Below are 57,671 nucleotides of genomic sequence, written 5' to 3'. Positions count from 1 at the left end.
ATCCAGCAACTGATCAATATTGGGGTAATTGAAATTGCGTATGACAACCACTATGCGTTGCGCCGGGGTATTTTGGCCGATTCCGTTTTGTTTCAGAACCGCCGAATTGATCTGGTGAAACCCGAAGAAGCGGAGCAGGCGAAGGCGGAGAAGAAGCCTAAAACGAAAACCGAAGCGGTGCGGGATGAATTACTCGACCGGCTCAAGGCGCTTCGCAAACAATTGGCCGACGAACAAAATGTTCCGCCATATGTTATTTTCACGGATTCAACCCTGGAGGATATGGCTCGTCTGCGTCCCGCCAACGCCGGCGACTTCCGCAACGTAAGCGGGGTAGGGGACCGGAAATTAGCTTTGTTTGGAAAATCATTCATGGGGGTTATTACAAATTTTCTGGCTTCTCAGGCGCGTGGAGGCACTAATTTGAAGGGTGCTACGTATTTGCTTACCTTGGAATTGTACCAACAGGGGTATACTTTGGAAGAGATTGCACACGATCGTAATTTATCAAACGGGACAATTGCTTCTCATTTTGCCATGTTATACCAGCAGGGTTACGACATCGATTTGGAGTCGCTGGTGAGTATGACTGAGCGCCTAGATATCGAACGCGCTATTGCTCGTATCGGTATTGAAAACAATCAATTAAAGCCTGTTTATGATTATTTACAAGGAAGGTATGATTACGCCAAAATTCGAATTGTGGCGGCCCTGAGCGGCAATTCAGATTAAAAGTATATCGGATAACTTGGCTAGACCGTTCAATAGTTTATTTTCATGTGTTTTTTGTAAATAGCAGGCAATCAACTATATTCGTAGAGTTAACCAATTGCCAAATGCCCTACGTCATTGATTAGACGTGCGCAAATGCTACGAACACATTGATAAAAGAAGTTAGTTTATCTCTCTTGTTGTCGGCCGCCAAAATGGGCGAAGCAACCCCACTCGTTAACCTGGATTCTATTCAGGAAATGCCTCTGCCCAGCGATCCTGTACTGCTGGCTGTACCCGGAAAATCAATTGCTCCCGTTTTGCAACCGGTTCAGTTTTGTGGGGAAGATGTCCCCCTGCACGAGGCTTCAGTTACCCGCCGCTGGATTAATGTACTACTAAAACAGTCGGCTGAACGGGAGTATATGTTTATGCTCCGTAAGCGAGCATCCCGGTTTTTTCCAATTATTGAGCCAATTATGGCTAAGTTTGGAATCCCGCGCGATTTTAAGTATTTGCCCCTGGTCGAAAGTGCTTTTACCTCGACGGCCGTCTCCCACAAAGGGGCCGCAGGCTATTGGCAGCTGATGCCTGAAACGGCACGCCAGATGGGTTTACGGGTAAATTCAAAAGTGGATGAGCGAAATGACATCCAGAAATCGACTGTAGCAGCCTGCCGTTATTTGAAGGAGCTACACAAACAATTTGGCTCCTGGACGCTGGTTGCCGCCGCGTATAACAGCGGTTCAACGCACCTGAGCCACCGCATGGAACGCCAGGGTGGTCAGCGCAATTATTACTCGCTTCGGCTGCACCCCGAAACACGGATGTATCTGTACCGTGTGCTGGCGTATAAAGAGTTGATGACTCGCCCCCGAATTTACAAAGACCTGCTTCAGCCGGAAGTGCTGGCTTACCTCACTTTCCCAATTCCGCGCGAGGCAAAACGGAGCGGTCCTAAATTGTTGCCGCTTAATCCGCCACCAGCAGATACCAGCAATGATATAAAGCCAGATCCAACCTGGGGGCCACGTACGCGCAATTTGCTGGATGAAGTGCTGGCGCAGATTGAAGAGCTGCACATAAGCGGCACCACGAATTCAATGCCGCAGTCTGACTCAATGGTAACATCGCCCTTTCAAGCATCGACGCCTTTTGCCGGTGCTGGACTGATGGGTCTGCGCGTCCTGCGTTTCCGCCGTTCTAAACTGTATCAGGTTTATCTGGCAGTTAAACGAAAAATTACCCCACTTTTTGGCTGGGACTGGGTATAAGTCCGTTAAAGCCTATAGTAAAAGAGCCAATCCTAGTAAGGGTTGGCTCTTTTTAGTTAAGCATCTGATTCTCCACCGGAATCTTCAACCGTTAAGCTGCTATCATCCTCATCTTCTTCCGTATCAAAGTCCTCGTCGTCGGCGGCTACCTGTTGCTCAAACTGCGTTTCCGGATCCGGGAGCATGGCATTTGGGCTCATGCGTTGTACCTGCGAGTCGCCAATTTGTGAACCAGCCTCTTCAGTTCGTGCCATGGTTGAAACGACACCCTGGTTTTCATCTTCGCCGGGCTTATATTCTTGGTCTAATGATTCCATACCTGTTTGCTACTTTATAAACCACTACTTCTGGCTACGTTACCACCCAAACTATAATTATCGTCCTGATGGTGATCGTGTTCGCCCGTAGGAGAGCCATCTTCGTCCACCGGCTCATCATCAGCGTGTTCCGGCCTATCTACTATTTCGTCCCCATCTTCGATGGCGGCACCACTCTGATCTTTAACAATCATTGGGTCCATTCGACCAACTCGGGAGCCAACAAGCTCAGTATCGTCTTTCGCAGAATCATTTGCCGGAATATCGCCGCGATGCTGATCTTCGCCGGGGCGTAAAGGAAGTTGTTGCGATTTCATAACTTTAGTGGCTTTTCAAGAATTAACTGGATAAATCAGTAAAGGTTTGTTTTACTGCTTTTTAAACAAGGCCAGCCATCCGGTTACAAGGCAATTAATTACTTTTAACGACGCAGCTACTTAAGGCAGAAAGTTGGTTGATTCAAGGCGGTAACTTACTCATTAAAAAAGATTTCCAGCCCGTCTTTCCCCGCAACGACAATGTCCAGTCGTCCCGTTTTCCGCAAATCAGCCAGCGCAAAGTAGATACCTGTCCCTTTGCCAGCACCCGGAGGGCCATAGGAAATGGTGTGTTTCGTGAATTTCTGGCCATCCCAGGTGAAGTAATACAGGCCAACGTCATCATAGGCCCCGTTATCGTTATCATTGTGCGCCCGGAAGCGTTTACCCGTAATTAAATCTGGCTTTTTGTCGCCGTTGAGGTCGGCCCACTCCATCACGTGATACTGAGAAGCTTTGTCGTCAATAATGTGTTTTTTCCAGCCGCGCTTGCCTTGTTCGGCGGTTTGTTCATACCAATGCAGGCCGTACCCGTGTCCCTGTCCCACGATCAGGTCATTTTTGCGGTCGCCGTTGACATCAACGACCAGAATAGGTACGCTGGCCGTTCCTAATTCAAATTCGTTGTGCAGTTTCCACGTGTTGTTGCCTTCGTTTTCAAGCCACCCGTTACTGACAATAAAATCGCCCTTGCCGTCGCCATTGACGTCGCCAAAACCAAGTCCGTGATCCTGGGTAGGCGCTACCTGAACTTGCTGAAAGCTAGCGTCTTTTCCTAGCTTAAAATATTTTAACGGATGCTTAGGGTTATTGGGGACGATTTCGACAACGCCATCGCCGTCAACGTCCCAGGCACGGGTCGTTTCGACATTGCCCACTTTGGCTATCTCGTGGATCGGCCAGAGTTTTTCTTTGCCAGGACCGGGATTTTCGAGCCAGCGCAGTGTGGCGCTCCACCAGCCTCCGGTGACCACATCGACATGACCGTCCCCATTTACATCCAGTGGGATGGTCGAAAAGTCGTCGTAATACTGGTCGTGTCGTTTCTGATTGCCGATCAGGTGGCGCTTGCGGAATAACGTTTTGGGGTCGGTTGTGTTTTCGTACCAGAAATCGCCGGAAACAATATCCAGCAAACCGTCTTTGTTGACATCGATCAGCCCCACCGATTCGTAGCTTTCGGCAGCTACAAAATAGCGGCGGAATCGGGGTTCTTTCGGAGGGGTAGAGGCAAACAGCAGGCAGGCTAAGCCAAGGGTTAGGAATACGCGTTTCATCGTGGGCTTTATTTAATTTACTAAAGAAATGCAAGCTGTTTTACTAACTATATCCGGGCAAAATTGATTGTTTTGCCGCAGTGAACCAGGCACCCATTTGCCCCTTTTTACGTTATTAAAAGGACAAAGTATTCTTTTTTCCTGTATGCAAAATTTCGTTAGTGACGATTCGATTGTGCGCAAAGTGTGGGGCGATGCCGACGTGATTTTACTGATTTTTGCGGGTGGTGCCGCCGAGTTTGCCCTGAACCGGGAGGTCGATTGGCTCTTTTTTACCGGAAAGTTACCCGCTGATCCTATCGGGCGTTTGTTTTCCACAGTTCGCTATGCCCAGGATATTGTTTTTCAAAGCGCGGATAAAGCTGCTAAGGCCGTGGGGCGGATGCATGCCATTCACGGTGGGGTGGAACAAAGTCGGGGCCGCCAGATACCGGCGCATGCTTACCGCGATGTACTTTACATGCTCATCGATTATTCGGTTCGGGCCTACGAATTGCTGCACCGCGAGCTGACTATGGCCGAAAAAGAAGAGATTTTTACGACGTTCCGGCAGGTAGGAACAGGAATGCATATTCCAGATTTGCCAACTACCTACGCGAGTTGGCTGCCCGACCGACAACGGCATCTGGAACAAAACCTGGTTTTCAGTGAATACACCAAAAAGCTGTTTCAGCGCTACCGCGAAGAGCTGGGTGACTGGCGCTATAATCTTCTATTACAGGCGCAATCGCTGTTGGTGCCAGAGCAAGTATCGAGTCGCCTTTCATTACCGGAAAAGCCGCTGCTGGCTTCTACTTTGTGGTTATACGGCGTATTAAACACCTTGAAATTACGGTCGCTGATGCAGCGGATTTTGCTGCCGCCCAAATATTTGATGCAGGTCCGTGGCCTGGATAAAGCGGCTTAAAGCCATTTGTTTGTATGTTTGGGGAAAACCAGAAGTGCATACCAAAAGCTAAAAATGATAACCGTAACCCGAACAACCGCCGCTGATCCTCGCTTCGTAAATCTGATCAAGGAACTGGACAAAGACCTGTGGGATCGATACCAGCCTTATCAGGCAAAATACGATGGATTCAACAAAGTAGATCAGTCGGCGCGGGTAGTAGTCGCGTTGGCAGACACTGTTCCGGTGGGCTGCGGTTGTTTTCGACCCACCGAAGAACCCGCCGTCATTGAAATCAAACGCATGTTTGTGGCTACGGAACGGCGGGGCCAGGGGATTGCGCAACAGGTTTTGCGGGAGCTGGAGAGCTGGGCCACCGAAGAGGGATTTTCCACGGCCAAGCTGGAAACAGGCAACAAACAGCCCGAAGCCATCCGCCTTTACCAGAAAGCAGGATATAAGTCAATTGATCTGTATGGCCCTTACGTGGGCATGGAAACCAGTATCTGTCTTGGGAAGCCGCTGATCTAGTTCCAGACTATCAGGTTTTAGCGCTTTGGTATTTAGGAAGGTTAACAAGCAAAACGCCGCACAGAATCATCGACAGAGCCAATAACTGCTGGCTGGTAATGGGCTCATTGGCAAACTGCCACCCCAATAACACGGCAATGACTGGATTGACATACGCATACGTTCCAACCTGAGCCGGTGGGCGCACTTGCAGCAGGTAGATGTAAGCCAGATAAGCAACCAGCGAACCCATTATGGTCATGTAAGCCAAGGCCAGCCACGCGTTCACACTCACGGCGCCAATTGCAAAGCCGTTGAACTCGCCCAGAATTCCGCTAAGCAGCAAGCTAAACGGACCGGCGGCCAACAGTTGAAGGCTGGCATTCATCGTGGTTGAGCCTGTTGAAGGCTGGTATTTGGTGTACAATGAGCCAACTACCCAGGCAATGGAACCCAGGACCAGAACCACAATACTAACCATCTGCATGCCTGCCCGGCTGGTTGTCTGGGGCGTTGAATTGAAGCCAAAGAGCAGCAGAATACCCGCAAAGCCTAAGAGCAAACCCCCGATAATGAGTTTGTTGGAAAAATAAGTTGCCCATTGATGCCTGTCGAGCAGCACGAACCAGAAGGGCAGCGAAGCGACCAAAATTGCCGCCATGCCCGACGGAATATATTGTTCAGCCCAGATAACCGAGCCAGTCCCACCCACCAGCATCAGAATGCCTCCTAAAGCATTTTTTCGGACGAAATTAGCTGAGGGGAGGGTTTCTCCTTTGACCAAACACCAGACGAGCAGAATAAGGCCAGCGGAAGAAAACCGCAAACCCGCCATCAGCAGGGGCGGAAAGCTCCCCAGCCCGATCAACGCTGCCAGATAGGTAGAACCCCAGATTATGTAAATGGCGGCAAAAGCGGCCAGAATCACTAATTTATGACTATTCATGGATACACAAATCTTGTCGCTTCGGCAATGGCTGCCGGGCGATGGTAAATACTGCGTCAAAAGTAGGGATTAAGGCGCTTCAGGAATGTGCAAAAATCACGCGTTTAGCAAATTGCTCCCGATATTGCTGCGGCGTGGTCGCAAACGAAGATTTAAAGAGCCGACCAAAGGCGCTGGGATCTTCAAAGCCGGTTTGCAGCGCAATGCGATTAATGGGTAAATCAGAATGAACCAGCGAATTCTTGGCCCGTTCCAGCCGCCGCTGGGTTAAATATTGGTGCGGCGAACGTTGAAACATCTGCTTAAAATGCTTCAGCAGGTGATTTTTGGACAACATCGACGCTTTGGCCACATCATCGAGTGTAATTGCTTCTGTCACTTGGTCATCCAGAAAAGCTTTGGCAAGCTGAAGCCGGCGGTATAGCTCAATCCGCGTAGAGCGCTTGATGGCCGACAGCGTTTCACTTTTACGAAGCACTTCCTGTTTGTACGCCCAAAACAAATCGGCCAGAATGCCGTGCAGGTGTTCTTCCAACTCTGATTCTGTCAGAATGCGGGTTTCCAGGGACGTTTTAAGGGTCCAGACGCGGGATAAAATAGACGGGGTAAGCACGTAGATCGGCTCAAAAAACCAGACCGCCTGACGATGGACAAAGTTCGGATTGTCTAGCAGACGATCTTCGGGCGTGGTATATACGCCCAGCGTCTGATTCAGAAAAAGCGTATTGAAATACAGGGCCAGTGACGCCACCCACTCCTCCGACTGGATAAAACTTGAATAAGGCTGGTTGGCGTTGACGGCCAGAAAACAGGCTTTTTTAATCGAAAACTGATTTTTATTAAGGCAGTATGTTTCGGTACCGGTAAAAACGAATTTGAGCGAAAAGCTGTCGCAGTGCGTGGGCCAGCGACAAAGCTTACTCAGCGAGTTAATAACCCGGTTTTGGTCTGGTTGCGCCTTAAGCAACTGGAAGTTGCGTAGCGACTCTTCTTCGGTTTCGACGACAGATTGAAAATACATAGCCTGCCTGTGATGACGGTTTACAACGGTAATAACAAAATCGTTCTGCGTTGCTGCTGTGCAAAAAGCACTTTTTTTAGCGGCTTTTTCAGCGATTTTTACTTTTCGGACTGACGATTTTGGCTGTATGGTCGTTGTCTTCGATAAGTAACAACAAATGAAGAAAGGCATGGAACAGCAGGTTTACGCAAGAAAGGCGGGTATTTTTCGCAATCCGGCGGTACGGCAGGAGCTGCGGAAATTAAACCCGGAGCGGGATTATCAGCGCATGGTGCAGCTTTTGGTAGGGTATGAATTTCCTTTCGATATCACCAGAGCACTGGAGCTGGCTTTGTTTCACACCTTCGCCAGCCCTAGTGTGTCGAGTTTGCTGGCCCGAACGGGGGAGTTCGACCGGCATGGACAAAAACGCTACGACGATACCAGTTTGCTGATTTCCCGATTCATGCAGGATGGCCTCGATAGCGAAACCGGACAGCGGGCCATTGCTCACATGAACCACATCCACGGTTTTTACCGCATTCCGAACGAAGATTATCTCTTTGTCTTATCGACGTTTGTTTTTTACCCCATTAACTGGCTCAATCGCTACGGCTGGCGGAAACTGATTCCAGCGGAGGAACGGGCCTTTTTTCTGTTTTTTCGGGAAGTAGGGACTATGATGAACCTGCGTGATATTCCCGCGACAGTTGAAGAACTCAGCGCCTTCACGGACGCCTACGAAGCGAAGCATTTCTGTTATGCGCCCAGCAACCAGCGCGTGGCCGATGCTACCGTCCGGATTGTGCAAGGCTGGCTCCCCGGCATTCTGCGTCCCTTAACCAAACCCGTGTTCGCCGCCCTGATCGACGAAAAACTACGCCGAGCTTTTGGCTACCAGCGCCCGCCGGGTTGGTTTGTGGGTCTGTTGGAAGGGGCGTTCTGGCTCCGAAAACTGCCGCTGCGCTACATTACGTTCGAGCCGTATCCAACCTTGATCGAGAACAGTTCGTATCGTTCCTACAAAGCCGGATTGCCGGACATTGAGGCGTTGGGCCCCGACCACCTGATCCGTAAAAAAGTCCGCGATTGATTTGAATTTTACGGAAATTCTGTTGCCTATCAATCCTTAAGCATCAAAGGAATGTTACCTATACTGTCACCACTCATTAGACAGCATGAAGTACATCCTTTGTAGCTTTTTATTGGCTTATGCCGCCGTTGGCCAAACGCCGCCGCAGGGTTGGAGCGGCACGCAAAAAGGAAACGCTTTCGAGATGCAGCCCGGCGATCTGCCTACGAAGCGTCTGTTTGTTTATTCCTTATACCCAGAAGAAACCAGCACCGTTTCCTTAGCCCGTTGGCTAGAGGCAGAAGCGAAAAAAGATGCTCCCCAGCAAGGGCAGGTAGTTGCTTCCTTCGACCAGAGAGACATGGGGGCAGTAAAGACGATCACGACGGGAACCACCAAAGGCGGCAAAACCCAGCTTATTGTATACATGGCCGTGGAAAAAGAAAACCAGAAACAATTGGCGCGCGTCATCACGGACCCCGATGTAAACTTTTTCAAACCTTATCTGTCTACGGCGCTCAAACATTTTCTGAAAACAACCGGCACGAGGATTAAAGCCGGATCAGTCCGTGAACCGGTGGCCCGTACCAAAAAGCCCCGCCCATCCAGGCCGGCTACGCCTTTGACAGCGCCCGGAAAAGGACTGACCCACGCGCAGATTCAGGGCGTTTACATGCATTCGGAAATGCGCTATGGCGTGGGTGGGTTTATGTATCAGGAATACGAGCCGTATGTTTTGCTGAAAGACGGAACCCTGTATAAGAACATCACGGTCAGCCCATACGATCTGGATGTGCCCGCCTCCCGGAAAGTGGAAGCCAACAAATGGGGAACCTGGCAGAAAAACGGCAGCAAAATGAACATCCGCTGGTCTGACGGTAAAACAGACAGCTGGGACAAATGGCACCTGGGCCAACCCGCGAGGCGCAACGAGACAATAACAGGATCATTCAAAACAATCAGCGGCGGGGGGGACATCGCTATGGGTGGAAGCACCATGATCGTTTCTAGTAAAAACATCACGTTTTCGCCCGATGGGAAGTTTACCTACGAATCAATGGGTGGAGGATCAAGCAGTTCCAGCGGTGTGGGCGTTTCGGCCTATTCCAATCAGGATAAAGCGGGAAATTATCAGCTGGATGGTTATACGCTCACGCTAAAATTTAACAATGGCTTGGAGGAACGACGGTTCTTTTATTTTTATCCTGATTCGCGGCGGCATTTCGGGATTGGCAGTAGCGTCTACGTACCCCAGAAGAAATAATCAAAAAGTCCCGAGCGCCAGCCTATAGCGCTCGGGACTTTTTGATACTACGAAGTTAAGTCATTCGTATACGTGAAGACGGCCACACTGCACGGAGCCAGTTGGATTTTCTGTCCACGATATACTTGGTTCGGTAAGACCTGGGTCTCTTCACTAGCCGTTTCCAGCCACTGGCTTTCCCGTGAATCCAGCAATTTTGTCCAGCTACTAGCCCATTGTGGGAACGTGTAAAAAATGGGTTCATCTGACACATTAAACAAACAGAATAAGTGCTGCTGCCCATCGGTGCTTTGCCGGTGGAGGTTAAAACCGGACTGGTCGAGAAGATTGACGCGAAGATCCACTTTTGAGCTGTTCTGCAAAACCGGATTGGTGCGGCGAAGCTGAATGAGCGTCTTGTGCCATTGCAGCATTGTCTGGTATTTTCCCTGAGAGCGTTTTTGCCATTGAAGACGCGATTGAACAAATGTGTCTTCTGCCTGAGCATCTGGCGGTTCTGCGTCCCAGCCAAACGACGAAAATTCTTCTTTACGCCCTTTTCGAATCGCTTCGATAAGTTCTTTTTCCGAATGGCTGACAAAATAAAAGAACGGGGTATCAGCGGCATATTCTTCACCCATAAAAAGCATCGGAATATAGGGAGAAAGCATGATGGCCGCCGCTGCCATTTTCAGGCGCTCAAATGATACCAGCATGGAGAGCCGCTCGCCCCCAACCCGGTTGCCAATCTGGTCGTGATTTTGGTTAAAAACAATGAATTTGTCGCCCGGAATACCCGCCGACGAGGCGCCATATTGTCGTTTCCGAAAATCCACGTACTCGCCGCTGTGCACAAACCCATCGGTATAGGCCTTGGCCAGTTGCTCCATTTGCCCAAAATCGCCGTAGCGGTCTTTACCTTCCGGGTGCAGCAGCACATAAGAAGCGTGGTGAAAATCATCGAGCCACTGGGCCGTAAAACCAAAGCCGCCCATCTCCGGCGATTTGATCACCCGCGGGTCATTGAGGTCACTCTCGGCAATCAGGTGCAGCGTGCGGCCCATTTTCTGTTCCAGGGCTTTAACTTTGTGGTGCATCAACTCCCAGAAGTGAACCGCTCCAACATCGTAAATGGTGTGGATGGCATCCAGCCGCAGGCCATCAATATGGTATAATTCAAACCAATGCTGGGGATTATTGGAAAAGAAATCGCGCACACCGTCCGACCATTCGCTGTCGTAGTTGATGGCATCCCCCCAGGGAGTGCAATATTGTTTGGTGAAATAGGGCGCAAACTGGGCAAAATAATTTCCTTCCGGGCCCATGTGGTTATAGACCACATCCAGAATCACTGCCAGCCCTTTTTGGTGACAGGCATCAACCAGCTTTTTGAGTCCTTCCGGGCCGCCATATGAACTTTGAACAGCGTAGGGGTAAACCCCATCATACCCCCAGTTTCGGTTGCCTGGAAACTGCGCGATGGGCATGATTTCGAGCGCATTGATGCCCATGTCTACGAGGTCGTCCAGAAAAGGAATAATGGCTTCAAACGTACCTTCGTTGGTGAAGGTGCCAACGTGTAATTCGTACAGGATCAGGTCTTTGAATGGGATGCCGTGCCATTCCTTATCATTCCATTGGTAGGTTGTGTGATCGACCACTTCAGACGGGCCATGTACACCTTCGGGTTGGTAATGGGAGGCCAAGTCAGGATAGTCCTCTTTGTCATCTGGTCTGAAAAAATAACGGGCGCCGGGGCCAACGTCTTCTACTTCCACACGGAAGTAACCCCATTTGTCGGCCGTCATTTCAATTTTTTGCTCTTTGGGATGCACCAGGTGCAAAACCATGCTCTTTTTTTTGGGAGCCCATACGGTAAATACGCAACGATTGTTGCCTACGTATTCCGAACCGATTTTCTTCATTCGAGTAAGTAAGCTGCTGTTTATTGCAGAAATAATGAAAACTGTATCAATGAGGTATTTAGAAGTATAAGCCAAAAAGACCGGCAAAACGGCCCTTAACTGAGCCGGACAAGGATGCCTTCATCGCCACCCAAATCAATTGAGTCACCAATGTCGGTCCCTTCCAGTTCAGGAAATGTAGCGATTTCAATCTTGCCTTTCAGGTCCATATTTTTCACCTTAAAGTAGCCCGGTCGATGGCTTAGATTGAGCACAATCAGAAAGCTCGAGTGCCCTTCGGCCTGTCTGATAAAAGCGATCATCTGCTTGTCGGCGTAAACCGGCTTGTAATTTCCTTGCATGAGCGAAGGCTCCCGCTGGCGTAGCTCAATCAGTCGTTTGTAAAGAGAAAGTATAGAAAAAGAGTCTTCTTTCTGCACCTCCACGTTTTCACGTCGGTAGTTCCGGGCTAGTCGAAGCCAGGGCTTGGCAGTGGTAAATCCGGCATTGGGGCTATTGTCCCATTGCATGGGCGTACGGGCTGGGTCACGGCTCAGGTTTTTATCGGGCATGTTTAATCCCTGCGGATCCTGAACTTCTTCAAACGGAATGGGAACGTCGCGCATGCCGATTTCATCGCCGTAATAAATGGTGGGCGTTCCCCGCAGCGTCAGCAACAGCATCGCGGCTACGCGGGCCTGCTGAATACCAACGCGGCTGGTAATGCGCGGTTGGTCGTGGTTTCCCAGTACCCAGTTTGGCCAGCCATATTCCGGCAAAGCGCCTTCGTACTGGTCAATGGCCGACGCAATTTTCTGGGCTTCCCAGGGCAGCGAAAGCAACTGAAAATTGAACGGCAGGTGAGCCCCTCGGCGGTCGGGAACCCCGTAATAAGTAATCAGCTTTTGGATGGGCAGGTAAATTTCCCCGATCATCATCCGCTCATCGTACTGATCCAGCAATTGCCGCATCTGGCGGACAATATTGTGAACTTCCGGCTGGTCGGTCGAGTAAACCGGCAAAAGTTGCTCATAAGTAGCCATAAACAGCTGGTAATCCAGGTTTGGCGGGTTGTCGCGTAATTGCTCATCCTTAACCATATGCCACATCACATCCACCCGAAACCCATCGACGCCTTTATCGAGCCAGAAGCGCATGACGTCGAGCATGGCCGCCTGCACTTCCGGATTACGCCAGTTCAGGTCGGGTTGTTCTTTCAGGAAAGCGTGGTAATAAAATTGCTGGGTTGTTTCGTCCCATTCCCAGGCAGTGCCGCCGAACATAGCCAGCCAGTTGTTGGGCGCGGAACCGTCGGGGCGAGCGTCTTGCCAGATGTACCAATCGCGTTTGGGGTTATCTCTGGAAGAACGGGATTCCAGAAACCACGGATGCTGATCGGAAGTGTGGTTAGGCACTAAATCCAGAATCAGTTTCATGCCCCGCTTATGCACTTCATCGAGTAGCTGATCAAAATCCGCCAGTGAGCCAAACAAAGGGTGAATATCTTGATAATCAGAAATGTCGTAGCCATAATCAGCCATTGGAGACGGATAAACTGGCGATACCCAGACCGCGTCAACGCCGAGCCATTGCAGGTGGTCGAGACGCTGGATGATCCCTTTCAAGTCGCCGATTCCGTCGTTGTTACTATCCTGAAATGAGCGGGGATAGATCTGATAAATGACCCCTTTTTGCCACCAAAGCTGTTTTTGCTCTTCTTTCATCAGTTGTCTATTTTGTGGTCAGTCCTATCATATATAAGCGCCAAGGCGATAAACATGTTTAATGTTATACTTTTGTAGGATAGATTTTTGAGTAATTTTTACCAGTTTGGTACAAAGAAAATAGGACAGAATATGAAACGGATTTTGTTTTTTCTGCTGCTTTTAGCGCCTGAAGCGTGGGCCAATGTTTCCCTTCCCGCTATCCTGGGTTCAGATATGGTGCTACAACAGCAAAGTCAGGTGACTATCTGGGGCTGGGCCAACCCAACGGAGCGCATCACGGTAACCGCCAGCTGGGGCGGCCAGCCCATCAGCGTAACCTGTTCCGATCAGGCAACCTGGAAAGTGGTGCTGCAAACGCCCAAAGCAGGTGGCCCTTACGACATTACGATTGCCGCCGACAATAAAATAGTGCTGAAAAATATCCTGATTGGCGAAGTCTGGGTTTGTTCCGGCCAATCCAATATGGAGATGACCGCCGGGGGTGGGGTGAAAGATGCCCAGGCGGAGCTGCCCACCGCTTACAATCCGAAAATCCGATTCTTTAAAATTACCAAAACAGCGGCCAACGCACCCCAGGACAACATTCGCGGGCAATGGGCCACCTGCGATTCGATAAGTCTGAAGAATTTTAGCGCCGTGGGCTATTTTTTCGGCAAAAAGCTGCAAAATACGCTGAACGTTCCCATTGGGCTGATTGATATGTCGTGGGGTGGGTCTTACATGGATACCTGGCTGCCCGAAGCCATCGCCATGCTGTACCCGGAAACCCGTCATTCCGCCCAAACGATGCCGAAAGTGCCCTGGTGTCCCAACAAACCCGGTGTGCTTTATAATGGCATGGTAGCGCCAATCACTTCATTTGCCATTGCAGGCGTAATCTGGTATCAGGGTGAATCGAACCGGCACGACGCACCGGCCTACCACAAACTAACCCACCTGATGGTCGATAGCTGGCGGGGGCTCTGGCAGAAGGATTTCCCGTTCTATTTCGTGCAGATTGCGCCTTATACCTACAATGGAAAATTCCAGACGGCAGCCGTTCGGGAGGCGCAGACCAAAGCAATGGACATTCCCAAATCAGGCATGGTCGTAACCACCGATCTGGTTGACAACCTGAAAGACATTCACCCCGTCTACAAAAAAGAAGTCGGTAACCGATTGGCGGGCTGGGCTTTAGCAGAGACCTACGGCCAGAACGTCGGCCTTTACAAAAGTCCCCAATACCAATCCATGCAGGTGGAGGGTAACAAGATTCGGCTAACTTTCGACAATGCACCCAATGGACTTCAGGCAAAAAGCGAGGTGCTGACGGAGTTTGAGATTGCGGGCGGGGATCGGGTTTTCTCGAAAGCGCAGGCCAAAATCAAAGGCAATACGGTGGAAGTTTGGGCCAAAGATGTGCAGAAGCCGGTGGCCGTTCGGTTTTCTTTTCGGGATGCGCCGGAGCCGAATCTGTTCAGCAAAGAAGGCCTGCCCGTAATTCCGTTCCGCACAGACGATTGGGATCTGGGACTAAAACAATGAGTGAAAGAGCGAATGGGTGAAAGAGTGATTCGACAGGCAAATAGTTACTTTTAGAAAATTACCTAGTAAATGATTTGAGGAAAATCGGCGCAGTTATTTCCATAATTCGGCAAAATGCATTTAGGTTACTTTTAGAATCAAGACGTTGAAATTCGACTAGTTATTTGCTTATTGCCTATTTCACTCTTTCGCTCATTCATTCTTTCACTCATTAACTTACGTAGTAATGGCACAAACTGAAACGCGTGAAGTATGGCTCCGGGGGCCACTTCCCGACCTGCCCTCCCTGCTGCAACCGGTTGCGCACGCCTTGTTGCAAGCCCGCGAAGAGGTGAATGCGCTAATGATGGATTTTCCAGAATCGTATCTCTGGGAGCGTCCGGTGGGCGTTGCTTCGGTTGGTTTTCATTTGCAGCACCTGACGGGCGTATTGGACCGTTTGCTGACCTACGCGCGCGGCGAATCGCTCACGGCGGAGCAACTGCACTGGCTGTCTACCGAAGGAGCGTTGGAGCCGGCGATTCGCGTGGCCGATCTGGTGGCTAAATTTAACCAGCAGGTAGACCACGCATTAGACCAGCTTCGCCAGACTGATGAACGAACACTCACCGAGGTCCGGGGCGTTGGGCGAGCGCAAATTCCATCGACGGTGCTAGGATTGCTGACGCACGCTGCCGAGCACACCATGCGTCATTTGGGTCAACTATTGGTGACAGTACGGGTACTTCAGGGAAGTAAATCCGCATGATCCGCAACTTTATAGGCTATACTTACCCCGTTAAAGAATAAATAACCCTTACTATGATTCCTAATTTTACGGTTGTTAAGCGAGTTATAGCTCGTCCGACGACTTTCCTGGCCCGATTGGGTCTGATGGCCAGCCTGATGGCGTTTGTTGTGCAGGACGATCCGCTATCCCAAAAGCCGGACGAAAGTCGGTTTACGCCCGTGGTCGTTGCTGATGACCTGGACGAACCCATGGCCTTTGAAGTTTTGAAAGACGGGACTGCCTACATTGTTGAGCGCAAAGGCGCTTTTAAGAAATATGATCCTGTTACTAAAACCGTCGATCTGATTGCGACCATTCCGGTCAATACCAAATACGTCAGTGCCGAAGGCGTTTCGCGGGAAGCTGAAGAGGGGTTGATGGGGCTTTCACTCGATCCTAACTTTGACAAAAATCACTGGATTTATCTGTATTATGCACACCCCACCGAAAAGAAGCACCTTCTGGCCCGCTGGGAATTGCGCGATGATAAATTAGTGGCCGGTTCGGAAAAAGTAATGCTGGAAGTGGTTACCCAGCGCGAAGTTTGCTGCCATACCGGCGGTGGAATGACCTGGGATAAAGACGGAAATTTATTCCTGACGGTTGGGAATAACACCGGAAATGACAAGGCGGCGCAAACCGACGAGCGGCCCGGCCGAAGCAGCTGGGACGACCAGGGGCACGCGGGCAATACAATGGACTTGCGGGGGAAAATTCTGCGCATTCACCCCGAACCCGATGGAACGTATACCGTTCCCGAAGGAAACCTGTATCCAAAAGGGACTGCTAAAACGCGCCCTGAAATTTACTCGATGGGGCACCGCAACCCTTGGCGGATTTCCATTGACAGCAAAACCGGTTACGTCTACTGGGGCGAAGTCGGACCGGATGCCAACGAAGACACCGACATTGGTCCGCGTGGCTACGACGAGCTAAACCAGGCTCGGAAACCGGGTAATTTTGGCTGGCCGTGGTTTGTCGGCAACGACCAGGCTTTTCCGGTTTATGACTACGCAGCCAATAAACCACTCGGAAAAAAAGATCCGAAAAAGACCATTAACAGCTCGCCCAACAACACGGGCTTAACGGAATTACCTCCGGTAGCGCCTTCCTTTATTTACTACCCGTACGGCATTTCGGAGCAGTTTCCGCTCATTGGATCGGGCGCGCGCAGCGCGACGGGTGGGCCGGTCTACCACCGCTCGGATTTTAAAAACCCCAAGCGTCCGTGGCCCGCATATTACGAAAACAAATGGATTGTAACGGACTTCTCGCGGGGCTGGATTATGGCCATCACGATGAACGAAAACGGTGATTATCAGTCGATGGAGCGGGTGGTGCCGAGTTATCACCCCGTTGAGCCGATTGATATGAAATTTGGTCCGGACGGCGATATGTACATTCTGGAGTACGGTACGAACTGGTTCCGAAAAAGTGATAATTCCCGGCTGGTTCGGCTTGAGTACAACGGCGGAAACCGGAAGCCGTTGGTGCAGGCTTCGGCCAGCAAAAAAGGCGGGACGGTGCCGTTCCAGATTACGCTGCTATCGGAAGGAACCAAGGATTTTGACGGAGATGCCCTGAAATACCAGTGGAAAGTGGCCATGCCGGGTGCCGCTGCCCGGACGTTTGCCACTGCAAATCCAATGGTTTCGTTCAATAAAGCGGGGATTTATACCGCTACGCTGACGGTGACCGATGCCAAAGGAGCCAGCAACAGCCAGTCGGTTAAGATCATTGCGGGTAACGAACCGCCTGCGGTTGCGGTCAATCTGGCGGGTAACAAAACCTTCTTTTTTGCCAATCAGCCGATTCAGTATGCGGTGAGTGTGGCCGACAAAGAGGATGGAAGTCTGGCTACGGGAAAAATTGCTCCGGCGCGGGTTGCCATGAGCATTGATTATACCTCAGAAGGATTTGATTATGCCGAAGTCATTCAGAGCCAGCGCAGTGTGGATGCCTCTACGCAGTTTGCCGTGGCCAAAGCTTTGATTAAACAGAGCGATTGCAATGTTTGTCATCAGGTAGCTACCAAGTCGGTTGGACCAATGTATACGCAGATTGCTGACAAATACAAAGGCGACGCGGGAGCGCTCGAACGACTGGTTAAAAAAGTGCAGAATGGGGGTAACGGCGTTTGGGGCGAAGTGTCCATGCCCGCTCACCCGGCCATGTCCGTCGCGGATGCCAGCACCATTGTGAATTACATGCTGCATATCAACGACAAAACATTCAGCACCCTACCAACCGAAGGCAGTTTTACGCCGGTGATTCCGAAGGGCGATAACGGCAAAGGATCGGTGTTGGTTCGGGCAGCTTATACCGACCGGGGTAACAAAACCATTCCGGCGCAAACATCCGAGACGACGCTGATTCTGCGTAGTCCAGTAGTAAATGCCTACGAAGCCACCCTTTCCAAAGGCGTGGAAGAGAAAGGCCAGCGGGCCGGAAAAGGCATTGACGTGATAACGTATGACAAAAGCTATATTGGCTTTAAAAAGCTGGATTTGACGGGAATTAAACAACTGGATTTCGCGGCTTCCGTGTCAAAACGGGATGGTTTTCAGGGTGGCACTATCGAAGTTCGGCTGGATTCGCCAACGGGCGAGCTGATTGGAGAGACGAAGGTTGGTCTTGCCGATCCGAAACCGGCCAACGCTGCACCGACGGCAACGGAAATCCAGAACGCGGGCGGAACGGCCACCACAAAGCCCGCTTCCACCACCGCCACGGCAGCCGCGCCGCGTCCGCCCGCACCACAGCCCAAAGCGAAACTGAAAGAAGTTTCCGGCTTCCACGATGTATATTTTGTCTTTAAAAACAACGACGCCAAGGCAATTGCACCGCTCTTGACCTTGTCGAACATCAAGTTCAGCGACGTCGAAAAATAAGTCAAACAAAGTTTCTGTGCGTGGAAGGCAAAAGCCGCCTGGGCAGAGGCTTTGCGTTGAATCAGTAGTATTTTGTAAACTCATCAGAAAAGGCCGCAACGCAAGCGGCCTTTTTTGCGTAATAAGTAATAAATCAGGAAAATAGGGTATATTCACTCCTGCTTTTGTCTTATTGAAAATAAAATTCTTACTATCGCCAACTTCTACTCTCTGATTCATGCGCCTGCCTATTTTTCGAGCCATCTGCTGGCTTCTTCTGTTAGGCTTGTCTTTTCCTGCGCTGGCTACACACCAGGTAGGTGGGCAAATCGAAATGCGGGCCGTCAGTGGCGTGCCGGGTAAATTCAAAATTATTGTTACCAATTATTTAGAAGATAATAGCCGGGCCGCCGCCACGCGTGGAGGAACGGTTGGTATATTTCGAAAGCGCGACAACCTCCGAATGATGGTTTTTACGGTCAGCGAAAGTGATCGTCAGCAGGTGGTTTTCTCTAATGAAGCCTGTGCTATTGCCCGTAATATCAGATTTGTGGTAGTCACGTTCGAAGCGGAGATTCAGTTGAGTCCGAGTGAGTATGCCGATGGTCTGGGCTATTACATGTCGTTTCAGACGCAGAACCGAAACGCGGGAATCAATAATATCTCAAATCCGGATCAAACGGGCTTTACTTTTTACCTGGAATTTCCGCCCGTACAGAAAAGTGGGCAGTTTTTTGCCAACTCATCACCACGATTTGGCTCCATCAACGGCGAATACATTTGTGTCGGCGATCCGTTTACGTTTCCTTTTGGGGCTACCGATCCCGACGGCGACGAACTACGTTACTCGCTCGTAACGCCGCTGGACAAAGATGATCCGCGCAATCCGACGCCGGGGCCTTATCCGGATGTAAGATGGCTTTCGGGTTTTGGCGCTACCAACGCTATTCCGGGCAGCCCATCATTGTCAGTCGATGAGAAAACCGGGCAACTGTCTGTGACAGCCAGCGAATTAGGCTTGTTTGTCTTTGCCGTAAAGGTTGAAGAATACCGGGCTGGTCAGAAAATAGGAGAGGTCCGCCGCGAATTTCAGTTTCTGGTCGTGGATTGCCCGCCCGTCAAAGCACCGACATCAACCGTCTGGGAGCAGAACCACCCCACCGGAACAACAGAGTTTACGGTCTGTAAAGGAAAGAACCTGACTCTGCAAACAACGGTCAATCCCGCCTGGAATTATCAGTGGCAACGGGATGGAATCAATTTGCCCGACGCGACCGGTGCCAGTCTGGGAGTACAGGAATCAGGGGCTTATTCCGTTGTTATTTCCTTTAAAACGGAGTGCGGAAAAGCCAGCAGTTCGCAGAGTGTCAAAGTTACCGTTGTTGATTTAACTACCGATCTTGACATAAAGGGCCAACTGTGCGCCGCCGATGGCTCCGTAACGATGACTGTGCCTAGCGGTGATAGCAGGGCTTATCAATGGTACCTGAATGGTCAGGCGATGGCTGGTCAGGTAACAAATGCCCTGACGGTTGCCCAGCCTGGTCAGTACAGCGCGTTGTTGACCCAAACTCAATTTGGCTGTACCTTTCAGACGACTAATGTACCCATATTGCGAGCTCCCGCCGTGCAGGCGGTCATTCAGGCAACAACCCATAAGCTTTGTCCTGGTTCTTCACTTCCATTAACGGGCAGTGGTGGAGCCAGCTACGCCTGGCAGCAGGACGGACAAACAATTGCCAGCGAAACCGGCGCAAATCACGCCACCAAAACGCCCGGCAGCTTCGTTATTACGGCCACGGCGGCTAACGGCTGCAAAGGGGTGTCAGCGCCGTTTGTGGTGGAGGCGGTTCCCGGCGTTGACCTTCGATTTACGCCCGTTTCGGCATTCTGCGGTACCGATCATGCTGCTTTATCTCTTGCCGCAACCCCGGCGGGAGGCGTCTTTGCGGGCACCGGTGTATCGGGCGATCAGTTCGACCCCCAACGGGCGGGCCTGGGCGAGCACGTGCTTACCTATACCGTTGTTTTCTCGCCCGACTGCCCCGGTGCGGTAGCCACCCAAACGGCGGTAGTCGCGCCGATTCCAACCATTCAGTTCCCGGAAGAAATCATCACCTCGGCGGGAAGTTCGTTAACGCTGAATCCTGAATTAACGGGTAATCCGGTGCTGTTTACCTGGACGCCCACGATTTATTTGGCGAATTCAGGCACACCGAGCGTTTCGGTGGAGAACATTGAAGATGACACCACGTATACGTTGCGGGTAGAAAACGCGGCGGGTTGTAAAGCTGAATCGTCCGTCCATATCACTGTTTACGAGCGCATTTGGGTGCCGGATGCTTTTTCTCCCAACGGGGACGGTGTGAACGATATTTGGTCGATGAAAGGGGTCGAGGCATTTCCGACGGTAGAAGTGACCGTTTACAACCGCTGGGGTGAAGTAGTTTACTGGGCACCGAGTGGGTATAAAGAACCATTTGACGGACGAATGAAAGGCAAAGAACTCCCACCCGGTGCGTATGTCTACACATTGCGTTACGATCCCCGCCGCCCGTTGATGCGCGGCATGGTGATGCTTTTACGCTAAGTTGACCTCATTTCCAGGCATCCAGTAAGCGTCGGATAATAATGATTTCGCCGGTATGGTAACTGGTATGATCTGCAATGAGCAGTGCCTCTCGAAGCAGGTTTTGGCCATCGCCGTACGGAAAAGGCGTGTATAAATCGTTGTTAGGATCATTGAGTAAAGCCATAAAAGAATCCTGATCTTTCTGAATTTGGGCTAACGACTGTTCCCAGGCCGCTTCGTCTGCCGGAGCCAGCTCTTTGGGCCAGTAACCTTCGGGCCAGTCGGGCGATTGGTGGGCAGGATCGCGGGAAAATTCCAGAATGTCCCACTGGGCAATGCGGATATGCTCCACAAGTTGCCAGATGCTGTAAGGGAGCTTGTCCGGTTTTACACCGCGCAACGAAGCGGGCAAATCCTTCACGGCATCTTCGAACGATTGGTGGGCGTTGCCGCCTTTGAGTAATTGAAGCAACTGCTTCCGGGTTTCCTGATTGGCTGAATCGGCTTGGAACATGGGTTTTGTTTCGGTTACGCTACATAAACTTCGAAAAGGGCCCTTTTGATTTCAAGGTTTGGCGCGGACAAGCTTCAGTAAATCCTGGTAAATGATGTTGTTTTTCCAGAAAAGCTGGGTAGCCATACCTACGTGTTTTTTGCCGGGTAAGATTTTAAAGTGGTGCTGAATGCCAAGTGCCTCAAGTCGTTCACGGAATTTCTGGGAGCTGTTGGCGATACTCGGATACGTGCGACCGCCTACGTACAGCAGCATGGGCGGACTGTCTTTTTGGAGGTGATACAGAGCAGACACGTTACGCCAAACGCCTGGCTCCTTCCCAAAAGGAATTAGATACTGTTCGTCATTGGCATACTCCATTTTGGTCAGATAATCGGCCATATCCAATCCCGCCGGATCATCTAGGATGGCCCCTTTAACTGGATTTTGCTTTAGACCTAGTTGCGTAAATAAACCATCATTGGTAGCCAGTAAAGCCGCTAACCCGCCGCCCGCCGAGTGGCCCATCACAAAAATGCGGGCTGGATCGCCGCCGTATTCGCTGATGTGCTGGCTGGTCCACAGCACCGCTCGGGCGCAGTCGTTGCTCATGGCGGGCACTTGTACCTGGGGCGAAAGACGGTAGTTGATAATGACCGTCACCACGTTTTGCCGGGCCAGTCGCCGACCAATAAATTTGTAGATATTCTTATTGCCACTGTCCCAGTTCCCGCCGTGAATAAACACCACCACCGGCTGAGGCGAAGCGGAGGTGCGGCGCGGTGCGTAGACATCCAGAATATGGCGGTCTTTATCAAAGTCCGGGCTGTTGGGGAACACATACGGAATGTCCTTCACGCGTTGACTCGGTCTGGCAAGAACATATTCGTTAACTACAATAAGAAGCAGGAAAGTAAGAACAACAATCGTTGGAATTTGCCAGAGCAGGCGCAGAAGTAACATACGGAGCATGAAAACCGGTAAGCAGTTAGTGCAATAACACTTACGAAAGAATAGAGTTTAGAGATTTTGGCTAACTGGCAAGCCAACAAGGAAGAAGCTGAAGTTGGGCTTATCGCAGGAGTTGTAAGTAGCTTCCTTAAAAAAGGCTGGTCGCGCGTGCTGAGTGGGTGGGCAAAAAAAAGCCCTGTCGTAAAGAACCGTACGACAGGGCAGAAGCAAGCTTGTTGGAATCAGCTACGAGACGCCTTTGAAGCCTTCCTGCTCAGCGAAAGGCTGGCTCCGCAGGCGCTTTCCGGTCGCCTTGAAAAGTGCATTGGCAACCGCACCACCGGCGGGCGGGAGCGAAGGCTCACCCAGACCCGTTGGCTCAATGGTATTCTGCACGAAATGAACCTCCACTTCTGGAACTTCATTCAGCCGAATAAGGCGAAACGAGTTAAAATTCTTCTGCTCGGGAATACCGTCCTTGAACGTGATATTCCCGTACATAGCATGACCAATGCCATCCACAATGCAGCCTCTTACCTGTTGTTGCGCACCGCTCTGGTTAATCACGATGCCACAGTCGGCAACCGAATAAACTTTTTGTAAAACGGGCTTGCCTTTTTGCAGGCTCACTTCGCCAACTTGGGCTACGTACGAACGGTGCGAAAAGTAAACGCTGAAACCCTGCGCGACATTTTTCTTTTTGCCCCAGCCTGATTTCTCAGCCGCCATCTGAATAACGCCTTTCATCCGATCAACGTCGTATTTAATCGCGCCGACTGGTTTTTGCTTCGCTTTATCCAGTAATTCCAGACGAAACTGTACGGGATCTTTGCCCGCCGCCTGCGAAATCTCATCAATAAATGATTGCTCGGCAAAGGCGAGGAAATTGGTGATGGGCGCCCGCCAGGGACCAGTTGTAATGGGGGATTTATGATCGACGCTATCAATCAGTAGGTTATCGACCGCGCCAGACGGGAAGTTATCCTCCCGGGTTGCATTTCCGGCGTTGATGCTGGCTCCCCGGAGTTTGTACCCAATCAGGTTGTTCTGGGCATCCAGGGCCGCTTCAAAGCGGTAGCGAACGGCGGGGCGGTAGCTGCCCCCCGTCATGTCGTCTTCGCGGGTCCAGATCACTTTTACCGGTGCATTGACCAGTTTGGACACCTGCACGGCTTCAATCACGTAGTCAGCTTTGAGTCGGCGGCCAAACCCACCACCCATGCGCGTGAGCTCAACGGTTACCTTTTCGGGGGCAATACCGAGGAGCTTCGCCGTCTCGCTGCGGGCAAGTTCGGGCGTTTGCGTAGGGCCAACTAGTTCGACTCCATCCGCCCGAACGTGGGCGAAAAAGTTCATGGGTTCCAGCGGGTTATGTGGTAAGAACGGACATTGGTATTCTGCCTTTACCACTTTCGCCGCGTTTTTGAATGCCTCCTCAACGTTTCCGTCCTTGCGACGAACGGTAGCGTTTGTGCTATCGAGCATCTCTTTGAAGAGGCGGTTATGGTCGTCGGTGCTTTCCAGTTCACCGTCTTTCTCCCAGTCGATTTTCAGCGCGTCTTTGGCCTTCTTGACCTGCCAGGTTGATTTGCCAACCACGGCCACATTATTGCCGAAAGTGACCACGTTGACAATGCCCGGCATGGCTTTCGCGGCGGCAGAATCAACGGATTTTAGTTTATACCCAAAGGCCGGACGCTGAATCATGGAGAACAGCATGCCTTCCCGGTAAAAATCCAGACCAAAGAGCGGTTTTCCGGTCAATATGCCCGGGTTATCCACGTTTTTGATATGCTGACCGATCAGTTTAAAGTCTTTTTCGGCCTTCAATTTGACATCCGTGGGGGCGGTAAGCTGGGCAGCTTCGGTCGCTAATTCACCGTAACTCAATTTTCGGTTACTAGCAGCATGCAACACAAACCCTTTATCGGTCGTGCACTCCGACGCTTGTACATTCCAGCGCTTGGCGGCGGCTTCTAGCAACATTTGCCGGGCCGTAGCACCCGCTACGCGGAGGCGTTTCCAGGAGTGGGGAATTGAGCCGCTACCCCCGGCCACTTGACGTTCAAACTTTTTAGTATCCAGCGGGGCCTGCTCCACAACGACTTTTTTCCAGTCGGCATCCAGTTCCTCGGCGACGATGATTGGGAAGGCCGTTTTGATACCTTGTCCAACTTCGGGGTTAGGCGACAGAATGGTGATAATGCCCTGTGGACTAATGGACAGGTAGCTATTAAAACCAACGCCCGGGGCCACGCGGGAGGCTGCCAGTGTGGAGGCCGCAGTGGCGTCAACAGCGGCAACGGCTTCCGCTTCGGTCCAGTTGAAACCGAGCAACAGGCCCCCTCCGGTTGCGGCGGCTATTTTAAGAAAATTCCGTCTGCTTGGATGAATTGTCTGCATGGCTATTTCGGTTTGGTGGCGGCCACTTTTACGGCTTCGCGAATGCGGTGGTACGTTCCACACCGACAGATATTGCCGGACATCGAAGCGTCGATTTCTTCGTTAGAGGGCTTAGGATTGCGCTTCAGGAGGGCCGCCGCCGCCATGATTTGTCCGGCCTGGCAGTAACCACACTGGGCTACGTCGATTTCGTCCCAGGCTTTCTGAACCGGATGATCCCCGTTTTTAGAAAGCCCCTCGATGGTGGTGACTTTGCCTGTGCCGATGGATGAAACCGGCAGGACGCAGGAGCGTGTTGCTTCGCCGTTAAGGTGAACGGTACAGGCACCACACATGGCAATGCCGCAGCCGTATTTCGTGCCAACCAGGCCCAGGTGATCGCGCAGAACCCACAATAAGGGCGTATCTGGCTCCGCCTCGGTTTGGTAGCTCCGGCCGTTGATTTGCAGCTTGAAAAGAGCCATTGATTTCGATAGGATTGATTTTGATCCAAGTTACAAAAAATTGGATAGAGGTAAGGCATAAGGCGTGCTTTTGCGACTTAATAAAATTCGAAAAAACAGGGGCTTAGAAATTATCAACTTTCGTTAAACTTTTTGTGTTTCAAGGTATCTAACGATTAAAAATCACCTTTTATAATCACTGTCGACCATGAAAGCAGTTCATAAATTACGCTTCCTTTTCCTGCTTGCCTTCCTGGTCGCGGGTTCGGTTGCTTCTCTGGAAGCCGTTGCACAGCCAGGGATGGGTATGCCTGTTGATGATTTTTACGATGAACTGGCTCCTTATGGCCGCTGGATGGAACACCCTACCTACGGTGAAGTCTGGTCGCCCAACGTGGGCCGGGATTTCCAGCCGTACGCAACCGATGGGCATTGGGTAATGACCGAATATGGCAATACCTGGGTTTCCGATTATCCCTGGGGATGGGCGCCTTTTCACTACGGACGTTGGTTTTACGATGACTACAATGGATGGGCCTGGGTACCGGGCGATGAGTGGGGACCAGCCTGGGTAAGCTGGCGTTCGGGTGGTGGTTATTACGGTTGGGCACCGCTAGGACCAGGCATTGGCGTGAATGTCTCGATCAATATACCGTCTAATTTCTGGGTTTTTGTTCCGCAGACATACATTTCGCATCCACGGATTTACAGCTATTACGTTCCCCGGCCACGCGTTGTAACTATTTACAACCAGACGACGATTATCAATAATTATTACCGAAACAACAATCGGGTTTATTCATACGGCCCACGTCATAATGGACCGATCTACCGAGTAGATAATCTGGGACGGCCAGGGCGGTCGGAAATTCGGAGCGGAGCCGTTGGGTTTTACCGACCAAACATAGCCGGAAACTGGCGCAGCGGCTATTCGCGCGGTGAGCGGGATAACCGAAATGCGTACCGAAATAATCAGCGCGATAACTGGTCGAACAACAACTGGAACCGGCCAGATGACCGTCGGGATGCCCCTAATGGAGGCTATCGGAACAGAGATACAGACTTGGAGAATCGTCGTAACAACGGGTCGATCAACAATGGAAATCGAGCCAATGACCGGGGCACCTATACGCCCCAAAATAACAATTGGAACCGCCCTAATGAGCGGCGGGATGCACCCAATAACTGGAATCAGCCAGAAAATCGACCCAATACAAACGAGTGGAATCGGCCAGAAAATAACCGGAATAATTCGCGTGGCGGTAATGAGTCTCCGCGAGAAAGACCGAATTATGCGCCGAACGCCGAGGCTCCGTCGGGCGGGCGGACCGTTCCCCAATACCGCGGTGATCGGCAAAACAGCGAGGGGCGGGTAGTGCCCGTGCAGCCGCGCATTCAGATGCAGGAGCGCGCACCCGGACAGAATCAGAGCCAGCCGGAAGCTGCTCCAGGTGGGCAGGGCCGGGGTAGTAGAGGACCCCGGTAAATCAAACCAATACCAAACAAAAAGCCGGACTGGACAGCCCGGCTTTTTGTTTGGTTAGGAAGTTAGCCGCTGCGATGACCCCGGCATGTTGGGCGTTGTCAAACGCTTTTGCTGTGCTTCCAGGTTCAAACTGCGAATGTCTAGTTCCTGCTCTATGTTACGAATGGCTTCTTCACTGAACGTGCCTTCTTTGTGCCAGCGAATAATCGTATTTCGCTGGTGGTCAAGGATCTGTGACTCACTGGCGAGATACTGCCGAAAAATGGTTGTGGCTTCTAAATCTTCGCCTTTTTTGGGTTTATCCCCCAATCGCACGACGCCATTGAGGTAATTGATCTGGTGTTCAAACATTTCCTTAAGGTCATTCAACACCTGATCGGGAAGATTCAGCGATAACTCACTTTCTATGAAGAAAATAGAACTTCTCGCCATGGCGAGCCGAAGCCGTTTTTCTTCGTCCCAAGTCTCCGCTTCTGATTCCTGCACTTTCAGCTTACGAACCAAAAAAGGAAGGGTTAAACCCTGAAGTACCAGGGTAACAAAGATAACGATGAACGTAAAAAGCAAAATGACGTTCCGCTGCGGGAAGGCTTCGCCGTTGGTTAGCGTTAGGGGAAGGCCCAAGCCAGTTGCCAGCGAAACAACGCCCCGCATACCAGCCCAGGAGATGATAAATAGCTCATTTTTACTGGGGTTGATTACTTCACCGTTTTTGTTTTTCAGCTTCCGAAAAAGCGAAGAAAAATAGGAAAGAGGAAAAATCCAGGCGATGCGGGCCGCAATGGCCACAAAGCTGATCAGCAAGCCATAACCAAATAAGCTCGGCAAAGAATCGTTTCCTAACCCTTTCAGGATGATGGGTAACTGCGAGCCGATGATGATGAAAACAAAGCCATTAAGCAAAAAAATCAGGATGTTCCAAAAGCCGTTAATCTGGATGCGGGTCTGAAAAGAATAGATTTCGTGGGAGCGCCAGGATATAAACAAACCTGTTGAGACCACCGCCAGTACGCCCGAAAAGCCCAGGTGTTCAGCGAGAAGGTAGGAAACAAAGGGTTTTAGAATGGTTAGCGTGGTCTCAATAGTGGCATTATCCAGCAGATAATTATGAATGCGGCTGAATACATACCCAATGGCCAGCCCTACGGCAATGCCTCCGCCTGCCACCAGCAAAAACTGGAAACTAGCTTGCCAGAGCACAAAGGTCCCACTCAGCACAGCAGCCACGGCATAGCGGTAGGCAACCAGCGCAGAGGCATCATTCACGAGGCTTTCCCCTTCCAGAATGGCCAGCACCCGCTTGGGCAATCCTAGTCCTTTGGTGGCACTTGTGGCAGCCACCGCGTCCGGCGGAGAAACAATGGCACCCAGTACGAAAGCCAGCGGCCAGCTAAATCCAGGTATGCAGTAATGCGCAACTACCGCAACCGCCGTGGTTGTAAAGAAAACCAGCCAAATAGCCAGCGTCGAGATGGGACGGCGGTATTTTTTGAACTCGTGCCAGGAAACATTGCCCGCCGCGTCATACAGCAAAGGCGGTAGGAAAATCAGAAAAATAAGGTCGGGAGGAACATTAATGTCGGGTATACCAGGAATAAAACCAATGATTAGGCCCGCAATAACCAAAAGAACTGGATAAGGGATCTTTAGCTTATTGGTTACCGAAGACAGGGCGGCCAGGACGGCCATTAAAATTAAGATTACTTCAAGGTTGGTCATTCAAATTACGGAATGTTGCGGTAGCTGTATAACGGGGAAAAGAGCAAAAAAGATTGTACATCTGCAAGACTTGTCGGGATCGGAGCCAAAAAACTGGCAAAGGGGCCAAGTAGACTACCGTTTAATTGAGCTTATCAGGATGCAAACGGCGGTTGCTGGCCTGTTCGGCACCCGCAAATAAGTCTTATCCTCTAATTCGTTACTATGAAGAAACAAGTATTTTATTCGCTTGCCTTGTGTGCACTGCTGCACGGAGCCATGCCTGCTTATGCTTATGAGCCAGGGAATGATAAACCCGTTCGGGCGTCAACCGCTAAAGCGGCTGATGATATCTTCAAAAAGGATGTGATCAAAGCCAACATGCAGAAGGTGACGGAGTGGCAACTCAAAAACCCGAAACATAACCCAACCGACTGGACGAACGGAGCGTTTTATGCGGGAGTTGTTGCAGCCTACCAAACAACTAAATCGAAAACCATCCTGGATTCGCTCATGGCACTGGGCAATCGAACCAACTGGAAACCCGGCCGACGGTACGACCACGCGGATGATATTGCCATTAGCCAAACCTACATTGATTTGTACCGCCAGAAAAAAGATCGTCGGATGATTCAGCCGACTATTGATACCGTGCAACGCATGCAGAGTGTTCCGGGGCGGGAAATCCGGCAGCACGGCATTATTTGGTGGTGGTGCGACGCTTTGTTTATGGCCCCACCAACGTTAGCCAAGCTGGGTACGACGCTCAAAGATCCTTCCTATTATACCCTTAACGATAAGCTATTCAAAGAAACCTACGACCTGCTGTATAACCAGGAAGAACACCTTTTTGCGCGTGATGCCTCGTATTTGATCAATGCGCAGGGCGAAGGCAAACGCGAAGCAAACGGCAAGAAAATTTTCTGGTCGCGCGGGAATGGCTGGGTGATGGGTGGTCTGGTGCGTCTGCTGGATGAACTGCCTAAAAACTATTCGAACCGCGATTATTACGTAACCATGTACAAGCAGATGGCCGAAAAAATCATTACGCTGCAACAAGCCGACGGCTTGTGGCGGGCCAGTTTGCTCGACCCTGAATCCTATCCCGGTGGAGAAGGCAGCGGCTCAGGGTTCTTTTGCTACGCACTGGCCTGGGGTGTGAATCAGGGCGTTCTGGACAAAGCCAAATACCAGCCGATTGTGAAAAAAGCCTGGGAGGGCCTCAATACGCTGGTATCCCCCGAAGGTCGGGTAGGTTGGGTGCAGCCCATCGGCGCCGATCCCCGCCGGAATTTCAGCGCCGAAAGCTGGGAGGTGTACGGGACGGGCGCTTACTTGCTGGCAGGTTCCGAAGTGATTAAAATGAAGTGGTAAAAAGTTGCGCGGTGGCGGGCCAAACCGCCACCGCGCAATTCAAATTATTTGAGTTTAGACAACAATGCACCAGGAAGCTCGACCATAGCGGAGGTGTCTGCCTGCACGGATAGTGCATCAATCTGCGCGGTTCGGCTTATGAAACGAGCGTTGTTTTTTACCGATATGGTAGCGTTTCCAATCTGATTTGGTCTGCCAGCTTCTAATAAACTAGTCTTTTCAACAGTTGCCCGTAGATTGCGGATATTCGTTTTTTCGAGCAGCAAACCACCTGCCGAGTCACTAACAATTACATTCAGGTCATTAGCTTGCCAATTCGCTAGTTTACCCGTCGCACCACTAACCCGAATGCCTTCAAGGGACGGGGCAATGATGTAAGCAACTGGTTTCCCCCATCTAGAGGAAGTACCTGCTTCGTAAGGTCGGTAATCTTTCGGAATGGGTATGGTTACCACCAACGTGTCACCAACAACGCGATGAGTGACCTTGGAATCTTCCTGATGGTGTTTTTCTAAACGGAAGGCATAGTCTTTGCCGGACCGAATTTCCACGAATTGGTGGTTACTGCCTTCAATTTTAATTACCTTGAAGGGAGCTACAGTCTGCCGGTCGAACCCATAAAACTCATCCGTTAAATCTATTTTTTTGTACTCCGATTTCAGCACTGTGTTGAAACCGAACATGGCAAGCACGACAACCGCCAGCAAACCAATCAGAAGTTTATTGCTTGTTTTCATAGAAAATCTGGTTTGACCAGTAGCTTATTAGCTCACCGGAAAAGTTTGGTTGACAAACGCTTTGTAACGCTGCTCGATCTCGCTCAGATCAATGTTGAGCAAATACAGGTTGCGGAAAAACTGAGGCAGTTCGTTCGCCAGGAATTGCTCGCGGCGGAAGGCCGTAATGCGGTCGGTTGCGTCTTCGGCGGCGAAATAGCCAATGCCTCGTTTGTTGTAAATAATGCCTTGTTGCTGCAAAAACTCGTAGGTCCGCATGGCCGTATTGGGGTTAACTTCCAGTTCTACACCTAAATCGCGCACGGACGGAATCCGCTCGCCCGGGGGCCATTTCCCCAGTAAGACCTGCTCGCAGACGTAGTCGGCAATTTGCAGGTAGATGGCTTGTTTATCGCGAAAATCCATACACTAAATCTGCTTTTCTTTCAATTTCAAAAAGGTGATATACCACAACATAATTAGGACAAATCCCAAGAACACAATCGCCAGCAGTTGACTCGATTCGGGAAGGATTACTGGGTATCGATGGGTGTCGTCCAAGTTTATGGTTACTGAATTAAAGGGGGTTGCACTGTTAATATCTTTTATAGATTGGTCGGAGAATAGAAGCGTAGCAATTCCAGTATTTAGGTACATCGTAACTCCAATAGCAATAAAAAACACAGCTGTTGTTTTAATAAACGCTTGTTTTTGGAAGGCAATAGAACCCAATAAAGCCACCGCATGGACAAAGAAATAAAGGCCAAAGAAAAGACGAGTCGTTTTGGCTTCAACTAAAACATTTTCTTTAGGATAAAAGGCTGCATCGGGCGTTGTCAGGTAGTAATTGAGAAAAGGAGTTGTAATCACATAAAACAACCCCAACGCAATAGGAAAGAATAGAATTGAAAAAAGAAAAGCTACCAACATTTTTTCGAGTCGGGAGGCGGGTAAAGTAAGCGAACCGATTCCTTGGGAGGGATTGCCTAATTCACTAAATAGAGTACTAGCATGAATGCCACCGCCCAGCAAAATGGTTAAAATCAGCAGTAACTGCTGCGGACCGTAGCCCGGCTTAAGCAGAGCATACCAAACAATCATGAGTCCGGCCAGGACAAAGACTGAAAATCCGTATTGGCGGCGGTGCTCCGTCCAGTGTTTGGCGACCAACAGGCCGAAGCGTCTTGTGTTAAAAACTTGGTTCATGGCGTAGATATCGGGTTATAGACAAGGAATGAAAAAGCCTTTTGTCAAGGTGAATAGGAGAAGGTGGAGGATGATGAGCATGGCGTTAGCGAAAAAGGGTTTTGACGCGTTCTCGGTTTGTGGTAACGGCATTGAAAAGCCGCTCCAGATCCACTTTACTGTCTTCCTGCTCCGCATTTTCCATCACGACGGTGTATCCCCGCAAGGAAGGCTCGGCGTAAAGGACCCGCTCATTGGTTTCGACCGTTGAGAGCGTGCCGAAAAGGAGGCGGTTAGAGATGTGTTCGAGCGAGTGGTTCAGCAAGATTTCGCTGTTATCGAGAATGATGATGGCATCAATCAGGTTATCGAGATCACGGACCTGGTGCGTCGAAATCAGAATAAGCCGGTCGGGGGCAAGCGCCGAAGCCACCACGCGCCGGAACTGGCTCTTCGACGGAATATCGAGGCCGTTGGTCGGTTCGTCCATGATCAGGATGCGCGTATTGGTGGCCAGCCCGAAGCTGATCAGCACTTTCTTTTTCTGGCCATACGACATCGATGTTAGCTTCTGATCCTGCGGAACATCGAACTCGCTCAGGTATTGCCGGAATTGCGCCTCATCGAATTTGGGGTAAAAAGGGGCCATCGTAGCGATGTAGCGTTCCAGGCTAACCGTTGGGAGGTAAATTTCTTCCGGAATAAAAAATAATTCTTCCAGAAAGGCGGGCTGGCGGCGGCGGGGCTCGTGACCGGCCACCTCGATGTAGCCTGCCGTCGGAAACAACAGTCCACCCATCAGTCGCAGCAGACTGGATTTTCCGGCCCCGTTTTTCCCTAACAAGCCATAAATGCTACCTGGGCTTAGCGAAAGATGCAGATTGCGGAAGAGCACCCTTTTCCGGCTATAGGTAAAGCTTATGTTAGAAAGTTTAATCATGTGTTTGCTTTAATTAGTGTAATAGATAACTAATACACTGTAATGCTACGCAATTTTTCTCAAGTCCCAAGCACTTGAGAAAAATTATTTTTAATCGGAAAAATTAGTCAGGTTTAGTCCGGTGGTTATTGCCAGGCTTTTCGGAGAAACCGCAGCCAGTTTCCGTGCATAATTAACTCAATGTCAACTGTCGAATAACCCCGTTTCTGGAGCCGGGAAGGGATGGTTTGCAGATCGGCAATTGTTTCCAGGTCATAAGGACACTGTTCTTTGCCAAAAGCTCCGTCGAGGTCGGTGCCGAGCCCGACGTGGTTGGCATTACCCACAAGCTGACAAATGTGGTCGAGGTGATCAATCAGAACGTCCAGGTTGCAGTGTGTGCTTTCGGGCGTTGATTGCCCTCTGACCCAGTTCGGTACCATCATCCAGGCGTCTAGAGCACCCCCAATCACGGCATCGCGCGCAATCAGTTCCCTGAGTTGTTCGTCGCTGAACTGGCGATTGTGATTGACCAAAGCGCGGCAATTGTTGTGGCTGGCCCAGACAGGGCCGTGAAAATGATCCATGGCCTCCCAAAAGCTATCGTCGCACAAATGCGTGGCGTCTAGAATGATGTTGAGCCGCTCCATTTCTTTGAGCAAGGCCCGGCCCGGAGCGCCCATGAAACCCGTGGCGTCCGTGCCCTGGGCATACCGTCCGGGGCCGTAGTGGGCGGGGCCGATAGCCCGCAGCCCGTATTGGTAAGCCCGTTCGACATGGTCGAGGGTAATCAGAGAGTCGGCTCCTTCGAGACTAAGGATGTAGCCAATGGGTTTGATCGAATCCGCCGCATCGTCTTTCCAAAGGGACAGATGCGCTTCCAGACCGGCTAAATCGCGAATCTGAATCATCTCACCCGCTTCTTCCATCGCCTGATACCAAGCCAGTTGTGCCTGGGTTTGCGCCCAGGCCTGCTCAGGAGACTGCCAGCCCGGTAGCGGATTTCCAGGCGCGACGTAACGGGCAATCTGGGTGGCAACGACCAGACCGACGTTCCCCGCGCGTAAGGCGGGTAGCGAAACGGTTGCTTTGGCCCGGTCAGGTTTGTCGGTCATGCCCGTTTCCCGGCTTCGAATTTGCTCAACCGACTGGCGCAGATCGCGGTTCCACTCCATCGCGTTCATGCTCAGGTCGAGGTGGGCGTCTATAATGAACATGGTTAAAACAACTAAGGATTAAACCAACTCAAACAATGCTTCAACCTCAACCGGAATGTTGTCGGGCAGGGAACCCATCCCAACGGCACTGCGTACGCCAATGCCGTGTTCTTCACCCCAAACCTGCGCGAACAATTCGCTGCATCCGTTGATGATATACGGATGGCGCTCAAAATCAGGCGTACAGTTCACCATGCCCAGCACTTTAATAACGCGTTTGACGCGGTCGAGGCTGCCCAGGTTGGTTTTGATGGTTGAAAGGATCGTCAACCCAACCTGGCGAGCGGCTAACTTGCCTGCTTCCAGATCAATGTCTTCACCAATTCGACCGATAATCAGGCTCTTATCATCCCGCACGGGGCCATGGCCCGAAACATACAGGTATTTGCCATCGATCAAATAAGGCTTGTAAACGCCCAAAGGCTGGGGGGCGGGTGGGAGGGAAAGGCCCAGTTGAGAAAAAGTAGCTTCGGGTGACAAATGTTCAGCTTGCATACTTAAAGGGTTGCTTACTTGAAATATTATGATTTAAAAGTGGCTAGTTATTCATCGAGTAAACTGCTTTAAAAAGCTAATTTTCAGTAGTTTAACTCAATAAAAATAAGGAATTTTAAGTGTTAAAAAGACACACTTAGTTATTAAAATATTTTGAAATATTTGCAGCCATTATTGCAAAATTTGCGTAAATATGATTTTGTTATTGATTATTTCAAATAAAATTTTGAAATATTTGTAACTATTGTACATTTAGATGCATAAAATGCAATTTTGCTGTAATTGATGTAGTCTTTGACTCATTTTTATAATATTTGTCAAAGCAATTAATACTGAACGGCAAAAATCAGCGCGATTGTACTCGTGAAAAGCAAGCCTTTTGTCCCATTTTACTTGGTAGTTGGATAACCAACACCATTATTTACTATGTCAGTTGTTTTTTTAAAAGATGAGCGTAAGGATCTAATTATAAGGCAAATAAATCTGCACACCAGAGTTAGCTTGGGCGATCTGGCTAGTTCACTCAATGTATCGGAAGACACTGTACGAAGAGACGTTAACGATTTGGCAGAGGAGGGAAAACTAATCAAGATTCGCGGTGGTGCTATGTCGAAGGCCTACCACCATACGTCTAACTTGCAGGAAACGTATTCCCACCATAACAAAAAAGTAATTGCCGAAAAAGCCGTTAAGTTGCTGCACGATGGAATGCTGGTTCTAATCGGCGGCGGAACTACCATACGTGAATTTATTAAACTGATACCCCATGAGTTAAAAGCTACTTTTATTACAGTAAATCCTTTGACTGCCGTTGAATTACTAGACAAACCCAATCTGGAAATCATCATGGTTGGAGGCCAGATATCCCGCTATAGCCAGATGAGCGTCGGTGGCGAAGTCTACCAGCGTCTGTCGGAGTTGCGGGTTGATCTGTGCATCATGGGTACTAATGCGCTGGACGCGCGGGAGGGGCTAACTGACTCGGATTGGGAAACGGTGCAAGCAAAGAAAGCAATGATTCGTGCTACTGCAAAAGTTGCCGTATTGGCGATTTCCGAAAAGATGAACAGTGTCATGCGCATGAAAGTAGCCGACCTTGACCAGATTGATTACCTGATTACGGAACTACCGGCAAACTCGGCCTTGCTATCACCCTACCGAACGGGGAAAACGGACGTTTTGTAATACTCCCCACCTTATTGAGTGCTAAAGTGGGGAGCTTCGGCTTATCGGCCAAACTTCAGCGTCGTGCCTATGCGGAACCCAAGACCCTGGTATTTCCAGGCTTGCCACTGCGTCACCACTTCCAGGCGGAAGAAAGGCAATACTTGCGGAATCAGGCCATCAAGGCCGTACACCAGCTCGGTGTAGTCGCGTGAGGCGGGGGTTTTCAGGTAGTGGACTGAAATATGTTCTTTTAAACCTGCCAGCCGAGCCAGTTGAATCTGGGTGAGCAAAAACTTGCGCGTTTCGATTAACACGTGACCTTCCAGAAACCGCCGCCCGGTGCTGTAGGTGTAGTAAGGCAACATGCGGAAACGCGACGTTGGGTCGCCCTGCTGGAGGAAGAACTCATTACCCAGAAAGTGCTTGAAATCAGGGAAGAAAACGCTCCGATCATTCAGAAAAGCGCCCCCTCCAATCTGGTAACTCAGTTGACTGCGTATCCCGGTTTCAAACGAATGACTAAGCTGCGCCTGCACGAAGTCATAGTCTACATCGCTGCCTGCCACCCCAGAAATCCCTTTTCGGTAATTAACCATCAGAAGCGGGCTGTCGTTGGTGCTGCTCACACGGCGGCCATTCCACAAGCGGTATTTTGTCGCACCCAGACGAGCCGAAGCCGACAGGTTGAAAACCACCGCCTGGTGCGTTGAGAAGCCCGTAAACTGCTCGGCATTGAACGGACGATTGGGCGTAAATACTCGATTTTTCCAATTAATCCACGGTTTCAGGTCTTCGCGGTAATTTTCCAGTTCGCTTCGTTCGGCGTACTCAAGACTACCGTTCAGCACTACTTTCTGATCAAACATGCGCCAATTGGCGTTCAGGCCAAGAAAGTCTTTTTGGTACAGTTTCATGAAGTTACGCTCAAACAGCAGCGAAGTAATTGTATTCAGCGCTGGACTGATGGGCTCATTGGGGTTCGGGTTAAACTGCGCCACGTTCCGTCCGCCCGACAAGGTAATGTTGGTCGTTTTGTACTGATAACCCGCTGTTCCGTAGCCGATAAACTTCTGTCGGCCAAACTGATAGCGACCCGTTCCGGCTAGCGTCCAGGTGGGAACCGGAGCGGGGCGAATGGTCTTTTTCGTCACGGAATCTTTCAAAACGGGTCGGAAAGGAATGTACCGAAGCCGCAATTCAGGAACGAGAACGTATCCTTCAACGGTATTGTACGACAGCCCCTGAATGAGATTTTCCCAGATTAAAGAGGTTGATTTATTCAGCCGCCAGGTATTGCCGGAGATGAGTTGACCCAATTGAAACTTAGCGGCCTTTTTCTGAGTTTTTACCTGTTTCACACTATCCCGCTTTACCTCAATTTTCCGGACAATTTTCAAACTGTCGTGGCGACCGTAGCTCTTGGTTTCAGCAGCCGTTAAGGGAACGGTGCGCAGCGAATCCCAGAAAGCCGTGTTGCGTTTGGCAGCCAATGAGTCGATGGTGGTGGAGTCGGAGCGGGAGACGGGGGCGGTTTCCGGATCGCGTTGCCGTTTCAGGTCTTGCTTTTCATACTCTCGCATGATGCGGCGCATATCCTTGGTAGTCAGTTCTTTTTGCTGGGCAATAAGCTGGTCCAGATTTTTTCCTTTGATGTCGCGTTTAGTGAGCTTCGAAGCGGTTTTTTCAACTTTTTCATCAACCACCTGCACCTCATCCGAAAAGGCTGGATTTACCTTCAGGTCTTTGATGGTTTGGGTAATGATGTACTGGCCATTTCCTCCAATTCCCATTACTTTTCCGCCGATGTCATACCGTTGGTTAACCGGCATCCAGACGTTTTGAACCGGGCTAAAAACCTGACGTACTTTAACCGTAAAACCTTGGAAAGCAATAGTTTCTAGCTGTAGGCTATGAATTGCCCACGTATTTTCAATGATAAAAAGCGTGCCCTTGAAAACCCCTTCGCCGTAGGAGCGGGGCGTAACGGTTATTTTGCTGACATCAACACCCTGTTCACGGAACGTGCCTTCATACTCAAATTTGTAATAAGCAAACGCTTTCGGGGATAAAGGCGAGACGGCCTTGGCTACTTCCGGGCGGTAGAAACTAGTCTGAAAGTATTGATTCGGGGAAGGAAAGTCGTTATTCTGCGAATTTCGGGTTGCAATTACTTTCTGTTTGTACTGATTTGGTTGCTTAAAGGTTACCTCTGAAACCGATTCGTTCAAAATAGGAACTCCTTTTTTGAAGTTGGCTTCTTTTTCGACCTCTTTCAACTGTTTTTTATACAAAAATTCCATGGGCAGGTCCGTAATCGTAACCGATGCCTTGGTATACACTTTGGCAGTATAGCTCTGAACCTGCATTTCGTGGATTCGGCTTTTGGCAATTGCCCGGCGCATAATGCTATAAGCGGGATCTTCTTTGCCTTTCCCAACAGCCAGTTCATCCAGGCGGTAGGCTTGCTCATTTAAGGTAATGTCCAACGTCTGAAATCCGCTCGTTATCTCTACCGATTTCTGGACGCTCTGAAAACCAAGGTATTGAAACGTAATATCGTAGCGGCCAGGCTGCAAAGGCAGCTCATAAAGACCATCGGCGTTGGTAATAGTACCGTTAGAAGAACCTTTGACCACGATGGCGGCGTAAGGAAGGGGTTCGTTTTTGGCCGTCTTCACTGTTCCTTTTATGCCTTGAGCAACAACGAGTGACGGTAACAAAAAGAGACTAAATAGCCAGTAGGCAACTTTCATGCAGCTAGTAGATTATGTACAAGTTCAGAAAAATAAGCAATTGAGCGCGGCTTCGCAACGGACCCCGTAAGCAGTGATTCCTTTTTATGAGGAATGGTCTTTTTGGTAAGATGCCTTTTTGCCGAAAAAAGTTGCTTTGTTGTATCTTGCCTGCCTTCATTTAACTTCATCAATTCATGCAAAAACGTTTATTGATCGCCGTGATTGCTCTTTTTCTGGGTAGTACTTCGGCTTTTGGGCAGCTAGCCTCTCCCTCGGTTGTACTGAACGAACGCGAACGGGCTCGCGTGGTAGACGACATACTGGAAGACCGATTCGCCAACCTGCTACCCCAGCTCATGCGCCGTGAAGGCATTGATATGTGGGTTATTATCTCACGGGAATACAACGAAGATCCAGTCTTAAGAACCATGTTACCCAGTACGTGGCTATCAGCGCGGCGACGGACAATCATTGTGTTTTATGACCAGGGCGGAGAAAAAGGACTCGAAAAATTGGCTATCGCGCGGTACGACGTTGGAAACCTGCTCAAAGGTGCCTGGGACATTGATGTTCGGCCTAATCAGTGGGAAGCGTTGACAAAAATTATTCAGGAGCGGAATCCTAAAAAAATTGGTCTGAATTTTTCGGCAAATTACGCCCATGCCGACGGATTGACCTTCACCGAGCACAATGAGTTCCTGGAAAAGCTGCCCGCCGCTCAGCAAAAACGCATCGTATCAGCCGAAAAACTGGCGGTCGGCTGGCTGGAAACCCGGACAGAAAAGGAAATGGCGATTTATCCGCTCATTTGCCGATTATCGCACCAGATTATTCAGGAAGGCTTTTCGGAGGGCGTGATTCAACCGGGCGTAACGACAACCGATGATGTCGTGTGGTGGTACCGCCAGCGCATTACGGATTTAGGCCTGGAAACCTGGTTCCACCCGACGGTTGATGTACAACGCGCCGACAATGCCCGCTTCGATCACCTGAGAACTTTTTCAAAAAAAGCCTCTGGCGAAGTCATCCTGCCGGGCGATTTGCTGCATGTCGATTTTGGTATTACGTATCTTCGGCTAAACACCGACCAGCAACAACACGCCTACGTATTGCGCCCCGGCGAAAGCGAAGTCCCAGAGTCGTTGCGGAAAGCCTTTCAGCAAGGTAACCGGTTGCAGGATTTACTCACCGAAAGTTTCAAAGCGGGTAGAACCGGTAATCAGTTGTTACTGGAAGCCCTGGATAAGGCGAAGAAGGAAGGCATTCGCGGGACCATTTACACGCATCCCATTGGCGTTCATGGCCACGCGGCGGGGCCAACCATCGGTTTGTGGGACCAGCAGAAAGGCGTCCCCGGCTCCGGCGATTATCCGTTGTTAGCCAATACGGCCTATTCCATTGAATTGAATGCGGCGGTAGACATTCCCGAATGGAAAAAAACAGTGCGGATTATGCTGGAAGAAGACGGCTTTTTTGACGGCGAAAAATTCCGGTACATTGACGGGCGGCAAACCGAAATCTATACTATTCCCAGAAAACTTCCTTACGTGAAATAAAAAACAAAGGGACCTGAATTAACCAGGTCCCTTTGTTTATGAAAAGTAAGCCGAAATTAACCCAAACGATTGATGCAGTTCAGATCTTCGAAAGCGGCTTTTAGTCGTTTCACCAGCGTCTCCTCGCCTTTGCGAAGCCACACGCGTGGATCGTAGTATTTTTTGTTCGGCGAATCGGCGCCTTCTGGATTGCCCAACTGGCCTTGCAGATACGCTTCTTTCGCTTTGTAATAATCTTTGATACCTTCCCAGGTAGCCCACTGAATATCGGTATCGATGTTCATTTTGATGGCTCCGTACTGGATGGCCTCCCGGATTTCTTCGCGGCTTGAGCCTGATCCACCGTGGAATACAAAGTTTACAGGCAGAGAACCCGTATTGTATTTTTCCTGAATGAAATCCTGTGAATTCTTCAGAATGATGGGCGAAAGTTTCACATTACCCGGTTTGTAAACACCGTGTACGTTTCCGAAAGCCGCCGCAATGGTAAAGTTTGACGAAATTTTCGACAGCTCTTCGTAGGCAAAAGCTACTTCCGAAGGTTGCGTGTACAGTTTCGAATCATCGACATCCGTGTTGTCAACACCGTCTTCTTCGCCGCCCGTTACGCCCAGTTCAATTTCCAGCGTCATGCCGATTTTGGCCATCCGCTCAAAATATTTGGCGCAGATTTCGATGTTTTCTTCCAGTGGCTCCTCCGACAAATCGAGCATGTGCGAGCTGTACAGGGGTTTGCCGTATTGGTCGAAGTGACGTTCGCCCGCTTCGAGCAGACCATCGATCCAGGGCAGCAGTTTTTTAGCGCAGTGGTCGGTGTGCAAAATGACGGGTACGCCGTACAGTTCAGCGATGTTATGAATGTGCAAAGCACCCGAAATGGCACCGGCAATGGCTGATTGTTGCTTATCGTTAGACAGGCTTTTTCCTGCGTAGAAACTAGCTCCTCCGTTAGAGAACTGAATGATTACCGGCGAGTTAACCGCTTTAGCCGTTTCAAGCACGGCGTTGACAGAGTTGGTTCCGACAACGTTGACTGCCGGAAGGGCGTAGTCATTTTCATTAGCGTGGCGGAATATTTTAGATACACCTTCGCCCGTTACAACGCCGGGTTGAAATAGAGTGGCTACTTCGCTCATACGAACAAATAAAATAAGAGGTTAGTTATTTGTACTTCTATTCGAAAAATTTTGGCAAAAATAAGAAATGCGAAAATTTATTCGGATAACCAGTAAAAGTAAGGCTTATTCTGAGAATTATCCCAATTGTGCCAAATGCTTTCCTGTTTTGAATTTATGGAACGCACTTTTTTTCTCATCTTTACGGTCAAACCGAACGCTTAATCAAAGCTGTGAAAACTCTTTTTTTCTGTCCGATGTGGGGCATGGAATCACTCGGGTATGCCGAAGCGGCCCGGCGCGTAAAAGCGGCGGGTTATGATGGGATGGAAATTGCCGTTTGGGATGGCAAATACGACGAAGCCGTTAAGGCGGTTAAGGACAATGGCTTGCAGTTGATTCTGATGGCCTTTTGCGTGGGCGAAACATTTGCCGACATGAAAAAATCCTACGCCCAGTGGCTGGAAAAAACAACGTCCTATAAACCGCTCTTCATTAATTCGCATACCGGCAAAGACTTTCACACCTACGAACAAAATTGTGATCTGATTCGTCTGGCGGCTGAAGCGCAGGCAAAAACAGGCGTAAAAATTATTCATGAGACGCACCGGGGGCGTTTTACCTACAGTGCGCCAGCCACGCAGCATTATTTCTCGACTTTCCCGGAATTGCGCTTGACCGCCGATTTTTCGCACTGGGTCAATGTGGCGGAATCGTACCTGGCCGATCAGGGCGATAACATGAGCCGGGCCATTGAGCGAACCGACCACATTCATTGCCGCGTTGGACACCCACAAGGGCCGCAGGTAAGCGATCCGCGGGCTCCAGAGTGGAAAAATGCGCTGGAAACGCACGCAAAATGGTGGGATAACGTGCGCGATTTACAAGTAAAGAAAGGTGCCGCCCAATTGACGGTTACCTGCGAATTTGGACCGGCACCGGGCTATTTACCGACGTTGCCTTATACGCAGCAACCCGTTGTTAGCCAGTGGGATGTAAACGTATTTATGAAGGATTATTTAAAAAAACGGTGGAATCTGTAAGGAATGCAAGGAACATTAAAAGAACTGATTAATACCTTTCCTCGTCCGGGGCATATCGATTGGATAAGCATTCGACCCAAAAGGCGTGGCGATGTAAAAGTGGTGACAGAAGTCGAGGTATCTGAACAAAACGGCCTGATCGGTGATCATTACAGTGGTCGGAGCGGTAACCGTCACGTGACTCTGATTCAGGCGGAGCACCTGCCGGTGGTGGCCTCAATGGTCGAATTGGAATCGATCGATCCGGCTTTGCTGCGCCGTAACCTGGTGGTTTCGGGCCTGAATCTGCTGGCTTTGAAAGATCATCTGGTCAAGATTGGCACCGAGGTGGTTTTGCAGATTACGGGCCATTGCCATCCGTGTTCCCGCATGGAGGTGAATTTGGGGGCCGGAGGCTACAACGCCATGCGCGGCCACGGCGGACTGACGGCGCGGGTGGTTCAGGGAGGCGTCATTCGCCTGGGTGATGAGGTGATTGCCGTGCCTAATGCATCCCCAATGAATTCTGAAAACGCTTGAATTTCCCCAGAATGGCGTAGGTGAGATCGTAGTCGGAAGTGCTAAGCAAAAAATCGTCGTTGAAGCGGCAGAACGTCATGAACTGGTCCAGCTTTTCGCCGCTCAGGTCGGTGGCATTTCCGGCCACTTGCCGAAAGCGTTGTTCGGCTAGCTGGTGCCAGCGGTACTCCTGCCAGAGCGCGGCGGCTTTCCGGTCAGATTTGGCCCTTTTACTGAATATCTGGTATATTAGCGTAATGGGCGATGCAGCCATGCTCAAAATTTCACCCGACGAAAGATTTTTCCGAATCTCGGGCTCCTTCAAGACCTTTTCCAGTTCGCGACGCAGCTCTTCTTCGTGCTTGCCGACAACCGTAACTTCTTCAAGCTGAATTACTTTCTCGTCGGGCGTGTGGCGTTTGACCACAATGGTGGGCTCTTCCTTGCTGCCGTCCCAGCGAGTGCCGCCCCGGTTGTGGGTCTGGCTCGTTACAATAAGTGAGTCGCCGGGGAGGGCCATCACCACAAAGCGCCCGGCGGTGTTGGTGCGGGCTTTTTGCTGGGTTCTTTTGTTGAGAACAACGGCGCGGTCTACGCCTTTCTGGGTGTCCTGATCCAGGATGCGTCCCAACACATACTTCTGCTGTGCCTGCGCCGGAAAGGCGATTAACCCTAGAAAAAGGCAAGAGACAAGCAGCAGAAATTTTTGCGGGTAATTCATCAACGAAATCAGTTAAGCGATGGAACCTACAAAAATAACGAATGGAAAGATGCAGGGTTGTTAAAAAAGCCTAAAAATGACAAAAGCACCCGATTGACAAGTGCTTTTGTGGCTTGAAAGAGGCTTTATGACCTCAACGCATTACTGATTAGCCAGCGACAAATCGACCAGTTTTTTATAGCGTTCAAAGGTCATTTCGGTAAAATCCGTGATAATGTCATCGACATTCGGCAGCTCGTCGGCGGCGTGGGTGGTAGCTACTCCCACGACGCGGGCACCCGAAGCGACCCCCGCCTGAATCCCCGGTATGGAGTCCTCAAACACCACCGATTGCCCTGGCTGAACGCCTAAATGGCGCATGGCCGTCAGGTAGATTTCCGGGTCTGGTTTAGGCTTCGTGACTTTAGAAATATCGAGCAGAACGTCAAAATAATCAGCTAGTCCCAACGCTTCGATAATGAACGTGAGGTTTTCAACCGGCGCAGATGTAGCAACCGCAGTCCGGACGTTATTGGCTTTTAAGGTTTGCAAAAAGGCAACCAGACCCGGAACGGCCGTGGCGTGGGGCGCGTAAACTTCGCGGAATAAAGCCTCTTTGGCATCGCCCAGGCGTGCTATGTCTTCCGGCGAAATGGTTTTTCCCGCCAGCAGGTAAGTGATGATGTCGGCATTGGTGCGCCCGGAAACGTACTGGATAAATTCGGCATCCGTTAACTGGTGGTTGAAATAGCGTTGGGCATATTCACCCCAGGTCTGGTGGTGGTACGGATTGGTGTGGGCAATAACCCCGTCCATGTCAAAAATAGCAGCGTACATAAAGAATAAGTTAAAGTTTTAGTTGTCTAGTTAACCCCGCCGACAGAAGCAGGAGGAGTGCAATTAACGCCAGTCCGTAGCTTAAGCCATAAGCCTCGGCGACGAAGCCAATGACGGGCGGACCGGCCAGAAAGCCAATAAAACTAAACGTAGCAAAGGTCGCCAAACCCGCAGCCGGAGGAATTTCCGGTACGCGCATGGAAGCCGCGTATAAAATGGGCGCTCCCAGGGAACAGCCACCGCCCAGCAGCAAAAAGCCAAGTAGCACCACCGTTGGGTGCGGAATGGCAATGGCCAGTGCCAAACCAGCCGCCGCGACGACGCTACCCCAGGTTAGCAGACGCTTAGCGCCGTAACGCGGAATAATGGTATCGCCAATGAACCGGCCAGCCGTCATCGCCAGCGAAAAGAAGCCGAAGCCAAGCGCCGCCACTTGCCGGGAAGCACCAGCGCTATCGCGGAGGTACACGGCACTCCAGTCCAGGGCAACCCCTTCGCCCATAGCCACGGCCAGACCAATGAAAATCATGACCAGTAGAAGAAGATTGGGCCGCACAAACGACGTGGTGCTCTCGGCGCGTTGGGTTGGAATACTGGCTAGAATGGGTCGCAGCACAAACGTTAAGAGCAAAATCAAGGCCGACATGCCAAACATGTGGGCCGCTGGGGACACTTTCAGGGCGATGACCAGCCCCGCTATGCCCGAACCAATCATACCACCCAGACTCCACATGCCGTGGCAGGACGCCATAATTGAAACGTTATGAGCGCGTTCAACATTGGAAGCGCAGGTGTTCATGGCCACGTTGAGCAGTGCACCGCATAAACCCACCACAAACAGACCGGCTACCATGATACTGATGTTCGGAGCGTTGATGGGAACGCAAATGGCCAGGCATAAGCCCAACGCACTAAACAAACAGGCCCGTGCCTCGCCCAGTCGGGCAATGAGCCAGCCCGTGAGCGGGTTCATCACCAGCAAGCCGGCGGGCATGGCGAACAGGATTAAGCCCAGGTCAGCGTCGGTTAGCTGAAGTTTGTCTTTCAGGTAAGGAATATGCGCCACCCAGCTACCCAGCAGTAAGCTATCGGAGGCGAAAACCAGTCCGACAGCGCGGGCCTGTCGATGCGTAAAATAGGTGCTTATGTTGCGCCGTAAAAGGCGGTTGCGACTAAGTGGAACTTGATCCACGGTGGTGTTCATGGCGTTGTATTCATTTGGATAGGGCAAAATTAAGGACAAAGGATGAGCCGGACTATTGCAGTATTATCAACTAGTGATGCTGTATTTACATTTGATGCGGAAATATTGTTACGATAATGTTAACTTGGGCGTAAATGTGAGATTCAAGCGTATTCTGATGAAAGCCCAGTTTGAAAAAATAGAACCTGAATTTGGTAGTTCGTTCCGGGTCATGCACCACACTGAACCCAATGCCTGCTGGGTATACTGGCATTACCATCCCGAATACGAAATTGTCTTTATTCCGAAAGGAACCGGAAAACGCCACGTTGGCCACCACGTATCGACGTATGAAGAGGGCGAGTTGATTTTTATGGGTCCCAATTTGCCGCACCTGAACTTCAGCCACGGCGTGATGGGTGAGTATGAGGAAATTGTGGTGCAACTGCGGGAGGATTTTTTAGGCCCTGATTTTTTGCAGAAGCCGGAGCTGACGGCCATTCGACGCTTGTTTGAACGGTCGAAATACGGCGTCTCTTTCAACGGAGAAACCAAGCGGCGCATCGGACAACAAGTTGTGGAGCTGGTGCATAAATCCCCGTTTGAACGAATGCTAGCTTTGCTGGTCATCTTTCAGGAAATGGCTGTTTCACAGGAATATACGCTGCTAAATGCGGAGGGAATCAGTCTGGAACTAAACGGACGCGAGCAGGAGCGCATCAACCGAATTTATGGTTACGTCGATCGGCATTATACCCAACCCATTGATATTCGCGAAGTGGCTTCGCTAGCCAGCATGACTGTTCCGGCGTTTTGTCGGTATTTTAAAAAGCTTACCCAGCTGACTTTCACCGATTTTGTGAATGAGTTTCGCACCACGCAGGCCCGGAAGCTGCTAACTACGGATCGAAGCATTTCGGATGTCTGTTACGAAAGCGGTTTCAACAACCTGTCGCATTTTAACAAGGTATTCAAAGTACGAACGGGACAGACACCTAGCGCTTATCGCCGCCGACTCAGTATTTAATTTTGCTCACGCATTCTACCGCTCCCATTAAATACTGGTTTTCCGCTTGTCACAAAAGTTTACATTGCGGTTGGCCTTCTTACCATTTTTAACCAAATTCGTGACTTGAATCGGAAAATGCCTTGTAAAATTTAGCAGGCTTTCCTTATTTATACGCCATTTCGTACCCAAGTAGTTGAAAATCTAAACTTTTATTCACAGAAGCACTACAACAAACGTAACATGAAAAGAAGAGACTTCATGCAATTATCCGGCATGGGATTGGGCGGGCTGATGCTGTCAACGCTGGATAGTATTCCGGTTCGGGGAAGTGCGATTTCTGAAAGCCAGATGCTGGAAATAAGCAGCCAGGCTTCCGCTGCCGATGTAGCTTTGAAGAAAAAATTGGCTGATGCAGCTCTAAACGTTGCCAAAAGCAAAGGGGCTTCCTATACCGATGTTCGGATTGGCCGGTATTTGCAACAGTATTTATTTACCCGGGAGAAACAAGTACAAAATATTGTCAATGCCGAATCGTATGGCGTTGGTATTCGGGTGATTGCCAATGGAACCTGGGGTTTTTCGGCAACCAGCGACGTGACGCCCGAGGGGATTGCTAAGTGTGCGGAAACGGCGGTTGCCATCGCGAAAGCCAATTCCAAAATCCAGAAAGAACCCGTTGTGCTGGCTCCGCAAAAAGGAGTGGGCGAGGTGACCTGGAAAACGCCTTTGACTAAAAATGCCTTCCAGATTCCGGTTCAGGAGAAGATAGATTTGTTGATGAAGGTCAACGGCGAAGCCATGAAAGGGGGAGCCGCTTTCGTAACCTCGAACCTCTTTCTGGTTAATGAACAAAAATATTTTGCGTCCACCGATGGCTCGTACATCGATCAGGATATTCACCGCATCTGGCCAACGTTTACCGTAACGGCGGTGGATAAAGCGGCGGGGAAATTTAAAACCCGCGACGCGCTGAGCTCACCGATGGGGATGGGTTACGAATACCTGGACGGGCTGGCTTCCGAGAAAATTCCCGCGCCAAACGGTTTGGTGGGCTACCGTAATTCTTACGACATGGTGGAGGACGCCACGCTGGCGGCCAAACAAGCCAAAGAAAAGCTGACGGCCAAGTCAGTTCAGCCGGGTAAATATGACCTGGTTTTAGACCCTAACCACCTGGGTTTGACCATTCACGAGTCGGTGGGTCACCCGCTGGAACTCGACCGCGTACTGGGCTACGAAGCCAACTATGCCGGGACGTCCTTTGCTACTTTGGATAAATGGAAAACCAAGAAATTCAACTATGGCAGTAAGCTCGTGAACATCGTGGCCGACAAAACGCAGCAGCACACGCTGGGAGCCGTTGGGTTCGATGATGAAGGGGTGCCGACCAAAGAATGGGATTTGATCAAAGACGGTATTCTGGTGAATTACCAGGCCATCCGCGACCAGGCGAGCATCATCGGCGAGAAAGAATCGCACGGTTGCTGCTACGCCGATAACTGGGAATCGGTTCAGTTTCAGCGGATGCCGAACGTGTCGCTGCGTCCGGGAACGGAGAAACGAAGCGTTACGGACATGATTAAAGGCGTCGATAAAGGCATTTACATCATTGGCCGTGGGTCGTATTCCATTGACCAACAGCGGTATAACTTCCAGTTTGGGGGTCAGCTGTATTACGAGATCAAAGACGGAGCTATTGTCGGGATGCTCGATGATGTAGCCTACCAGTCGAATACGCAGGAGTTCTGGAATTCGTGCGCCCAGCTCTGTGATAAGGACGATTACCGCACCTTCGGGTCTTTCTTCGATGGCAAGGGCCAGCCTTCGCAGGTGAGCGCCGTCTCGCACGGTTGCCCAACCACGCGGTTTAACGGTGTCAACATCATCAACACCGGACGGAAAATATAACCCCTAACACGACATCACAATGGCCATCTTAAGTAGAGAAGAAGCAAAAAAAATAATTGATAAGGTTTTAAGTTATGCCAAGGCGGATGAAACGAGCGTAAACCTCGGTGGAGGCCGGACGGGTAACATCCGGTATGCGCGGAATACCGTTTCAACCAGTGGCGAATCGAATAATTTGTCGTTGGCAGTTACGTCGGTTTTTGGCAAGCGCTCAGGTACGGCAACCATCAATGAATTCGACGACGCTTCGCTGGAAAAAACAGTGCGTCGCGCCGAAGAAATTGCCCGCCTAGCCCCTGAAAACCCGGAATACATGCCGATGCTGGGACCGCAGAAATACCAGGAAACGGCTTCGTATTCAGAAAGTACGGCAAAAATCGACCCAGCTTACCGCGCACAAGCTGCCTTCGACAGCATTGATCCTTGCACGAAAAAGAACCTGACCGCTGCTGGTTACCTGGAAGATTCAACCGGATTTTCGGCGATGGGAAACAGCAAAGGTCTGTTTGGTTACAACAAATCTACTTCGGTCGATTTTTCGATTACCGTTCGGACCGCCGACGGGACGGGCTCAGGCTACGCCATTCGTGATTTTAACGACTCCTCGAAGCTGAGTACCAAAGCGGCTACGGAAATTGCCATGCAGAAAGCCCTGGCGTCGGTGAATGCGCGGGCGCTCGAACCGGGCAAGTACACCGTAATTCTGGAGCCAACGGCTGTAGGTGATTTGGTGCGTTTTAGCTGGGATGCCCGGAATGCCGACGAAGGCCGTAGCTTCCTGAGCAAAAAAGGCGGCGGCACCCGCCTGGGCGAAAAGCTATTCGACGAACGCATTACCATCTATTCCGATCCAACCAATCCGGAAATTCCGGGATCGCCTTATGCTGGCGATGGCCGTCCGCAGGAAAAGGTCGTTTGGGTTGATAAAGGCGTGGTGAAGAACCTGAGTTATACGCGTTACTGGGCGGAGAAAAAAGGCGTAAAGGCCGTGCCTCCCGCTTTTAACGTGATTATGGAAGGAGGAACGCAGTCGTTGGCCGACCTGATTAAAGGCACCGAAAAAGGGATTCTGGTAACGCGCTTCTGGTACATTCGCTCGGTGGATCCGCAAACGCTCCTGCAAACGGGCCTTACCCGCGACGGGACTTTCTACATCGAGAACGGACAGATTAAGTACCCGGTAAAAAACTTCCGGTTTAACGAAAGCCCGGTTATCATGCTGAACAACCTTGATGCGCTGGGTAAACCGGTTCGGACAGGCGGAAGTTTGTTACCACCTATGCGTATCCGTGACTTTACGTTTTCCAGTTTATCGGATGCCGTTTAGTAGAGCGTTATAATAAGAGTAGGGCCATTAGTGAGATACTAATGGCCTTTTTTATGCAAAATAGGGAAAAGGCATTATCGTTTCAGGGCTTAAAAAGTGAATTTGTAGCTGAAGTTGGCCGAACTCGCTCTATTTTTGATCCACTCAGTAAAAAAACCTTTGATTTAAAATCAATAATAAAGACTGGTTTTAGAAATAAATAAACAACTATTTGCCATTTATCAATAATCAGGAAACAAATGAGGGTAAGTCGATTGATTATTAATTTTATATTCTTCACTTTCGGGCTTTCTCAACGTTAAAATATGGTTTGTGCCCTTCTCAAACCATTCCAATAAGACAGAATAATAGCATTCGATTACACGAATCAATAAACGCCTAACAAACCTTGAATCGTCGAAACTTTCTACAACTAACGGGTTTAGGAGCCGGTGCTTTCATGCTCCCTAATTTGCCTGCATCGGGTATTCCAATTCACGGAAATGCCGTGGCTGCCGAAGCCTTACTAGAACCAGGCTTGGATATTGCCGTTAAAAAGCGTCTGGCCGACGCCGCCCTGAACGCGGCCAAGTCCAAAGGTGCTTCCTACGCCGATGTTCGGATTGCCCGGTATCTGAATCAGTTTGTCATCACGCGGGAAAATAAAGTACAGAACATTGTCAATACCGAATCCTACGGGGTTGGTGTGCGCGTGTTAGCTGATGGTTGCTGGGGCTTCGCCGCGCTGGCGGATACGCAGAACGAGGCAGACATGGCAAAGGTGGCCGACAAGGCTATCGCCATTGCCAAGGCCAATGCCCGGTTGGTGAAGGAACCCGTGAAACTGGCTCCGCAGAAAGGATTCGGCGAGGTAATCTGGAAAACCCCAATTCAGAAAAACGCCTTTGAGGTGCCCATCAAGGAAAAGGTTGATTTGCTCATGGAAGTCAACGGGGCAGCCATGAAAAACGGGGCTAATTTTATCAATTCGGTCTTGTTCATGGTCAACGAGCAGAAATACTTTGCTTCTACCGATGGCTCGTATATTGACCAGGATGTACACCGGATGTGGCCCAATTTTACCGTAACGGCCATCGATCCGAAAACAGGACAGTTCCAGACGCGCGCCTCCCTGAGTGCGCCAATGGGCATGAGCTACGACTATTTACAAGTGAATCCCAGCGATAAAATAACCGGTGTGACGACCCGCTATAACAAAGGCTATGACATGCTGGAAGATGCCATCGCTGCCGCCAAGCAGGCCAAAGAAAAAGTGACGGCCAAGTCGGTACAGGCGGGAAAATACGACCTCGTCCTCGACCCGTCGCACCTTTGGCTAACGATTCACGAGTCAGTTGGCCACCCGCTGGAGCTCGACCGCGTGCTGGGCTACGAAGCCAACTACGCCGGAACCTCCTTTGCCACCTTGGACAAATGGAAAACCAAGAACTTTAACTACGGCAGCAAGCAAGTCAACATCATCGCCGATAAAACCCAGGTTGGTTCGCTCGGCGCGGTGGGCTATGATGATGAAGGAGTGGCGTGTAAAAAATGGGATTTGATCAAGGACGGCGTTTTAGTGAATTATCAGGCGATCCGCGACCAGGTGCATATTCTGGGTGAGAACGAATCGCACGGTTGTTCCTATGCCGATAGCTGGGATACGATTCAGTTCCAGCGCATGGCCAATGTTTCGCTGGCGGCGGGCAAAACGCCTTTGTCGGTACAGCAGATGATTAAGGACGTGAAAAAAGGGGTTTACATCATCGGTGATGGTTCCTTCTCTATTGATCAGCAGCGGTATAACTTCCAATTTGGGGGCCAGTTGTTCTACGAGATTAAGGATGGGGAGATTGTTGGCATGCTGAAAGACGTGTCTTACCAGTCAAATTCGCAGGAGTTCTGGAATTCGTGCGTGCAGGTATGCGATGAGCGGGATTACCGCATGGGCGGCTCGTTCTTCGATGGAAAAGGGCAGCCTTCGCAGTCCAATTCGGTTTCGCACGGCAGCGCAACGGCGCGTTTCAACGGCGTGAATGTGATCAATACCAGCAGAAAGATTTAAGCCCTTAATCCGACGATCAACATGGCCATTTTAAGCAAAGAAGAATCAAAGCAAATCATTGATAAACTATTAAGTTACTCCAAGGCGGACGAAGCCAGCGTGAGCCTGACCGGCGGTAGCTCCGGGAATATTCGCTACGCCCGAAATGAAGTATCGACCAGCGGCGAGACGGAGAATTTATCGGCTTCGGTAACGTCGGTATTTGGCAAGCGGGTTGGCACATCGACCATCAATGAATTTGATGATAAGTCCTTGGAAAAAGCCATTCGCCGCGCCGAAGAAATCGCCAAACTAGCCCCGGAAAATCCAGAATACGTGCCGATGCTGGGACCGCAGAAATATCAGGATACCGCTTCATATTCGGAAAGTACGGCAAAAATCGATCCGGCCTACCGCGCGCAGGCCGCCTTCGACAGCATTGATCCCTGCGCAAAAAAGAAACTGACGGCCGCCGGTTACCTGGAAGATAACAAAGGGTTCACCGCTATTGGAAACAGCAAAGGCTTATTTGGGTACAACAAAGCTACGGTAGTTGACTTTTCGATTACAACCAGAACGGAAGACGGTACCGGCTCGGGCTACGTCACGCGTAATTTTAACGATGTATCGAAGCTGAGTACTCGGTCTTCCACGGAAATCGCCATGCAGAAAGCCCTGGCGTCGGTGAATGCGCGGGCACTCGAACCGGGCAAGTACACCGTTATTCTAGAACCAACCGCCGCAGGAAACCTCCTGCAAGGCATGCTAGGCAACATGGACGCCCGGAATGCCGACGAAGGCCGCAGCTTCCTGACTAAAAAAGGTGGCGGCACCCGCCTGGGCGAAAAGCTCTTCGACGAACGCGTAACGATTTATTCCGATCCGATGAATTTGGACATTCCAGGTTCGCCGTTCTTTGCCGGTGGCGGCGGGCGTTTTGGTGGAGGTGGGCCAGGTGGTGGCGGAGGCGCTGGTGTAGACGGTCGCCCGCAGGAAAAGGTCGTTTGGGTTGAGAAAGGCGTGGTGAAAAACATGAGCTACTCCCGGTATTGGGCGGAGAAAAAAGGCGTGAAAGGCATTCCTCCTGCTTTTGGCATTGTCATCGAAGGCGGCGACCAATCTTTGGCCGACTTAATCAAAGGCACCGAAAAAGGGATTCTGGTAACGCGCTTCTGGTACATCCGCTCGGTGGATCCGCAAACGCTCCTGCAAACGGGCCTTACCCGCGACGGGACTTTCTACATTGAGAACGGACAGATCAAATTCCCGGTTAAGAATTTTCGTTTTAACGAAAGCCCGGTCATTATGCTAAACAACGTGGAAGCATTGGGCAAACCCATGCGGGTCGGCAACAGCATGATTCCGCCGATGCGCGTGCGAGACTTTACGTTTTCCAGCTTGTCGGATGCCGTGTAGCTACTACGTAATAAATGGTCTGCAAAACGGGAAAACAAACAGAGTGACATTTTGCAATTTACTGTTCAACGAGGGCAGGAAGGTAGCCGGTTATGGCTGCCAAATCCCCCAAAATGGGGGAGAAAGGAAAGCTTGTAGTGTTAACGCCTTTCGTTTAACTTTAACGCTACTAATCAAAATAAAAGAACACAGACCTTGAATCGTCGAGATTTCATTCAATTAGCAGGTTTGGGAGCCGGAGCATTTATGCTACCCAATACATTGGCGGCTTCGGGCCGACCGGTGTCTGCCGAAGCCTTACTGGAACCCGGCCTGGACGTAGCCGTCAAAAAACGCCTGGCTGATGCGGCCCTGAACGCGGCTAAGTCCAAAGGCGCTACTTACGCCGATGTACGGATTGGCCGGTACCTGAACCAGTATGTCGTCACGCGGGAAGACAAAGTGCAGAACATTGTCAATACAGAATCCTACGGGGTTGGCGTGCGCGTCATTGTCGATGGTTGCTGGGGATTTGCGTCGGTCGTAGATGCCAAAAACGAAAACCAAACTGCTAAAGCTGCCGAAGAAGCGGTCGCCATTGCCAAAGCCAACGCCAAACTGATGAAGCAGCCTGTCCAACTGGCTCCCCAAAAAGGATATGGGGAAGTAAGCTGGAAAGCACCGATTCAGAAAAACGCCTTTGAAGTACCCATCAAGGAAAAAGTTGACCTGTTGTTGTCGGTGAACGATGCCGCCCTGAAAAACGGCGCGAACTACGTAAACTCGGTCATTTTTATGGTCAATGAGCAGAAGTATTTCGCCTCCACCGATGGATCTTATATCGATCAGGACATTCACCGCATCTGGCCCACGTTCGGCGTAACGACCATTGACCCCAAAAGCGGCAAATTTGAAACGCGGCAGGCGCTGAGCGCCCCGCTGGGAATGGGCTACGAATACCTACAGACCAACCCAAGTGATAAAATTACCGGTGTGACGACTCGCTACAAGAAAGGGTACGACATGCTGGAAGATGCCATCGCTGCCGCCAAGCAGGCCAAAGAAAAGCTGACGGCCAAGTCGGTAGAAGCCGGGAAGTACGACCTGGTTCTGGACCCCTCGCACTTGATGCTGACGATTCACGAGTCGGTGGGCCATCCGCTGGAACTCGACCGCGTACTGGGCTACGAAGCCAACTTCGCCGGGACAAGCTTCGCCACTTTGGATAAATGGAAAACTAAAAACTTCAATTACGGCAGCAAGGAGGTGAACCTTTTCGCGGATAAAACGCAGGTTGGTTCGCTCGGCGCGGTGGGCTGGGATGACGAAGGCGTTAAAACAAAACGCTGGGATCTGGTTAAAGACGGCACGCTGGTGAACTACCAGGCCATTCGCGACCAGGTGCACATCATTGGCGAAAATGAATCGCAGGGCTGCTGCTACGCCGATAGCTGGGGTTCGGTTCAGTTCCAGCGCATGGCCAACGTCTCGCTGGCGCCGGGCAAAACACCACTGTCGGTTGACGACATGATCAAAGATGTGAAGAAAGGAATTTACATCATCGGGGATGGTTCGTTCTCCATTGATCAGCAGCGGTATAACTTCCAGTTTGGCGGTCAGTTGTTCTACGAAATCAAGGACGGGAAAATCGCCGGTATGCTGAAAGATGTAGCCTACCAGTCGAATACGCAGGAGTTCTGGAATTCGTGCGCGCAGATTTGTGACGAGCGGGATTACCGCCTGGGCGGCTCGTTCTTCGACGGCAAGGGGCAACCCATGCAGGTGAGCGCCGTTTCGCACGGTAGCTCAACTACCCGTTTCAATGGTGTCAATGTCATTAATACTGCCCGTAAGATCTAAAAAAGAAATACCATGCCAGTTATATTATCTGAAGCGGAAGCGAAGGCGTTGCTACAGAAAGTGTTGAGTTATTCGAAGGCAGATGAGTGCGAGGTGAACCTGTCCGGCGACGAAACCGGAAACATCCGCTACGCCCGAAACGAAGTATCAACCAGCGGCGCGAAAATTAACCAGAATTTAGTCGTTCAGTCGGCTTTTGGTAAAAAAGTAGGCACGGCTACCATCGACGAATTTGACGACGCTTCCCTGGAAAAAGTGGTTCGTCGAGCCGAAGAATTAGCGCAATTAGCGCCCGAAAACCCCGAATACGTGGGCGTGTTGGGTCCGCAGCAATACATAAAGTCCAAAGGCTTTTTCGACTCTACGGCTAAAATTACACCGGCTGTCCGCGCTGAGCAGGTAGCCAAAAGTCTACAGGTATCGGCGAACCAGAAACTGTCGGCGGCGGGCTTTTTGGAAGATTATCGGGGCTATTCGGCCATGATGAACTCCAAAGGGTTATTTGCGTACTTTCCGAGCACAAACGTCAATTTTTCATTGACCGTTCGTACTGAAGACGGCACTGGCTCCGGCTACGTCATTCGTGGCTACAGCGATGTGTCGAAGCTGGATGCGGCGGCGGCCACGAGAATTGCCGTGCAGAAGTGCCTGGGATCGGTGGGTGCAAAAGCCCTGGAGCCGGGTAAATATACTGTTATTTTAGAACCGACAGCGGCTGCCGTTCTGCTCGAAAATATCTTTTTCGGCATGGATGCCCGCAGTGCCGATGAAGGCCGCAGTTTCCTGAGCAAACCCGGCGGAAAAACGAAGCTCGGCGAAAAAATTATGGATGAGCGCGTAACGATTTATTCGGACCCCGCTAATCCAGAATTGCCTGCGGCTCCCTGGTCGGGTGACGGGCGTCCGCAGGAACGCATCAACTGGATCGAGAAGGGCGTGGTGAAAAACATGGCTTATTCGCGTTTCTGGGCGCAGAAGAAAGGGGTGAAAGCGGTTCCTTTCCCAAACAACGCCATCATGGCGGGCGGAACAGCTTCGCTGGAAGACATGATCAAGGGAACGCAGCGCGGTATTCTGGTTACCAAACTATGGTACATTCGCTCAGTGGATCCGCAAACGCTGCTGCTGACGGGCCTGACTCGCGACGGAACTTTTTACATCGAAAACGGCAAGATCAAGCATCCGGTGAAAAACTTCCGGTTTAACGAAAGTCCGATCATCATGCTCAATAACCTCGAAGCGCTGGGCAAACCCGAGCGCGTGGTGAGCACGGAGTCGAACAGTAACTACCTGATTCCGCCGATGAAAATTCGGGAATTTACGTTCTCGAGCTTATCCGACGCGGTATAACGCCCGGTTGTCAAGTCGGTTGCCAGCGACCGACTTGACAATTTTCAGTTTAATAAATAATTCGTACAACGCCGTTTTTCGGAATCCAGCAGGTTGCTAGATCAAGGGAGGGCAGAACTTTGCGAAAAAGTCTGTCGTTCTTTAAAAGAAACACTTCATCGCTATTTTGAAACCTTTCTTCTTCACCCGTATCCAATACAACTCTGGAAACTGGGACACCGACCAACGAATGCCGTCGAACTTACTGCACTCGCTGGTGGAATACACAACCATTCCGGTTGACCAGAAAGAGAAGGTGGTTCAGCTGAGCAGCAACGAAATTTTCAAAAGCCCGTTCTGCTACCTGAGCGGCCATAAGCTGGTTGAATTTTCGAGCCAGGAGCGGGATCATTTCCGGCGCTACGTACAAAACGGTGGGTTTGTCTTTGCCGATGATTGCAACCACGATATCGACGGGCTTTTTGCCAAATCGTTCGAGCAGGAAATGGCACGGACCTTTGGCCCCAAAGCCTTGCAGAAAATCCCGAATAACCACCCGATCTACCACAGTTTTTTTGACTTTTACGACGGTCCGCCCACCACGTCATTTGAGCTAAATGGCTGGGGCGACGACCTTGTTCATGACTACCTCAAAGCCGTCATTGTCAACGGACGAATCGGCGTGCTTTACAGCAATAAAGATTATGGTTGCGAATGGGATTATGACTTTCGCAACAAACGCTTCCTGGCCGAAGACAATACTAAATTCGGCGTCAACATTGTCACTTACGCACTAACTGTTTAACCATTGGAAACGCAAGAACTTACGCATTATAAATCCTTAGTTGCCAAACTGCCTTCGCTGCGGAAAGAGATTGGAAAAATCATTGTCGGACAAGAGGACGCCATCAATGAAATTTTAATATCCTTGCTGGCGGGCGGGCATTGTTTGCTAGAAGGGGTGCCGGGACTGGCTAAAACGCTCATGGTGAAGACAATGTCGGAGGCGCTGGAAATGAGCTTTAAACGGGTTCAATTTACCCCGGATTTAATGCCGGGCGATATTATCGGAACCGAAATACTGGAAGAAGACCACGAAACTGGGAAGAAATTCTTCAAATTCAATCAGGGGCCTATTTTCGCCAATGTCGTGCTGGCCGACGAAATCAACCGGACGCCACCTAAAACGCAGGCCGCCTTGCTGGAAGCCATGCAGGAAGGAAAAGTGACCTACGGCGGGGCCGATTATCAACTGCCGAAGCCTTTCCTGATTATTGCCACGCAAAACCCCATCGAGCAGGCCGGAACCTACCCCTTGCCGGAAGCGCAGTTAGACCGTTTTCTGCTTTATATTAAATTAAGCTATCCGTCGGAGATGGAGGAACTGAACGTACTGAAAAGTACAACCGGTACCAAGCGTCCTGTCCTGAATACCATCCTGACCGACAACGAAATCATTGATCTGCAACGCCTGACCCGCGAGGTGCACATCAGCGAAGAACTGATTGGGTTTATCAACAAACTGGTCCGGGCAACGCGCCCCGACGGCAGTCCGTCGGCTTTTGTGAAGCAGTGGTGCGATTGGGGAGCGGGTCCGCGTGCGGGCCAGGCGCTGGTGCTTTGCGCCAAGGCGCGGGCCGTTTTGCACGAGCGCTTTTCGGTGATTCCGGAAGACATCCACGCGCTG

General features: G+C 50.5%; 48 protein-coding genes (2 of these 48 only partly in view). 25 read left to right on the top strand and 23 right to left on the bottom strand.

Features of this window, described 5'->3' with window-relative positions:
• Positions 1-732 carry the final stretch of a DNA helicase RecQ gene (gene recQ / locus L0Y31_RS18040; protein ID WP_234734481.1) on the top strand. Its footprint begins 1,431 nt before the window's first position, so 732 of the gene's 2,163 nt are visible here — the last part of the coding sequence; the start codon falls outside the window, past its left edge; it ends in the stop codon at positions 730-732.
• Positions 733-881: 149 nt separating this feature from the next.
• A complete protein-coding gene (locus L0Y31_RS18035) occupies positions 882-1,985 on the top strand; it encodes a lytic transglycosylase domain-containing protein (protein ID WP_234734480.1) in 1,104 nt (367 codons plus the stop codon).
• A gap of 56 nt (positions 1,986-2,041) precedes the next feature.
• Here L0Y31_RS18035 and L0Y31_RS18030 read toward each other — a convergent pair whose 3' ends face one another.
• From L0Y31_RS18030 to L0Y31_RS18020, 3 genes are all read right to left on the bottom strand, one after another.
• Positions 2,042-2,302 carry a hypothetical protein gene (locus tag L0Y31_RS18030; protein WP_234734479.1) on the bottom strand — a complete coding sequence of 87 codons (261 nt, stop codon included), beginning with the start codon at positions 2,300-2,302 and terminating at the stop codon, positions 2,042-2,044.
• A 14-nt stretch (positions 2,303-2,316) separates the two neighbouring features.
• Positions 2,317-2,619, bottom strand: a complete 303-nt coding sequence (locus L0Y31_RS18025) for a hypothetical protein (RefSeq protein ID WP_234734478.1) — start codon at positions 2,617-2,619, stop codon at positions 2,317-2,319.
• A 155-nt stretch (positions 2,620-2,774) separates the two neighbouring features.
• Positions 2,775-3,896 carry an FG-GAP repeat domain-containing protein gene (locus L0Y31_RS18020; protein WP_234734477.1) on the bottom strand — a complete coding sequence of 374 codons (1,122 nt, stop codon included), beginning with the start codon at positions 3,894-3,896 and terminating at the stop codon, positions 2,775-2,777.
• Between the two features lie 145 nt (positions 3,897-4,041).
• Between L0Y31_RS18020 and L0Y31_RS18015 the strand changes: the two genes are divergently transcribed.
• Both L0Y31_RS18015 and L0Y31_RS18010 read left to right on the top strand, forming a co-directional pair.
• Positions 4,042-4,803 (top strand): oxygenase MpaB family protein, encoded by a 762-nt coding sequence (locus tag L0Y31_RS18015; protein ID WP_234734476.1) that lies wholly within the window; start codon positions 4,042-4,044, stop codon positions 4,801-4,803.
• A gap of 54 nt (positions 4,804-4,857) precedes the next feature.
• A complete protein-coding gene (locus L0Y31_RS18010; RefSeq protein WP_234734475.1) occupies positions 4,858-5,313 on the top strand; it encodes a GNAT family N-acetyltransferase in 456 nt (151 codons plus the stop codon).
• Positions 5,314-5,323: 10 nt separating this feature from the next.
• Here the strand turns inward: L0Y31_RS18010 and L0Y31_RS18005 are convergent, their stop codons facing one another.
• Together L0Y31_RS18005 and L0Y31_RS18000 are read right to left on the bottom strand one after the other, a co-directional pair.
• Positions 5,324-6,238 (bottom strand): EamA family transporter, encoded by a 915-nt coding sequence (locus L0Y31_RS18005; RefSeq protein ID WP_234734474.1) that lies wholly within the window; start codon positions 6,236-6,238, stop codon positions 5,324-5,326.
• Positions 6,239-6,317: 79 nt separating this feature from the next.
• Entirely contained in the window at positions 6,318-7,259 is a 942-nt protein-coding gene (locus L0Y31_RS18000) for a helix-turn-helix domain-containing protein (RefSeq protein WP_234734473.1), read from the bottom strand.
• 157 nt (positions 7,260-7,416) lie between these two features.
• Here L0Y31_RS18000 and L0Y31_RS17995 point away from each other — a divergent pair, with 157 nt between their 5' ends.
• Positions 7,417-8,331, top strand: a complete 915-nt coding sequence (locus L0Y31_RS17995) for an oxygenase MpaB family protein (RefSeq protein ID WP_234734472.1) — start codon at positions 7,417-7,419, stop codon at positions 8,329-8,331.
• 85 nt (positions 8,332-8,416) lie between these two features.
• Positions 8,417-9,574, top strand: a complete 1,158-nt coding sequence (locus L0Y31_RS17990; RefSeq protein ID WP_234734471.1) for a hypothetical protein — start codon at positions 8,417-8,419, stop codon at positions 9,572-9,574.
• 47 nt (positions 9,575-9,621) lie between these two features.
• On the opposite strand, the gene treZ is transcribed toward L0Y31_RS17990, so the two are convergent.
• Together treZ and L0Y31_RS17980 are read right to left on the bottom strand one after the other, a co-directional pair.
• Entirely contained in the window at positions 9,622-11,478 is a 1,857-nt protein-coding gene (treZ, locus tag L0Y31_RS17985; RefSeq protein ID WP_234734470.1) for a malto-oligosyltrehalose trehalohydrolase, read from the bottom strand.
• 95 nt (positions 11,479-11,573) lie between these two features.
• Entirely contained in the window at positions 11,574-13,181 is a 1,608-nt protein-coding gene (locus tag L0Y31_RS17980) for an alpha-amylase family glycosyl hydrolase (protein WP_234734469.1), read from the bottom strand.
• A 132-nt stretch (positions 13,182-13,313) separates the two neighbouring features.
• On the opposite strand from L0Y31_RS17980, the gene L0Y31_RS17975 reads away from it, so the two are divergent.
• From L0Y31_RS17975 to L0Y31_RS17960, 4 genes are all read left to right on the top strand, one after another.
• Positions 13,314-14,708: a sialate O-acetylesterase gene (locus L0Y31_RS17975; RefSeq protein WP_234734468.1), complete on the top strand. Its 1,395-nt coding sequence runs from the start codon at positions 13,314-13,316 to the stop codon at positions 14,706-14,708.
• A gap of 226 nt (positions 14,709-14,934) precedes the next feature.
• Complete coding sequence (locus L0Y31_RS17970) at positions 14,935-15,456, top strand: DinB family protein (protein ID WP_234734467.1); 522 nt, start codon at positions 14,935-14,937, stop codon at positions 15,454-15,456.
• Positions 15,457-15,509: 53 nt separating this feature from the next.
• Complete coding sequence (locus L0Y31_RS17965; protein WP_234734466.1) at positions 15,510-18,368, top strand: PQQ-dependent sugar dehydrogenase; 2,859 nt, start codon at positions 15,510-15,512, stop codon at positions 18,366-18,368.
• A 217-nt stretch (positions 18,369-18,585) separates the two neighbouring features.
• Positions 18,586-20,937: a gliding motility-associated C-terminal domain-containing protein gene (locus L0Y31_RS17960; RefSeq protein ID WP_234734465.1), complete on the top strand. Its 2,352-nt coding sequence runs from the start codon at positions 18,586-18,588 to the stop codon at positions 20,935-20,937.
• Between the two features lie 7 nt (positions 20,938-20,944).
• Here L0Y31_RS17960 and L0Y31_RS17955 read toward each other — a convergent pair whose 3' ends face one another.
• The 4 genes from L0Y31_RS17955 to L0Y31_RS17940 form a co-directional block, all read right to left on the bottom strand.
• Entirely contained in the window at positions 20,945-21,433 is a 489-nt protein-coding gene (locus tag L0Y31_RS17955; protein WP_234734464.1) for a DinB family protein, read from the bottom strand.
• A 51-nt stretch (positions 21,434-21,484) separates the two neighbouring features.
• Positions 21,485-22,384, bottom strand: coding sequence for an alpha/beta hydrolase (locus L0Y31_RS17950; protein WP_310587108.1), 900 nt, complete (start codon positions 22,382-22,384; stop codon positions 21,485-21,487).
• 225 nt (positions 22,385-22,609) lie between these two features.
• Positions 22,610-24,766 (bottom strand): molybdopterin cofactor-binding domain-containing protein, encoded by a 2,157-nt coding sequence (locus L0Y31_RS17945; RefSeq protein WP_234734463.1) that lies wholly within the window; start codon positions 24,764-24,766, stop codon positions 22,610-22,612.
• Between the two features lie 2 nt (positions 24,767-24,768).
• Positions 24,769-25,230, bottom strand: a complete 462-nt coding sequence (locus tag L0Y31_RS17940; RefSeq protein ID WP_234734462.1) for a (2Fe-2S)-binding protein — start codon at positions 25,228-25,230, stop codon at positions 24,769-24,771.
• A 187-nt stretch (positions 25,231-25,417) separates the two neighbouring features.
• Between L0Y31_RS17940 and L0Y31_RS17935 the strand changes: the two genes are divergently transcribed.
• Complete coding sequence (locus tag L0Y31_RS17935; protein WP_234734461.1) at positions 25,418-26,695, top strand: DUF6600 domain-containing protein; 1,278 nt, start codon at positions 25,418-25,420, stop codon at positions 26,693-26,695.
• Between the two features lie 54 nt (positions 26,696-26,749).
• Here the strand turns inward: L0Y31_RS17935 and L0Y31_RS17930 are convergent, their stop codons facing one another.
• The gene (locus L0Y31_RS17930) at positions 26,750-28,414 is read right to left on the bottom strand and encodes a Na+/H+ antiporter (RefSeq protein WP_234734460.1); all 1,665 of its coding nucleotides are present in this window, start codon (positions 28,412-28,414) and stop codon (positions 26,750-26,752) included.
• 204 nt (positions 28,415-28,618) lie between these two features.
• On the opposite strand from L0Y31_RS17930, the gene L0Y31_RS17925 reads away from it, so the two are divergent.
• Entirely contained in the window at positions 28,619-29,767 is a 1,149-nt protein-coding gene (locus L0Y31_RS17925) for a glycoside hydrolase family 88/105 protein (RefSeq protein ID WP_234734459.1), read from the top strand.
• A 44-nt stretch (positions 29,768-29,811) separates the two neighbouring features.
• On the opposite strand, the gene L0Y31_RS17920 is transcribed toward L0Y31_RS17925, so the two are convergent.
• From L0Y31_RS17920 to L0Y31_RS17895, 6 genes are all read right to left on the bottom strand, one after another.
• On the bottom strand, positions 29,812-30,504 hold the full coding sequence (locus tag L0Y31_RS17920) for a hypothetical protein (RefSeq protein WP_234734458.1): 693 nt from the start codon (positions 30,502-30,504) through the stop codon (positions 29,812-29,814).
• A gap of 27 nt (positions 30,505-30,531) precedes the next feature.
• Positions 30,532-30,909, bottom strand: a complete 378-nt coding sequence (locus tag L0Y31_RS17915; RefSeq protein ID WP_234734457.1) for a GntR family transcriptional regulator — start codon at positions 30,907-30,909, stop codon at positions 30,532-30,534.
• Positions 30,910-30,912: 3 nt separating this feature from the next.
• Positions 30,913-31,689, bottom strand: coding sequence for a hypothetical protein (locus L0Y31_RS17910; RefSeq protein WP_234734456.1), 777 nt, complete (start codon positions 31,687-31,689; stop codon positions 30,913-30,915).
• Positions 31,690-31,774: 85 nt separating this feature from the next.
• Positions 31,775-32,608: an ABC transporter ATP-binding protein gene (locus L0Y31_RS17905; RefSeq protein WP_234734455.1), complete on the bottom strand. Its 834-nt coding sequence runs from the start codon at positions 32,606-32,608 to the stop codon at positions 31,775-31,777.
• Between the two features lie 125 nt (positions 32,609-32,733).
• Positions 32,734-33,804: a dipeptidase gene (locus tag L0Y31_RS17900; RefSeq protein WP_234734454.1), complete on the bottom strand. Its 1,071-nt coding sequence runs from the start codon at positions 33,802-33,804 to the stop codon at positions 32,734-32,736.
• 18 nt (positions 33,805-33,822) lie between these two features.
• Positions 33,823-34,299, bottom strand: a complete 477-nt coding sequence (locus L0Y31_RS17895; RefSeq protein ID WP_234734453.1) for a RidA family protein — start codon at positions 34,297-34,299, stop codon at positions 33,823-33,825.
• Positions 34,300-34,725: 426 nt separating this feature from the next.
• Here L0Y31_RS17895 and L0Y31_RS17890 point away from each other — a divergent pair, with 426 nt between their 5' ends.
• On the top strand, positions 34,726-35,484 hold the full coding sequence (locus L0Y31_RS17890) for a DeoR/GlpR family DNA-binding transcription regulator (RefSeq protein ID WP_234734452.1): 759 nt from the start codon (positions 34,726-34,728) through the stop codon (positions 35,482-35,484).
• A gap of 41 nt (positions 35,485-35,525) precedes the next feature.
• On the opposite strand, the gene L0Y31_RS17885 is transcribed toward L0Y31_RS17890, so the two are convergent.
• Positions 35,526-38,219: a DUF5686 and carboxypeptidase regulatory-like domain-containing protein gene (locus L0Y31_RS17885; RefSeq protein WP_234734451.1), complete on the bottom strand. Its 2,694-nt coding sequence runs from the start codon at positions 38,217-38,219 to the stop codon at positions 35,526-35,528.
• A 176-nt stretch (positions 38,220-38,395) separates the two neighbouring features.
• Between L0Y31_RS17885 and L0Y31_RS17880 the strand changes: the two genes are divergently transcribed.
• The gene (locus L0Y31_RS17880) at positions 38,396-39,757 is read left to right on the top strand and encodes a M24 family metallopeptidase (protein ID WP_234734450.1); all 1,362 of its coding nucleotides are present in this window, start codon (positions 38,396-38,398) and stop codon (positions 39,755-39,757) included.
• A 56-nt stretch (positions 39,758-39,813) separates the two neighbouring features.
• Here L0Y31_RS17880 and fbaA read toward each other — a convergent pair whose 3' ends face one another.
• On the bottom strand, positions 39,814-40,893 hold the full coding sequence (gene fbaA, locus L0Y31_RS17875) for a class II fructose-bisphosphate aldolase (protein WP_234734449.1): 1,080 nt from the start codon (positions 40,891-40,893) through the stop codon (positions 39,814-39,816).
• Between the two features lie 212 nt (positions 40,894-41,105).
• Here fbaA and L0Y31_RS17870 point away from each other — a divergent pair, with 212 nt between their 5' ends.
• On the top strand, positions 41,106-41,915 hold the full coding sequence (locus L0Y31_RS17870) for a sugar phosphate isomerase/epimerase family protein (protein WP_234734448.1): 810 nt from the start codon (positions 41,106-41,108) through the stop codon (positions 41,913-41,915).
• 3 nt (positions 41,916-41,918) lie between these two features.
• A complete protein-coding gene (locus L0Y31_RS17865) occupies positions 41,919-42,434 on the top strand; it encodes an MOSC domain-containing protein (RefSeq protein ID WP_234734447.1) in 516 nt (171 codons plus the stop codon).
• Here L0Y31_RS17865 and L0Y31_RS17860 read toward each other — a convergent pair.
• The 3 genes from L0Y31_RS17860 to L0Y31_RS17850 all read right to left on the bottom strand — a co-directional run bounded on the left by L0Y31_RS17860 (position 42,400) and on the right by L0Y31_RS17850 (position 45,193).
• Positions 42,400-43,134 carry a peptidase associated/transthyretin-like domain-containing protein gene (locus L0Y31_RS17860; RefSeq protein ID WP_234734446.1) on the bottom strand — a complete coding sequence of 245 codons (735 nt, stop codon included), beginning with the start codon at positions 43,132-43,134 and terminating at the stop codon, positions 42,400-42,402. The genes L0Y31_RS17865 and L0Y31_RS17860 overlap by 35 nt on opposite strands.
• A 141-nt stretch (positions 43,135-43,275) precedes the next feature.
• Positions 43,276-43,950 (bottom strand): HAD family hydrolase, encoded by a 675-nt coding sequence (locus L0Y31_RS17855; protein WP_234734445.1) that lies wholly within the window; start codon positions 43,948-43,950, stop codon positions 43,276-43,278.
• A gap of 10 nt (positions 43,951-43,960) precedes the next feature.
• On the bottom strand, positions 43,961-45,193 hold the full coding sequence (locus tag L0Y31_RS17850) for an MFS transporter (RefSeq protein ID WP_310587107.1): 1,233 nt from the start codon (positions 45,191-45,193) through the stop codon (positions 43,961-43,963).
• A 118-nt stretch (positions 45,194-45,311) separates the two neighbouring features.
• Here L0Y31_RS17850 and L0Y31_RS17845 point away from each other — a divergent pair, with 118 nt between their 5' ends.
• The 9 genes from L0Y31_RS17845 to L0Y31_RS17805 form a co-directional block, all read left to right on the top strand.
• Positions 45,312-46,160 carry a helix-turn-helix domain-containing protein gene (locus tag L0Y31_RS17845; protein WP_234734444.1) on the top strand — a complete coding sequence of 283 codons (849 nt, stop codon included), beginning with the start codon at positions 45,312-45,314 and terminating at the stop codon, positions 46,158-46,160.
• A 222-nt stretch (positions 46,161-46,382) separates the two neighbouring features.
• A complete protein-coding gene (locus tag L0Y31_RS17840; protein ID WP_234734443.1) occupies positions 46,383-48,050 on the top strand; it encodes a TldD/PmbA family protein in 1,668 nt (555 codons plus the stop codon).
• Positions 48,051-48,069: 19 nt separating this feature from the next.
• Positions 48,070-49,377 carry a TldD/PmbA family protein gene (locus L0Y31_RS17835; RefSeq protein ID WP_234734442.1) on the top strand — a complete coding sequence of 436 codons (1,308 nt, stop codon included), beginning with the start codon at positions 48,070-48,072 and terminating at the stop codon, positions 49,375-49,377.
• Positions 49,378-49,765: 388 nt separating this feature from the next.
• Entirely contained in the window at positions 49,766-51,421 is a 1,656-nt protein-coding gene (locus L0Y31_RS17830; RefSeq protein ID WP_234734441.1) for a TldD/PmbA family protein, read from the top strand.
• Positions 51,422-51,442: 21 nt separating this feature from the next.
• Positions 51,443-52,816 carry a TldD/PmbA family protein gene (locus tag L0Y31_RS17825; RefSeq protein WP_234734440.1) on the top strand — a complete coding sequence of 458 codons (1,374 nt, stop codon included), beginning with the start codon at positions 51,443-51,445 and terminating at the stop codon, positions 52,814-52,816.
• Positions 52,817-53,011: 195 nt separating this feature from the next.
• Entirely contained in the window at positions 53,012-54,655 is a 1,644-nt protein-coding gene (locus tag L0Y31_RS17820) for a TldD/PmbA family protein (RefSeq protein WP_234734439.1), read from the top strand.
• A 12-nt stretch (positions 54,656-54,667) separates the two neighbouring features.
• Positions 54,668-56,005 (top strand): TldD/PmbA family protein, encoded by a 1,338-nt coding sequence (locus L0Y31_RS17815; RefSeq protein ID WP_234734438.1) that lies wholly within the window; start codon positions 54,668-54,670, stop codon positions 56,003-56,005.
• A 166-nt stretch (positions 56,006-56,171) separates the two neighbouring features.
• Entirely contained in the window at positions 56,172-56,789 is a 618-nt protein-coding gene (locus L0Y31_RS17810; RefSeq protein ID WP_234734437.1) for a DUF4159 domain-containing protein, read from the top strand.
• Between the two features lie 3 nt (positions 56,790-56,792).
• A protein-coding gene (locus tag L0Y31_RS17805) for an AAA family ATPase (protein WP_234734436.1) crosses the window boundary here: on the top strand, positions 56,793-57,671 show its 5' portion. The gene runs 108 nt beyond the window's last position; 879 of the gene's 987 nt are visible here — the first part of the coding sequence; its start codon is at positions 56,793-56,795; its stop codon lies off the right edge, out of view.

Origin of the sequence: Tellurirhabdus bombi (assembly GCF_021484805.1) — a bacterium.
GTDB lineage: Bacteria > Bacteroidota > Bacteroidia > Cytophagales > Spirosomataceae > Tellurirhabdus > Tellurirhabdus bombi.
The sequence above is the reverse complement of the archived record's forward strand: the minus strand, read 5'-3'. Positions and strand labels throughout refer to the sequence as shown.

Coding starts and splice junctions, on each gene's coding strand:
- L0Y31_RS18030 (WP_234734479.1), bottom strand. CDS start 2,302: ATGGAATCATTAGACCAAGAATATAAGCCCGGCGAAGATGAAAACCAG.
- L0Y31_RS18025 (WP_234734478.1), bottom strand. CDS start 2,619: ATGAAATCGCAACAACTTCCTTTACGCCCCGGCGAAGATCAGCATCGC.
- L0Y31_RS18020 (WP_234734477.1), bottom strand. CDS start 3,896: ATGAAACGCGTATTCCTAACCCTTGGCTTAGCCTGCCTGCTGTTTGCC.
- L0Y31_RS18015 (WP_234734476.1), top strand. CDS start 4,042: ATGCAAAATTTCGTTAGTGACGATTCGATTGTGCGCAAAGTGTGGGGC.
- L0Y31_RS18010 (WP_234734475.1), top strand. CDS start 4,858: ATGATAACCGTAACCCGAACAACCGCCGCTGATCCTCGCTTCGTAAAT.
- L0Y31_RS18005 (WP_234734474.1), bottom strand. CDS start 6,238: ATGAATAGTCATAAATTAGTGATTCTGGCCGCTTTTGCCGCCATTTAC.
- L0Y31_RS18000 (WP_234734473.1), bottom strand. CDS start 7,259: ATGTATTTTCAATCTGTCGTCGAAACCGAAGAAGAGTCGCTACGCAAC.
- L0Y31_RS17995 (WP_234734472.1), top strand. CDS start 7,417: ATGAAGAAAGGCATGGAACAGCAGGTTTACGCAAGAAAGGCGGGTATT.
- L0Y31_RS17990 (WP_234734471.1), top strand. CDS start 8,417: ATGAAGTACATCCTTTGTAGCTTTTTATTGGCTTATGCCGCCGTTGGC.
- treZ (WP_234734470.1), bottom strand. CDS start 11,478: ATGAAGAAAATCGGTTCGGAATACGTAGGCAACAATCGTTGCGTATTT.
- L0Y31_RS17980 (WP_234734469.1), bottom strand. CDS start 13,181: ATGAAAGAAGAGCAAAAACAGCTTTGGTGGCAAAAAGGGGTCATTTAT.
- L0Y31_RS17975 (WP_234734468.1), top strand. CDS start 13,314: ATGAAACGGATTTTGTTTTTTCTGCTGCTTTTAGCGCCTGAAGCGTGG.
- L0Y31_RS17970 (WP_234734467.1), top strand. CDS start 14,935: ATGGCACAAACTGAAACGCGTGAAGTATGGCTCCGGGGGCCACTTCCC.
- L0Y31_RS17965 (WP_234734466.1), top strand. CDS start 15,510: ATGATTCCTAATTTTACGGTTGTTAAGCGAGTTATAGCTCGTCCGACG.
- L0Y31_RS17960 (WP_234734465.1), top strand. CDS start 18,586: ATGCGCCTGCCTATTTTTCGAGCCATCTGCTGGCTTCTTCTGTTAGGC.
- L0Y31_RS17955 (WP_234734464.1), bottom strand. CDS start 21,433: ATGTTCCAAGCCGATTCAGCCAATCAGGAAACCCGGAAGCAGTTGCTT.
- L0Y31_RS17950 (WP_310587108.1), bottom strand. CDS start 22,384: ATGCTCCGTATGTTACTTCTGCGCCTGCTCTGGCAAATTCCAACGATT.
- L0Y31_RS17945 (WP_234734463.1), bottom strand. CDS start 24,766: ATGCAGACAATTCATCCAAGCAGACGGAATTTTCTTAAAATAGCCGCC.
- L0Y31_RS17940 (WP_234734462.1), bottom strand. CDS start 25,230: ATGGCTCTTTTCAAGCTGCAAATCAACGGCCGGAGCTACCAAACCGAG.
- L0Y31_RS17935 (WP_234734461.1), top strand. CDS start 25,418: ATGAAAGCAGTTCATAAATTACGCTTCCTTTTCCTGCTTGCCTTCCTG.
- L0Y31_RS17930 (WP_234734460.1), bottom strand. CDS start 28,414: ATGACCAACCTTGAAGTAATCTTAATTTTAATGGCCGTCCTGGCCGCC.
- L0Y31_RS17925 (WP_234734459.1), top strand. CDS start 28,619: ATGAAGAAACAAGTATTTTATTCGCTTGCCTTGTGTGCACTGCTGCAC.
- L0Y31_RS17920 (WP_234734458.1), bottom strand. CDS start 30,504: ATGAAAACAAGCAATAAACTTCTGATTGGTTTGCTGGCGGTTGTCGTG.
- L0Y31_RS17915 (WP_234734457.1), bottom strand. CDS start 30,909: ATGGATTTTCGCGATAAACAAGCCATCTACCTGCAAATTGCCGACTAC.
- L0Y31_RS17910 (WP_234734456.1), bottom strand. CDS start 31,689: ATGAACCAAGTTTTTAACACAAGACGCTTCGGCCTGTTGGTCGCCAAA.
- L0Y31_RS17905 (WP_234734455.1), bottom strand. CDS start 32,608: ATGATTAAACTTTCTAACATAAGCTTTACCTATAGCCGGAAAAGGGTG.
- L0Y31_RS17900 (WP_234734454.1), bottom strand. CDS start 33,804: ATGTTCATTATAGACGCCCACCTCGACCTGAGCATGAACGCGATGGAG.
- L0Y31_RS17895 (WP_234734453.1), bottom strand. CDS start 34,299: ATGCAAGCTGAACATTTGTCACCCGAAGCTACTTTTTCTCAACTGGGC.
- L0Y31_RS17890 (WP_234734452.1), top strand. CDS start 34,726: ATGTCAGTTGTTTTTTTAAAAGATGAGCGTAAGGATCTAATTATAAGG.
- L0Y31_RS17885 (WP_234734451.1), bottom strand. CDS start 38,219: ATGAAAGTTGCCTACTGGCTATTTAGTCTCTTTTTGTTACCGTCACTC.
- L0Y31_RS17880 (WP_234734450.1), top strand. CDS start 38,396: ATGCAAAAACGTTTATTGATCGCCGTGATTGCTCTTTTTCTGGGTAGT.
- fbaA (WP_234734449.1), bottom strand. CDS start 40,893: ATGAGCGAAGTAGCCACTCTATTTCAACCCGGCGTTGTAACGGGCGAA.
- L0Y31_RS17865 (WP_234734447.1), top strand. CDS start 41,919: ATGCAAGGAACATTAAAAGAACTGATTAATACCTTTCCTCGTCCGGGG.
- L0Y31_RS17860 (WP_234734446.1), bottom strand. CDS start 43,134: ATGAATTACCCGCAAAAATTTCTGCTGCTTGTCTCTTGCCTTTTTCTA.
- L0Y31_RS17855 (WP_234734445.1), bottom strand. CDS start 43,950: ATGTACGCTGCTATTTTTGACATGGACGGGGTTATTGCCCACACCAAT.
- L0Y31_RS17845 (WP_234734444.1), top strand. CDS start 45,312: ATGAAAGCCCAGTTTGAAAAAATAGAACCTGAATTTGGTAGTTCGTTC.
- L0Y31_RS17840 (WP_234734443.1), top strand. CDS start 46,383: ATGAAAAGAAGAGACTTCATGCAATTATCCGGCATGGGATTGGGCGGG.
- L0Y31_RS17835 (WP_234734442.1), top strand. CDS start 48,070: ATGGCCATCTTAAGTAGAGAAGAAGCAAAAAAAATAATTGATAAGGTT.
- L0Y31_RS17825 (WP_234734440.1), top strand. CDS start 51,443: ATGGCCATTTTAAGCAAAGAAGAATCAAAGCAAATCATTGATAAACTA.
- L0Y31_RS17815 (WP_234734438.1), top strand. CDS start 54,668: ATGCCAGTTATATTATCTGAAGCGGAAGCGAAGGCGTTGCTACAGAAA.